Here is a 55,645-nt window from a genome sequence, read left to right as displayed (position 1 = left end):
CTGCCCCGACTGGGCAACGGCGCCTCTTATTTAAGGACGGGGTGTGAGTACACGCATGCAAGGTTCATTGATGCTGGATATCGCCGGCACCTGGCTGACCGCTGAGGATCGCCAGATCCTGCGTCAGCCGCAGGTTGCCGGGTTGATTCTGTTTGCCCGCAATATTGAAGACCCGCGCCAAGTGCGTGAGCTGTCCGCTGCGATTCGCGCGGTGCGTCCGGACCTGCTGCTGGCGGTGGATCAGGAGGGCGGGCGCGTACAGCGTCTGCGTCAGGGCTTTGTGCGCTTGCCGGCGATGCGTGCGTTGGCCGATAACGCCAATGCCGAGTATCTGGCTGAGCAGTGCGGCTGGGTCATGGCGACCGAAGTGCTGGCGGCAGGCTTGGACCTGAGTTTCGCCCCGGTGCTGGATCTCGATCATCAGCGCAGCGCCGTGGTCGGCAGCCGTTCCTTTGAGGGCGATGTGCGGCGCGCGACTTTGCTGGCCGGCGCTTTTATCCGTGGGATGAATGCCGCTGGCATGGCCGCTACCGGCAAGCATTTCCCCGGGCATGGCTGGGCGGAAGCGGATTCCCATGTGGCCATCCCAGTGGATGAGCGCAGTCTGGAGCAGATTCGTGCAGTCGATTTGCAGCCCTTTGCACAGTTGAGCCGGCAGTTGGCTGCGGTGATGCCCGCCCATGTGATCTACCCTCAGGTGGACAGTCAGCCGGCGGGTTTCTCCGGGCGCTGGCTGCAAGATATTCTGCGTGGCGAGCTGGCCTTTGATGGGGTGATCTTCAGCGATGATTTGTCCATGGCCGGCGCTCATGTGGTCGGCGATGCGGCCTGCCGTATTGAGGCAGCGCTGACAGCAGGTTGTGATATGGGCCTGGTGTGCAATGACCGGGCAGCGGCGGAGCAGGCCCTGAGCGCCTTGCAACGACTCAAGGTAGAACCACCGCAAGGCCTGGCACGGATGCGCCGACAGGCCTTCCCGGGTATCGAGTATCGGCAGAGCCCGCGTTGGCAGGCAGCACTTGGCAGCCTGCGTGATGCGCAATTAATCGACTAGGGGTAAGGGATGACGGTTTACGCGATTATCGGCGGTACGGGGCTGACCAAGTTGGACGGCCTGACCATCAAGGCCGCGCTGCATATCGATACGCCCTATGGCGCGCCCTCTGCGGCGGTGCTCAAAGGCGACTATGCCGGCCGCGAGGTGCTGTTTCTCGCGCGTCACGGCCATCCGCACCGTATTCCGCCGCATCAGGTCAACTACCGCGCCAACCTCTGGGCGCTGCGTGAGGCGGGGGCCAAGGCTATCATCGCCGTGAACGCCGTAGGCGGTATTCACTCGGCCATGGGCACCGGGCACTTCTGCCTGCCGCATCAGATCATCGATTACACCTACGGGCGTGAGCACACCTTTTTTGAGGGTGAGCTGGAACATGTCACCCATGTCGATTTCAGCCATCCCTATGACGCTGGGCTGCGCACCAAGCTGGCCAATGCACTGGCTGCCGAACACTGTGCGTTCAGCAGTCATGGGCTGTACGGCTGTACCCAGGGCCCGCGCCTGGAAACCGCTGCGGAAATCGCACGAATGGAGCGTGACGGCTGTGACATCGTCGGTATGACCGGTATGCCGGAAGCTGTGCTGGCCCGTGAGCTGGCTTTACCCTATGCCTGCTTGGCGCTGGTGGTAAACCCTGCTGCCGGAAAGTCCCGTGCGCTGATCACCATGGCGGAAATCGAGCGCGCTCTGGACGAAGGGATGGGTACGGTCAAGGCCGTATTGGCGCGGGTGCTGGCCAGCTGACTGGGCATGCTGCAATAAAAAAGGGCCGCGCAATGCGGCCTTTTTTGAGTTCTCAGAAGCTAGTTACGCTCTTGCGAGCTAGAGCCATGCAAGGCAAGAACAGGCGAGGAAGCGGAGTCTACTGATGTAAATAAGCATTCCGAGCCTGTTTTTAACGCAGTAGAGCCGACGCGCAGCTGATCGTAAGAAGGTTCTACAGTGGACTGACGCGAATCAGCATGCCAAGGCTGCCATTATCGACAAAGGTCAGCTCGCCGCTTTTCAGACGGCTGCTCTGCTTGATGCGCTCGCTGTCGTTGAGGATGCCGCTTGCGTCGAGCTGGTTGACCCAGATATCACTGTCCAGCTCGATCACGCGGCTGGCTTTAAGGCTGATGGTGCCTTCGACGGGGTAGTGGCCGAACTGCTCAGTGCCGGTGCTGATGGCGACGCGACTGCTCGACTCGCCCAGGCTTTGTGACCAGGCTTTGTGCAGCAAGACCTGATAACCGCTGGCAGGGCTGAGTTTGCCGGCTTCGGCATTCAGGGCGGTGCTGCGGCTGTTGCTGCCGTCCACCGGCAGTGCGTTCTGCGCCCAACTGTCCGGCGGTAGCTGGCCGGCGGAAATCGGTGTGGCGGCCTGGCGGAATACGATGACTTCAACCTGGTACAGGCTTTCAGCCAGGGCAGCAGTGCTGCTGAGCAGTCCCAGCAGAATAAGCGGCAGCAAGGCCAGGGTGCGGAGTGCGCGCATGGGTCAGTCCTTTACAGAGTGCGAAAGTAAACGCTCGAGCAGGGCTTCGAGGGTGTTGAATCGTTCTTCCGGGCGCTCCATCGGCACCGAGAAGCGGAACAGCGTGGCGCCTTCAAACTTATAGCGCGTGGGCTGGCTCTGGATCAGTTTGATCAGGGTCAGCGGGTCAACACAGGTGTCGGCGGCAAATTCGATACGCCCGCCTTGTGGGCCAGCGTCGATTTTTTTGATGCCGAGCTTTTCGGCCTGCAGTTTAAGCAGGGTGATACGCACCAGATTCTTGGTCGGCTCGGGCAGCAAGCCGAAGCGGTCGATCATCTCCACCTGCAACTCTTTGAGCCCGTCCTCGTCGACGGCGTTGGCGATGCGCTTGTACAGGATCAGCCGTGCATGCACATCCGGCAGGTAGTCTTCAGGAATCAAGGCCGGCACGCGCAGGTTGATTTCCGGGCCGCCACCCAGTGGCTGATCCAGGTTGGGCTGCTCGCCTTTGCGGATTGATTTCACCGCGCGTTCAAGCATTTCCATGTAGAGGGTGAAGCCGACGGCCTGGATCTGGCCGCTTTGACCGTCGCCGAGCAATTCACCGGCTCCGCGAATTTCCAAGTCATGGGTGGCCAACACAAAGCCTGCACCGAGGTCTTGTGCATTGCTGATGGCCTCGAGGCGTTTTTGTGCGTCTTCGGTCATCTGCTTGCGCGGTGGTGTCAGCAGGTAGGCATAGGCCTGGTGGTGACTGCGGCCAACACGGCCACGCAGTTGGTGCAGTTGGGCCAGGCCGAATTTGTCGGCACGCTCGATGATGATGGTGTTGGCGCTCGGCACGTCGATACCGGTTTCGATGATGGTCGAGGCGATCAGCACATTGAAGCGCTTGTGGTAGAAGTCGCTCATCACCTGTTCCAGCTCGCGCTCGCGCATCTGCCCATGGCCGATGCCGATGCGCGCTTCGGGCACCAATTCGGCGAGGTCGGCGGCACACTTCTCGATGGTCTTCACATCGTTGTGCAGGTAGTACACCTGCCCACCGCGCAGTAACTCGCGCAGCAGGGCTTCCTTGATCGTCGGGTTGTTCTGTTCCATGACGAAGGTGCGCACCGACAGCCGGCGTGCTGGCGGGGTGGCAATAATCGACAGGTCACGCATGCCGGCCACGGCCATGTTCAGGGTGCGCGGAATCGGCGTGGCGGTCAGGGTGAGGATGTCCACTTCGCTACGCAGGGCCTTGAGCTGCTCCTTCTGGCGCACGCCAAAGCGGTGTTCCTCGTCGATGATGCACAGGCCCAAGTCCTTGAAGCGCACATCGTCCTGCAAGAGTTTGTGGGTGCCGATGACAATATCGATCTTGCCTTCAGCCAGTTTGACCACGGCTTCGTTCACTTCCCTGGCGGACTTGAAACGGCTCATGACCTCAACCGTGACGGGCCAATCGGCAAAGCGGTCGCGGAAACTGTTGTAGTGCTGTTGGGCCAGCAAGGTTGTGGGCACCAAGACCGCCACCTGACGGCCGCTGTGCACGGCTATAAAGGCTGCACGCATGGCCACTTCGGTTTTGCCGAAGCCGACATCGCCGCAGACCAGGCGATCCATGGGTTTGGGCGCGAGCATGTCGGCCAGCACCGCTTCGATGGCGGTCTGTTGGTCCGGGGTTTCCTCGAAGGGGAAGCCGGCGCTGAAGGTGGCGTAGTCGGCCATGGGGTCTTTGAAGGCATAGCCTTCGCGGGCGGCTCGGCGGGCGTAGATGTCGAGCAGCTCGGCCGCCACATCGCGTACCTGCTCGGCCGCTTTGCGCTTGGCCTTCTGCCAGGTTTCCGAGCCCAGGCGGTGCAGCGGTGCCAAGGCATCATCACTGCCGGTGTAGCGGGCGATCAGGTGCAGGCTGGCCACCGGCACGTAGAGCTTGGCTTCTTCGGCGTACATCAGGGCGAGAAATTCGGCGGCCTGGCCGTCGATTTCCAGGGTGACCAGGCCCAGGTAACGGCCGACGCCGTGATCAATGTGCACCACCGGTGAGCCTTCGCGCAGTTCGGTGAGGTTCTTGATCACGTTGTCGCCGCCGTCGCGCGACTTCTCGCGGCGACGGCGTTGCATGACGCGCTGGCCGAACAGCGGGCTTTCTGCGATCAGCGCCAGCTCATCGAGCAGCAAACCTTCATCCAGCGGCGCGATGCAGATGCCTAAGCGCTCTTTACTGGCGGCAAACGTTGGCCAGCCGTCGACTTCCTTCGGCTTGAGCTTGAGGCGTGCGAGCAGTTCCAGCAGCACTTCACGGCGGCCGGCCGATTCGGCGCAAAACAGCACGCGGCCCGGGTACTCCTCGATAAAGCGGCGCAGGGCGGCCAGCGGTTCACCGGCCTTGGCCTGAATGGCCAGATCGGGCAGGGCGCGGGCATTGAAGCGGGTGCGGCCGACGCCTTCTTCGATGTCATCCTGGCTGACCACCACGCGCGGCCAGTTTTTCAGGCGGGCAAAGCAGTCTTCTACCGGCAGGAAAATATCACCCGGCGGCAGCAGTGGGCGCTCCGGGTCAACGCGGCGGTCTTCATAGCGGCTGCGTGCGTCTACCCAGAACTGCTCGGCGGCTTTCTCGATGCCCGGCAGGGAAAACACCTGAGTGTCTGCAGGCAGGTAGTCAAAGAGCGTGGCGGTTTCTTCAAAAAACAGCGGCAGGTAGTACTCGATACCGGCCGGGGTGATGCCGGTGCTCAGGTCCTGATAGATCGGGCAGCGGCGAAAGTCCACATCAAAGCGCTCACGAAAGCGTCCGCGAAAATCGGTAACGGCTTTCTTTTCCAGCGGAAACTCGCGCGCCGGCAGCAGCTTGACCGAGTCAACTTTATCGATGGAGCGCTGACTTTCCGGATCAAAGGTGCGCAGCGTTTCGATTTCATCATCGAACAGGTCGATGCGGTAGGGCTGACCGCTGCCCATCGGGAACAGGTCGATCAGTGCGCCGCGCACGGCAAACTCGCCATGTTCATAGACCGTATCGACGCAGCGGTAACCGGCGGCTTCGAGGTTGCCGCGCATCTGATTGACGTCCACCTGCTGGCCTACCTGCAGCACCAGACTGCTGCCCAGCAGAAAGCGCTTGGGCGCCAGACGATGTAGGGCTGTAGTGATCGGGACTACCAGGACGCCGTGTTTCAGCTCAGGCAGGCGATAGAGTGCCGCGATACGCTGGGAAATGATGTCCTGATGCGGTGAAAACAGGTCGTAGGGCAGGGTTTCCCAGTCGGGGAAATGCAGCACGGGCAAATCCGGAGCGAAAAAGCTCAGCTCTTCTTGCAGGCGCTCGGCACTCTGGCTGTCGGCGGTCAGCAGCAGGGTAAAACGCTTGGCATGGCTGGCGGCTTCGGCAATGGCCAGGCTCAGCGCAGCTCCGGGGAGGTTGCCCCAGTGTTGTTTCCCGGCAGTCGCGGGCAGGGACGGTAGGCGCAGTACGGACGCGGTCGGCACAGACACAGGCGGCTCACGGTCAAGACACAAGGTCGGCGATTGTAGCGGGCGTTGATGCTCGGTGTCAGTTACGACAGTCGTGCATTGCTCATGCTTGCGCTCGCCGTCATAATGTAGCCCCTTTTTTCAGCCCCTACATGTGGAAGGTACTGCCCGTGACTCAGAAGCCCGACCAGTGTCTCGGTGAGTGGATCGATCGAGAAGCCCTTGCGGAAGCCATGATTCCGATGATTGGCCAGCTCTACCGTAACAACAACGTGGTCACCTCGATCTACGGCCGCGGTCTGATCAACCGCTCGGTGATCGATATTCTCAAGGCCCACCGCTTCGCGCGCCACCGTCTGGTGGGTGACAGCGAATTGTCGGTGCACGATACCTTCCCGGTCCTCAAAGCCATGACCGAGCTCAAGCTGGGCGCCGCATCCGTGGACCTCGGCAAGATGGTCAGCAAGTTCAAGACCGATGGCCAGAACCGCAGCATCGAACAGTTCGTCAAGGATGAACTGGTTGAAGTGGTGGGCAAGCAGAACGGTGAAGCCCGCGAAGGCACTGACGTGGTGCTGTATGGCTTCGGTCGTATCGGCCGCCTGCTGGCACGCATCCTGATCGAGAAAACCGGTGGCGGCGACGGCCTGCGTCTGCGTGCCATCGTTGTGCGCAAAGGTGCCAGCAATGACCTGGTCAAGCGCGCCAGTCTGCTGCGTCGTGATTCGGTACATGGCAAGTTCGACGGCACCATCACTATCGACGAAGAGAACAACACCCTGACGGCCAATGGCAATCTGATCCAGGTGATCTACGCCAAGGACCCGAAAGAAGTCGACTACACCCAGTACGGCATCAAGAACGCCCTGCTGGTCGACAACACCGGTGTGTGGCGTGATGCAGACGGCCTGGGCCAGCACCTGGCTTGCCCGGGTGTTGACCGCGTAGTGCTGACTGCGCCTGGCAAGGGCGCGCTGAAAAACATCGTGCACGGCATCAACCACGGCGAAATCACCGCAGATGACAAAATCATCTCGGCGGCTTCCTGCACCACCAACGCCATCGTGCCGGTGCTGAAAGCGGTGAATGATCAGTACGGCATCGTTAACGGTCACGTTGAAACCGTGCACTCGTACACCAACGACCAGAACCTGATCGACAACTTCCACAAGGGCGATCGCCGTGGTCGTAGCGCGCCGCTGAACATGGTAATCACCGAGACCGGTGCCGCCACTGCAGCTGCCAAGGCGCTGCCTGTGTTGAAGGGTAAACTGACCGGCAACGCTATTCGTGTGCCGACGCCGAACGTGTCGATGGCCATTCTCAACCTGAACCTTGAGAAAGCCACCACCCGCGAAGAGATCAATGAGTACCTGCGCCAGATGGCCATGCACTCGGATCTGCAGAAGCAGATCGACTTCGTGCAGTCGCAGGAAGTGGTGTCCACCGACTTCGTCGGTTCGCGCCACGCCGGTGTGGTCGATGCTGAAGCCACCATCTGCAATGACAACCGCGTTGTGCTGTACGTGTGGTACGACAATGAATTCGGTTACAGCTGCCAGGTGGTGCGTGTGATGGAAGATATGGCTGGGGTCAACCCGCCAGCTTTCCCGCGCTAAGCGCAGGTCGCATAAAAAACGGGAGCCTCGGCTCCCGTTTTTTATTCGCGAGATTTACCGGGCTCGTCAGCCAGCAGGCTGGTGCGCAGACTGTCGGACAGGCCGTTAGGCGACAGCCAGATGCCCAGGTAGGCCTTGGCCAGCTCCTTGTCCTGGCTAGCGAAGGCGGTCTTACCGTTCACTTCCAGGGTGAGGCCGCTTTCGATGTTGAAGTTCAGGGCGTAACGGTCACCCGGGCGAATGTCGCGGAAGGTGGCGTGCAGGGCATCGAGGCCTGGGCGCAGGCGGTCGAGTGTCTTGGCGTTATGTTGGCGCTCAAGCGTGACCCAGGCAGCTTTGATCACGTCTTGGCTGTCTATATTGCGGAAATAGTACAGCTCCAGACGCTGGTTAAGAGGTTGGGTGAATGCCTGGCTGGCGCTGGCTTGGGCCGGTGCGTAGAAGGCTGCCGCGTAAACATCGGCCCACAGGTAGGTGAGCACGCTCTGGTTCTTGCGTTCCAGGCTGTTTTGCGCGAGTTCGCGGGTGGTGGCGAAGTTGGCCTCCTGCAGGCGTTCGCGGGTATTGGCGAACAGGTCGCCGCTGAGTAGCAGTAGGGTGGTGAGCACCAGTAAAAGGCGCATGGCAGAACTCCAGTGGGGGATGGGTGTTATTTCACCTGTTGATCAGCTTCAGTCAATCTGCGATCTGTTGCCTCCTGTTACGTAAAAAGGTCAAAAGCCGGCGCTCGGGTGGCCAGTGGCGGAGGGTGGGCTCTATAATCGGGCAGATTTTCCCCGCGACTGACATCTTGCCCAGCACCTGATCATGCATCGGTGTTGCGTTGCAGTTTTTGCTGTACTGATGTCTTCCGTATTCTAAAAAGCTTATAAATCAGTGGTTAGGCAAACCTATGATCAAGATAAAACATGGGCTTGACTTGCCCATAACCGGCGCGCCGGTGCAGCGTATAGAAGCCGCAAGGCCCGTGCGCAGCGTCGCCGTCATAGGCTTCGATTATCACGGCATGAAGCCGACCATGGAGGTCCAGGTCGGTGATCGCGTCAAACTTGGGCAAGTATTGTTCTCCGACAAGAAGTCGCCAGGTGTGCAGTTCACTGCGCCTGCTGCCGGCGTAATCAGCGCCATTCATCGCGGTGAAAAGCGCGTCCTGCAATCGGTGGTAATCGATGTTGAAGGTGATGAGCAAATCACCTTTGAATCCTTTGCTGCCTCTCAGCTGGCAAGTGTTGGTGCGGCAAAAGTGCGCGAAGTTCTGCAGCAGTCCGGTCTATGGACCGCATTGCGCGCGCGCCCTTTCAGCAAAGTACCTGCGGCTGATGCTCAGCCCCGCTCGATTTTTGTTACCGCCATGGATACTCATCCGCTGGCCGCTGATCCGGCGGTGGTGATTGCCGAGTACGCCGCTGATTTTGAACATGGCCTGCAGGTACTGGGCAATTTGGCCAAGGTTTTTCTGTGCAAGGCTGCTGGCAGCAACCTGCCAGGCGAGCAACTGAGCCAGGTGCAGACGCACGCCTTTGCCGGTCCACACCCAGCCGGTCTAGCCGGTACGCACATCCACTTCCTGGACCCAGTGAGTGCCAACAAGAGCGTGTGGTCACTGAATTATCAGGACGTGATCGCCATCGGCAAAGTCTTCACCACCGGGCAGTTGTGGACCGAGCGTGTCGTTGCACTGGCAGGTCCCGTGGTGGAGCAGCCGCGTTTGCTGCGTACCCGCCTGGGTGCGAACCTGAGTGAGCTGACGGCCGGTGAGCTGCAATCTGGGGTCAATCGGGTCATTTCCGGCTCGGTGTTGGGTGGTCGTACGGCCAAGGGCGCATTTGCCTTTCTCGGTCGCTATCACCTGCAGGTCTCCTGCCTGGCCGAAGGCAATGACCGCGAGATGCTGCATTACCTGCGTGCTGGGGTGAACAAGCATTCGGTGATGAACATCTTTGTCTCCAAATTGCTGGCGGCGAAGAAGTTTGCTTTCTCCACCACCACCAACGGCAGTCCACGTGCCATGGTTCCGGTGGGTAACTATGAAGCGGTGATGCCGCTGGACATCCTGCCGACGCAATTGCTGCGCTATTTGATTGTCGGCGACACCGAGATGGCCCAGAAACTCGGCTGCCTGGAACTCGACGAAGAAGATCTGGCGCTGTGCACCTATGTGTGTGCCGGCAAGTATGAATACGGCCCGATTCTGCGCGACAACCTCGCCCGTATCGAGAAGGAAGGTTAAGTCATGGGTATCCGTGCATTTCTCGACAAGATCGAGCACAACTTTGAAAAAGGCGGTAAATACGAGAAGTGGTATGCCCTGTATGAGGCGGTCGACACCTTCTTCTATCGGCCCGGCAGTGTGACCAAGACCACGGCACATGTGCGCGACGGCATCGACCTCAAGCGCATGATGATCACCGTGTGGCTATGCACCTTTCCGGCCATGTTCTTTGGCATGTGGAACACCGGTTACCAGGCCAACCTGATTTTCGCCAACAGCCCTGAGCTGCTGGCCGCCCAGGAAGGCTGGCGCTTTGCGCTGATCGGCTCACTGGCCGGTTTTGATCCCAGCAGCCTGTGGGACAACTTTATCCAGGGCGCGGCTTACTTCCTGCCGGTCTACGCGGTGACCTTCATCGTCGGCGGTTTCTGGGAAGTGCTGTTTGCTTCGATCCGCAAGCATGAAGTCAACGAAGGTTTCTTCGTCACCTCCGTGCTGTTTGCCTTGATCCTGCCGCCGAGTATTCCGCTGTGGCAGGTGGCCCTGGGGATCAGCTTCGGCGTGGTGATCGGTAAGGAAGTGTTCGGCGGTACCGGTAAGAACTTCCTCAACCCAGCCCTGACAGGGCGTGCCTTTCTGTTCTTCGCCTACCCCGCGCAGATGTCCGGTGATGCTGTGTGGACCGCGGTTGACGGCTTTGCCGGCGCCACCTCGTTGAGCCTGGCTGCAGCTGGCGGCATCGAGAACGTGGTGAACAATGGCATCACGTGGGTGGATGCCTTTGTCGGCACCATTCACGGCTCCATGGGCGAAACCAGCACCCTGGCGATCCTCATTGGCGGTGGTGTGTTGCTGATCACCAAGATTGCCTCTTGGCGCATTGTGACGGGTGTGATGCTGGGCATGATTGGCTTCAGCCTGCTGCTCAATGTCTTGGGCTCCAATACCAACCCGATGTTTGCCATGCCTTGGTATTGGCACTTGGTCGTGGGCGGTTTCGCCTTCGGTATGTTGTTCATGGCAACCGACCCGGTGTCGTCGTCCATGACCAACACCGGCAAATGGATCTTTGGTGCCTTGATCGGTGTGATGGTGGTGATGATCCGCGTGATCAACCCGGCCTTCCCGGAGGGTATGATGCTGGCGATCCTGTTCGCCAACCTGTTTGCACCGCTGATCGACCACTTCGTCGTTCAAGCCAATATCAAGCGGAGGCTGGCACGCAATGTCTAGTCAAAAAGAATCCACCGTCCGTACCTTGGTGGTGGCCCTGTTGGTCTGCCTGGTGTGTTCGATTTTCGTCGCCGGCGCCGCCGTGGCGCTGAAGCCGACCCAGGTGGAAAACCGTCAGCTGGACAAGCAGCGCAGCATTCTGGCCATTGCCGGGCTGGGCGAGTCAGGCATGAGCGCTGCGCAGGTCAAGGCATTGTTTGCTGAGCGGATCAGCGCCCGCGTGGTCGATCTGGACAGCGGTACTTTTAGCGACGCTCAGGACCCGCTGACCTTCGACCCGTTGAAAGCCTCCAAAGACCCGAAACTGTCTGAAGCCCTCAGCAGCGCCGAGGATATTGCCTCGATCAAGCGGCGTGAGCGTTTCACCACCGTCTATCTGGTTGAGCAGGACGGCAAATTGCAGACCGTGATTCTGCCCGTGCGTGGTTACGGCCTGTGGTCGACTCTGCATGGCTTTATGGCGCTGCAGGGCGACCTGAACACCGTGGCAGGCTTCGGCTTCTACCAGCACGCGGAAACACCGGGTCTGGGCGGGGAAGTGGACAACCCGAAGTGGAAGAGCCTGTGGCTGGGCAAGACCCTGTTTGACGACAAGGGCGAGCTGGCCATCCAGATCATCAAAGGTAACGTCGATGCGCAGAGCGCACAGGCGACCCATCAGATCGATGGTCTGGCGGGTGCAACCCTCACCAGCAATGGTGTGAATAACCTGCTGCACTTCTGGCTCGGGGAGAACGGTTTTGCCCAGTTCCTCGCCAATCTGCAAAAAGGGGAGGCTTGATCATGTCGCAGCCGACTATTAAAGAAGTTCTGCTTAACCCGATTTTCAACAACAACCCCATCGGTTTACAGATTCTCGGTATCTGTTCTGCACTGGCAGTCACTTCGAACCTGAAAACCGCGTTGGTGATGTCGATTGCCCTGACCCTGGTAACCGGCTTTTCCAACCTATTCATTTCGATGATTCGCAGCCAGATTCCCAGCTCGATTCGCATGATCGTGCAGATGGTGATCATCGCGTCACTGGTGATCGTGGTCGATCAGGTGCTCAAGGCCTTTGCTTTCAGCCTGTCCAAACAGCTCTCGGTGTTTGTCGGCCTGATTATCACCAACTGCATCGTGATGGGCCGTGCCGAGGCCTTTGCCATGCAGAACCCGCCCGTGCTGTCGTTCTTCGACGGTATTGGTAACGGTCTGGGCTACAGCGCCATGCTGATCGTGTTGGGTATCGTGCGCGAGCTGTTCGGTGCGGGCAAATTGATGGGCTACGAGATCATTCCGGTGATCAACGACGGTGGCTGGTATCAGCCCAACGGCTTGCTGCTGCTGCCGCCTTCGGCATTCTTCCTGATCGGGCTGTTCATCTGGGCCTTGCGTGCCTGGAAGAAAGACCAAGTCGAGAAACCGAGCTTCAAAATGGCGCCTCAGGTATCTAATAAGGAGGCCTACTGATGGAGCATTACCTCAGCTTGCTGGCCAAGGCGGTGTTCGTTGAGAACATGGCCCTGGCATTCTTCCTCGGCATGTGCACCTTCATCGCCATCTCCAAGAAGGTTGAAACGGCGATTGGCCTGGGTATCGCTGTCGTTGTGGTGCAAGTCATCACCGTGCCGGCGAATAACCTGATTTACACCTACCTGCTGAAAGACGGTGCGCTGGCCTGGGCGGGTTTGCCGGAAGTGGACCTGAGCTTCCTTGGGCTGCTCAGCTACATCGGGGTGATCGCGGCGATTGTGCAGATCCTTGAGATGCTCTTGGATAAGTACGTCCCGAGTCTGTACAACGCCCTGGGCGTGTTCCTGCCGCTGATCACTGTGAACTGCGCCATCATGGGCGGTACCCTGTTCATGGTCGAGCGTGACTACAACCTGGCGGAAAGTACCGTGTACGGCTTCGGCTCCGGTCTGTCCTGGGCGCTGGCGATTGCTGCTCTGGCGGGGATTCGTGAGAAGCTCAAGTACAGCGATGTGCCGGAAGGCCTGCAGGGGCTGGGCATCACCTTTATCACCATCGGTCTGATGTCTCTGGGCTTTATGTCCTTCTCTGGTGTGCAGTTGTAAGGACGGATGCCTAGATGATTACTAACGAGATTTTTATCGCAATCGGCATGTTCACCGGCATTGTGCTGGCGTTGGTGCTGGTCATTCTTGCTGCGCGCGCCAAGCTGGTTTCCAGCGGTGACGTGAGCATCGAGATCAATGGCGAGAAGACCATTGTCGTGCCGGCTGGCGGCAAGTTGCTGCAGACCCTGGCGGCCAACAACATCTTCCTGTCGTCGGCCTGTGGTGGTGGCGGTACCTGCGCACAGTGCCGGTGTGTGGTGGAAAGCGGCGGTGGCGAAATGCTGCCGACCGAAGAAGCCGCATTCACCCGTCGTGAAGCCAAGGCTGGCTGGCGCCTGTCCTGCCAGACCCCGGTCAAGCAGGACATGAAGATCGACGTGCCGGAAGAAGTGTTCGGCGTGAAGAAGTGGGAATGCACGGTTGAGTCCAACCCCAACGTGGCCACCTTCATCAAGGAATTGACCCTGAAACTGCCGCCAGGCGAGAACGTTGACTTCCGCGCCGGTGGCTATGTGCAGCTGGAATGCCCACCGCACGAGGTGCATTACAAGGATTTCGACATTCAGCCGGAATATCGTGGCGACTGGGACAAGTTCAACCAGTGGAAGTACGTATCCAAGGTCGAGGAGACCGTGATCCGTGCCTACTCCATGGCCAACTACCCCGAAGAAGTCGGTCTGGTGAAGTTCAATATCCGTATCGCTTCGCCACCTCCGGGCAAGGACGACTTGCCGCCAGGCAAGATGTCTTCCTGGGTGTTCAGTCTCAAACCGGGTGACAAGGTCACCGTGTACGGGCCGTTTGGTGAGTTCTTCGCCAAGGACACCGATGCCGAGATGATCTTTATCGGCGGTGGTGCGGGTATGGCGCCAATGCGTTCGCACATCTTCGACCAGCTCAAACGCCTCAAGTCCAAGCGTAAGATCAGCTTCTGGTACGGTGCACGCTCCATGCGCGAGGCGTTCTACGCTGAAGAGTACGATCAGCTGCAAGCGGAAAACCCGAACTTCCAATGGCATCTGGCACTGTCCGATCCGCAGCCGGAAGATAACTGGAGCGGCCTCAAGGGCTTCATCCACAACGTGCTGTACGAGAACTACCTGAAGGACCACCCGGCTCCGGAAGAGTGTGAGTTCTACATGTGTGGCCCGCCCATGATGAACGCCGCTGTGATCAAGATGTTGGTCGAGCTGGGTGTGGAGGAGGAGAACATCCTGCTCGACGACTTCGGAGGCTGATCATGAACAATGCGGTACTACGGCCCGTTATCGCTGTCAGCCTGCTGGCAGCCCTAACGGGCTGCTGGTTTTCAGAGCGAATAGAAGAGTTCGGTGGCCCGACCATGGGGAGCACCTACTCGATCAAGTACGTGCGCAGTGACGGCGCTCCAAGCCTTGACCAGCTCAAACATGAAACCGATGCGATCCTCAGCGAAGTCGATCAGCAGATGTCGACCTACCGTGATGACTCGCTGATCGAACAGTTCAACCAGGCACCTGCAGGCACCTGCCAGACCATGCCAGCACCGGTGCTGGAGTTGGTCGAGGCCGGACGCATCCTCAATGAGCAGAGTCAGGGCGCGTTCGACCTGACCTTGGAGCCCTTGCTCAACCTCTGGGGGTTCGGTCCTCAAGGCCGCGCAGAGCAGGTGCCGACTGCCGAGCAGCTGGCCGCAGCGCGTGCCCGCACGGGGATGCAGTACCTGCGGCGTGACGGGCAGCAACTGTGCAAGGAAATCAACCTGCAGGTCGATTTCAATAGCATCGCTGCCGGCTATACCGTGGACCGGATCGCGCAGCGTCTGACTGAGCTGGGAGTCAAAAGTTACTTGGTTGAAGTCACGGGTGAACTCAAGGCCGCTGGTATCAAGCCGGATGGGCAGCCCTGGCGCATCGGCCTGGAAGCTCCGCAGGAAGGTGAGCGGGTGGCTCAGCGGATTCTGGCACTGGATGGCTACGGCATTTCCACTTCAGGTGATTACCGCAATTACTTCGAGGAGAATGGCCGGCGCTATTCGCACACCCTTGATCCGTTGACGGCCGCGCCGATCACCCACACCCTGGCAGCCGTCACGGTGGCCGATAAATCGACCCTGCGCGCTGATGGCTTGTCTACATTACTTATGGTGATGGGCACCGAGCGTGGCCTGGTATTTGCTGAACGTATGGGTATCGCCGCGTTTTTCGTGACCCGCGAAGGCGACGCCTTCGTCACACAGGGCACTCAGGCTTTCGAGCAGCTGTTTGCCGCAGGAGAAGAGCAATGACATTCGTGGTGGTTTTTCTGGTCATGGTGCTGGTCGTCGGCATGATGGCGGTGGGTGTGATCATGGGGCGCAAGCCGATTGCCGGTTCCTGCGGCGGCATCGCCAACCTGGGTATCGAGAAAGAATGCTCAATCTGTGGCGGTAGCCGCGAGAAATGCGAAGAAATCAACAGCGATCCGCAGGCCAAGGCAGAGTCCCTGGCGTACGACGCGACCAAACGCTAATCGCCCTGCGGCCGCCGAAGGGCTAGGCTTGCAGCTAAGAACCTGTTCACGATCTGCTGCGCGTCGGCGCTACTGCGTTAAAAACAAGCTCGGAATGCTCATTTACAGCTCGTAAACTCTGCTTCCTTGCTTGTTTTTGCCTTGTAACGCTCTAGCTCGCAAGATCGTGAGTGGCCTCTAACGCATTGATTGTCAGGCTGCGTGCGCAGCACTGGCCCTGCCGAGAGTACGGAACAAGTGCTCCGGTGTGATCTGAAGGAGTAAACATGGCGGTCTACAACTACGACGTGGTGGTGCTGGGTTCCGGCCCCGCGGGTGAAGGCGCGGCGATGAACGCAGCCAAGGCCGGGCGCAAGGTGGCCGTGGTCGACAGCCGCCGCGAAGTCGGCGGCAACTGCACCCACCTGGGCACCATTCCGTCCAAGGCGCTGCGCCACTCGGTGCGGCAGATCATGCAGTTCAACACCAACCCGATGTTCCGCCAGATCGGCGAGCCGCGCTGGTTTTCATTTCCCGATGTGCTGAAAAGCGCCGAGCGGGTGATTGCCAAGCAGGTGAGTTCGCGCACCGGCTACTACGCGCGTAACCGAATAGATGTGTTTTTCGGTACCGGCAGTTTCGCCGACGAGCGTACTGTTGAAGTGGTGTGCGCCAATGGTGTGGTGGAAAAGCTGGTGGCCAAGCAGATCGTTATCGCCACCGGTTCGCGCCCGTATCGCCCGGCTGATGTGGATTTTCGCCATCCGCGGATCTATGACAGTGACACCATCCTCAGCCTGACCCACACGCCGCGCCGCATCATCATTTATGGTGCCGGGGTTATCGGCTCCGAGTACGCCTCGATCTTCAGCGGTCTGGGGGTACTGGTCGACTTGATCGACAACCGTGATCAGCTGCTGAGCTTCCTTGATGCGGAAATCTCCGATGCGTTGAGTTACCACCTGCGCAACAACAACGTGCTGATTCGTCACAACGAAGAATACGAAAGCGTTGAAGGACTGGAGAACGGGGTGATCCTGCACCTCAAGTCCGGCAAGAAGATCAAGGCCGATGCCTTTCTCTGGTGCAACGGCCGTACCGGCAATACCGATCAGCTGGGGTTGGAGAATATCGGCATCAAGGTCAACAGTCGCGGCCAGATTGATGTCGACCAGAACTACCGCACCCCGGTGTCGAATATCTATGCCGCTGGTGATGTGATCGGCTGGCCGAGTTTGGCCAGTGCGGCTGCTGATCAGGGCCGTTCGGCGGCGGGCAGCATTGTCGACAATGGCAGCTGGCGTTTTGTTGATGATGTGCCGACCGGCATTTACACCATTCCGGAGATCAGCTCGATCGGCAAAACCGAGCGCGAGCTGACCCAGGCCAAGATCCCCTATGAAGTAGGCAAGGCGTTCTTCAAGGGCATGGCCCGTGCGCAGATTTCCCATGAGCCGGTGGGCATGCTGAAGCTTCTCTTCCATCGGGAAACCCTGGAAGTACTCGGCGTGCACTGCTTCGGTTACCAGGCCTCGGAGATTGTACATATCGGCCAGGCGATCATGAACCAGAAGGGGGAGGCCAATACCATCAAGTATTTCGTCAACACCACCTTCAACTACCCAACCATGGCGGAGGCCTATCGGGTGGCGGCGTTCGACGGCCTCAACCGGCTTTTTTGAGCGGCACCGGCCGGCAGCCTGAGCCGGTCGGGGAGGCAGGCTGGGTAGTGGCTTCCGAGTGGCACTGGCCGAATCGGGAGAGCTTCTAGCCTCTCAGGCGGCAGCAACGAAAAACCGGCCCATGGGCCGGTTTTTTCATGCGTGTGGGTGACACGGGGCTACCCGCTTAGCGTGGCCACTGCCAGGCCGGGGAAGTCAGTGATGATGCTGTCCACGCCGAAGTCCGCCAGGCGGCGCATCAATGCCGGTTCATTGACCGTCCATACCGAGACATGCAAGCCCGCTTTCTGGGCTTTGAGCAGGCGCTCCGGGGTGCATAGCGTCCAGTTCAGCGCGAGCAAATGGCAGCCGTAGTGCTTGGCCACCTTGAGCGGGTCGAGCCAGGCGTATTCGGCCACCAGCCCGCGCTGCAGGTGCGGCGTCAGGCGTTGCAGGGCGCTGAGGACTTCACGCGAGCTGGAGGTGACGGTGACCTTGTCGGTCAGGTTGTAGCGCTCAGCCAGCTCGGCAATAGCCTTAACCATGCGCGCCGAACGAACCTTTGAGGCGCTTTTGACTTCCAGCTGCCAGTGCTCGAAATCGCAGTGCTGGAACAGCTCCTCCAGACGCGGGATCGGGCAAGGCGTGACGGCACCGGGGCCACCTCTACGTGCGTCATAGGTCACCAGCTCGGCGGCGTCGTGCTCGACCACCTTGCCGCGGTGGCCGGTGGTGCGTTTGAGCGTTGGGTCGTGAATCACCATCAGCTCGCCATCGCGCGACAGGTGAAGATCCAGCTCGCAGCGGCGCACGCCATGCTGTAGGCACTGCTGGAAACTGGCCAGGGTGTTTTCCGGTGCTTCGCCTTTGGCACCGCGGTGTCCATAAATAACTGTCACTGTTGCTCCTTGTCTGGCAGGGCGGCGCCGGGCTGATGGTGGCGCACGCTGTTGATCACGTGTTTATGCTCGAAGTAGACGCTGAATTCGCGATAGTCCCAGCGGGTGATCGGTGGGTTGCCGACGCTGGGGTGCTCTTCGTCGGCGAGGCCGAATCGCTCCAACACGGCACGCTGTGATTCGCCAAGCTGCGGTACTTGCAGGTTGCTGGTCCCCTGCTGGCCGATGGGTATTTGCAGGCTATCGGCGTGGACGCTGACGGGCATGAGTACGGCGAGAAGCAAAAGCAGGCGGGGCATGATGGCTCGCTATCAGGATTGCAGAGGTTGCTCGCGTGCTTGGCGACGCTCCAGGGCCTGGCGCTGCAGGATATGTCGAGCAAGCAGCTGACGTTGGGCATCGGTCAAGGCTTCGAATTCCGCACCAATTTCAAATTGCTGCGAAGGGAGGCTGCTGCAGTGTACGACCTTGGCGCGCAGCAACAAGCCGAGGGCTTGCGGCATGAGCACCATCTTTACCGCCAAATGCGCGCCAATGACAACCGGCTGGGCATTGTTGAAGCTGACGCCGCCCTCGGACAGGCTGACCTTGCGTGGAGCACCGATGTCGCGCAGCAAGCTCTGCGCCACGGCCTGGCCGAGCAGGTCGATGCGTTTGTTCATGACCTTGAGGTAGCTGGCCAGGGTGCGGTCACGTTCGGTGATGTGTCGCAGCAGGTGCTGCGACTCGAAGTCCATCAAGTGCAGATCGCTGAGCAGGTTGAACAGCGGCGAGCTGTCGTGAAGCTCGTCACTGGCCAGGGCTTCAGCCCCGGAAAGCTGGGTGAATTCCAGTGCGATCGTATCGTCGATACGATAGTATTCGCGGCGATCATCTTCATCTTGAGTCGGCATGGCGAACCCATGGCAGCAGTAGTGGTCGAAGGACCTGTTCAAAGTCTTGCGAGCTAGCGGCATGCAAGGCGAAAAGTGGTTAGGAAGCGCTGTTTACGAATGTAAATGAGCATTCCGAGACAGTTTTCAACGTAGCAGGTCCGACGCGCAGCAGACTTTACCCTGGTTCAGAGTGTAAGGCTGCTCGCCAAGCCCCCACAAGGACGTTTCTTTTTCCCTCGAATCAGCCCCGACATGTTCAGACCTCTGTTCGTTTTTATCGGCACGCGCTACACGCGGGCCAAGCGTCGCAACCACTTCGTGTCCTTTATTTCCCTGACCTCGATGATCGGGCTGGCACTTGGCGTGCTGGTGATGATTCTGGTGCTGTCGGTGATGAACGGCTTCGACCATGAAATGCGTACCCGCGTGCTCGGTATGGTGCCGCACGCCACGGTCGAGAGCGCCACGCCGATCAAGGACTGGCGCAGCCTGGCCAACAAGGCGCAGCGCAATCCGCAGGTGTTGGCGGTTGCGCCCTTTAGCCAGATGCAGGGCCTGCTGACCAACGACGGCAAGGTGCAGAAAGTGCTGATCAATGCGGTCGATCCGCTTGAAGAAGCCAAGGTCTCGATCATCGGCAACTTCTTCAAGCTTGAAGACGGTGGCAAGGGTTCGCTGGATGCCCTTAAGCCCGGCGAGTTCGGCATGGTGCTGGGCGACAAGGCCGCCACTAAGCTCGGTGTTGGCTTGGGTGACAAGGTCACCTTTGTTGCCCCGGAAGTCACGGTGACGCCGGCCGGCATGTTTCCGCGCCTCAAGCGTTTTACTGTGGTTGGCATCTTCCATGTTGGCGCCGGCGAGATCGACGGCCACCTGGCCCTGACCCATGTTCAGGATCTGGCGCGTTTGCAGCGCTGGCAGGCCGATCAGGTGCAGGGTATTCGCCTGAAATTCGCTGACCTGTTCGAGGCTCCGCGCACTGCCTGGGCGCTGGCGCAAACTCTCGGCGAAGGTGATTACTATGCCCGCGATTGGACCCGTACCCACGGCAACCTGTACCAGGCGATCCGCATGGAGAAAGCGATGATTGGCCTGCTGCTGCTGCTGATCGTTGCGGTGGCCGCCTTCAACATCATCTCCACCCTGGTCATGGTGGTCACCGACAAGAAGGGCGATATCGCTATCCTGCGCACCCTGGGCGCGACGCCAAGGCAGATCATGGCGATCTTTATGGTTCAGGGCACGGTGATCGGCGTGTTCGGCACGGCGATTGGCGCGGTACTGGGCTGCCTTGCCGCCTTGAACATCAGCAGTGCGATTGCCGCTCTGGAAGGGCTGTTGGGGATCAAATTCCTCAATGCCGATGTGTATTTCATCGACTACCTGCCCTCGCAGCTGATGCTGGCGGACGTGCTGCTGGTCTGCGGTGCGGCATTGATTCTCAGTTTCTTCGCCACCCTGTATCCGGCCTGGCGTGCAGCGCGCACCCAGCCTGCGGAGGCTCTGCGTTATGAATGATCAGGTTATGAGTGATTCGGTTATGCAAGATCGTGCAGTGTTGAGTTGTCGCAACCTCGGTAAAAGCTATGACGAAGGTCCGCAATCGGTTGTAGTGCTGCAGGACCTGCAGCTGGAACTGCACCCTGGCGAGCGTGTGGCGATTGTCGGCAGTTCCGGGTCGGGCAAGAGTACCTTGCTCAATATGCTTGGTGGCCTGGATACGCCGAGCAGCGGCAGCGTCTGGCTGGCGGGCGAGGAATTGTCGGCGCTGAATGAAAAACAGCGCGGCCTGCTGCGTAACCGCGCGCTGGGTTTCGTTTACCAGTTCCACCACCTGCTGCCGGAATTCACCGCGCTGGAAAACGTGTGTATGCCATTGCTGATTGGCCGTACGCCGATCAGTGAGGCGCGTCAGCGTGCCACTGCGCTGCTGGAGCGTGTTGGCCTGGGCCATCGCCTGGCGCACAAGCCGTCTGAGCTGTCCGGTGGTGAGCGTCAGCGTGTGGCAATTGCCCGCGCTTTGGTCAATCAGCCGGGCCTGGTGCTGCTTGATGAGCCCACCGGCAACCTCGATCATCATACCGCGCAAGGCATTCAGGACCTGATGAAGGAGTTGAGCCGCTCCTCGCAGACCGCCTTTCTGGTGGTGACCCACGACATGGCGCTGGCCCAGCAGATGGACCGCATCCTGCGTCTGGAAGACGGCAAGCTGGTGGCCGCCTGATGTTTCGTCCGCTGAGTATCTTTATCGGTATCCGCTATACCGGGGCCAAGCGGCGCAACCACTTTATTTCCTTTATCTCGATGACTTCGATGATCGGCCTAGCCTTGGGTGTGTTGGCCATGATCGTGGTGTTGTCGGTGATGAACGGTTTCCAGAAGGAAATGAGCACGCGCATCCTCGGTATGGTGCCGCATGCCAGCATCGCCGGGGCGCAACCGCTGGATGATTGGCAGCAGGTTGCCGCCGCTGCGAAGAGCAACCCTCAGGTGGTCGCCGCTGTGCCGTTTGCCGAGCTGGAAGGCATGCTTTCGGTGCGTGGCGCGATGCAGCCGGTGCAGCTTCACGGTATCGATCCGGCGCTGGAGCCGCAGGTGTCGATTATCGACAAGCATATGCAGCAAGGCCGCCTGAGCGATTTGCGCGAAGGCGAGTTCGGTGTGGTGCTCGGTGAGATCACCGCGCGACGCTTCCAACTGCGGGTGGGCGATAAGCTGGCGTTGATTGTGCCGGAACTGAGCAGCGTACCGGGCGGCATCAGCCCACGCATGCAACGCCTCAACGTGGTCGGCATCTTCAAGGTCGGCGCCGAACTGGACAGCTCGTTAGCGTTAATCCACGTCGCCGATGCGGCACATATCCAGCGTATGCAGCCGGGCCAGGTGCAGAGCGTGCGCCTGAAGTTGAAAGACCTCTACCAGGCGCCGCAAGTGGCCGCGCAGATTGTCGGTGAGTTGGGCGCAGGTTACAGCTCTGCTGACTGGACCCTGACCCAGGGCAGCCTGTTCAGTGCGATGAAAATGGAAAAGACCATGATCGGGCTGTTGCTGCTGCTGATCGTCGCCGTGGCGGCGTTCAACATCATCGCCACCTTGATCATGGTGGTGGCGGACAAGGGCGCGGATATCGCCATCTTGCGTACCCTGGGTGCGACGCCGGGGCAGATCATGGGCATCTTTATGGTGCAAGGTACGGTGATCGGCGTGATCGGTACGCTGATTGGCGCGGTGCTGGGTATTTTTGCTGCGTTGAATGTCAGTCAACTTGTGGGCTGGATCGAGCGCCTGAGCGGTCAGCAGGTAATGAGCGCGGATGTGTATTTCATCAGTAACCTGCCGTCTGAGTTACTGCTGTCTGATGTTCTGCTGATCTGCGGCGCGGCCTTCAGCCTGAGCTTTCTGGCCACCGTCTACCCGTCCTGGCGAGCCGCGCAGATTCAGCCGGCCGATGCGCTGCGTTACGAATAAGCTACGCTGGCAGAAACCCCAAAGCCGTTACTGAGTAACGGCTTTTTTATGTCAGTGCTGAACGTCTTAGTGAGATTGGCGACGATTTTCCTGACGTTTGCGCCAACTGCGACGCACCCACCAGCGCCAGTAGGCCTGGGTGCCGAAATAGCCCATCAGGGCGAATAGCAAGCCCAGCGCAAGGGCACCGAGATAGAGCGGTTGCCAGTGGGTTTGCAGGACCTGGCCAATCCAGCTGAGGGTGATTTCATCGGGCATTTGCAGGGTTGGGGTGTTGATTAGCCAGGCGCCGAACTTGTAGCTGCAATAAAACACTGGCGGCATGGTAATCGGATTGGTCAGCCAGACCAGCCCGATGGATATTGGCAGGTTACCTCGGGCCGGAATGGCTACGGCTGCGGCCGCGATCATTTGCATCGGCATCGGAATCATTGCCCAGAACAGGCCGATGGCCATGGCGCGTGATACGGAATGGCGGTTGAGGTGCCAGAGATTGGGGTCGTGGATCAGATTACCAAGAAAGCGCAGTGATTTATTGGCCTTGATACTGTCCGGGTGGGGCATGTAGCGCTTGAATAGACGACGCGGCATGAAGGCTCTCTGGCGGGTAAACGCGCGAACATTATGCCCCCGTTGATGGCAGCCTGCTTTCACACTTTGTGACAGCAAATAAGCAAAGGCTGATCGATAGGTGAAACGCGGTATTCGACTCATGGAGCGAGTCTATGCGCACAGGAATTTTCGCGCTGGTAGCCGGGCTACTGGTGCTGCGCTTCCTTCCGGCTTTGCCACCCTTGTGGCTGCTGGCTGTTCTGCCGGTCGCCGGCTTGATGTTATTGCCATTTCGCAGTTATCCCGTTGCGTTGTTTCTATTTGCCTTCACTTGGGCATGTGTATCGGCGCAATGGGCGCTGGATGATCGTCTCGTGCAGCAAATGGATGCACGAACCCTATGGTTGCAGGGGCGGGTAGTTGGTCTGCCTCAATTAGGCGAGGGGGTGGTGCGCTTTGAATTGGAACAGGTGGTTTCCCGTCGTGACAAATTGCCCGCACGTTTGCGCCTGGCTTGGTATGACGGACCGGCTGTGCGTGCGGGTCAAACCTGGCGTCTGGCGGTACGGCTAAAGCGCCCCCATGGTTTGGTCAATCCTCAGTCGTTCGATTACGAGGCCTGGCTGCTGGCGCAGCGTATTGGTGGCACGGGTACCGTAAAAAGCGGCGAGTTGATCGCGCCAGCGAGTGGAACAGGGGCCTGGCGTGACCGTTTGCGTCAGCAGCTTTTAGCAACGCCTGCACATGGCCGCGAAGGCGCGTTGGCAGCGCTGGTGTTGGGTGACGATTCGGGGCTTTCGACAGCAGATTGGCAGGTGCTGCAGAACACCGGCACTGTGCACTTGATGGTGATCTCTGGCCAGCATATCGGTCTTTTGGCGGCGCTGTTATATGGCCTGGTTGCCGGCATGGCGCGTCTGGGATTCTGGCCGCGCAGCTGGCCCTGGCTGCCCTGTGCTTGTGCAGTGGCCTTGGCCGGCGCTTTGGCTTATGGGGGGTTGGCAGGTTTTGAGGTGCCGGTACAGCGTGCCTGCGTGATGATCGGTTTGGTGCTGCTCTGGCGCTGGCGTTTCCGCCATCTGGGCGTATGGTTGCCTGTATTACTGGCATTGCTTGCGGTGTTGCTGGGTGAGCCGTTGGCCAGTTTGCAGCCGGGTTTCTGGTTGTCTTTTGGCGCGGTGATGCTGCTGATCCTGACCTTCAGTGGTCGGCTGGGTGCCTGGCCCTGGTGGAACACCTTACTGCGTGCGCAGTGGGCCATGGCCATCGGCTTGTTGCCACTGCTGTTGGCCCTCGGTTTGCCTGTGAGTGCCAGTGCTCCTTTGGCCAACCTGGTAGCGGTTCCCGTGGTCGGATTACTGGTAGTGCCGCTGGCATTAATCGGCACGCTATTGCTGCCCTTGCCTGTGGTCGGTGCTGCACTGCTCTGGGTAGCAGGCTGGGTGCTCGATCTGCTGTTTGAGTTACTCACGCAGTTGGCCCTGTGGCTGCCGGCCTGGTTGCCGAGCGCCTTGCCATTCTGGGCCTGGCTGCTGGTGGTGCTGGGCGCGCTGGTGTTGCTATTGCCGGCCGCCTTGCCGATGCGCAGCCTGGGCGCATTACTGCTGCTGCCCTTGTTGTTCAGCCCGCAGCAGCGTCCTGAATACGGGCGGGCGGAGGTGTGGATGCTGGATGTCGGCCAGGGGCTGGCGGTGTTAGTGCGCACCCAGAAGCATGATTTGCTGTATGACGCTGGACCGCGATTTGGTGAGTTCGATACCGGTGAGCGGGTGGTGCTGCCTTCTCTACGGGCACTGGATGTGCGTGCTCTCGATGTGCTGCTGATCAGTCATGCCGATAACGATCACTCCGGTGGCGCTGCTGCAATCCGGCGCGGTTTACCCGTCAGGCAGGTACTTAGTGGTGAGCCGGATAAGCTGGAACCTGCGTGGCAGGCTGCAGCTTGTGTCAGTGGGCGGCAGTGGCAATGGGACGGGGTGCAACTCAGTACCTGGCGCTGGGAGAGTGCCAGCGATGGCAATCAGTCTTCCTGCGTGTTGCATATTGAAGCCAATGGCGAGCGTCTGTGGTTGGCCGGCGATATTGACGCTAACGCCGAACAGGCACTGCTCAGTAGTGGCCTGGAAATGCCGGCGCAGTGGCTGCTGGCGCCGCACCATGGCAGCCGCAGTTCATCCTCGGCGTCTTTCCTGGCAAAGGTCAGGCCTACAGCTGCGCTGATTTCCCGTGGTGCGCACAATGCTTTTGGCCATCCGCATGCTGAGGTTGTCGAGCGCTACCGGGCGCTGGATGCACAGCTGTATGACACCGCTGTGCACGGTGCGGTGCGGATTCGCCTGGGGGCGTTTGAGCCGGCGCAGGGTTTGCGTAACCATGCACGCTTTTGGCGGGAAAAATGAGAACGGCGGCGGTCGGCGAGGCCGCAGCCCTATGCTAGAGTGGCGCCACTTTTGTGAAGGGGATCTGCCACCGTGTGGGAACTGGTCAAAGCTGGCGGCTGGATGATGCTGCCAATCATTCTGTGTTCTATCGCTGCGGCCGGCATCATTGCCGAGCGCCTGTGGACGTTGCGGCCGAGCCGCATTACCCCACCCAACCTGCTGGGGCAGGTGTGGAAGTGGATCAAAGAGAAAAAACTCAATAATCAGAAGCTCAAGGAACTGCGCGCCAACTCGCCGTTGGGGCAAATCCTTGCGGCTGGCCTGGCCAACTCCAAGCATGGTCGCGAGATCATGAAAGAGTGCATTCAGGAAGCCGCCGCGCGGGTCATCCATGACCTGGAACGTTACCTCAATGCCCTGGGCACCATTGCCGGTATCGCGCCACTGCTGGGGCTGCTTGGTACGGTGCTGGGCATGATCGAAATTTTCAGTTCGTTCATGGGCACCGGTATGGCCAATGCATCCTCGCTGGCCGGCGGTATTTCCAAGGCGCTGATCACCACTGCGGCCGGCTTGATCGTGGCCATTCCTGCGTTGTTCTTCCACCGCTACTTGCAGCGCCGTGTCGATGAACTGGTGGTCGGCATGGAGCAGGAAGCCATCCGCTTGGTGGAAGTGGTGCAGGGTGACCGTGACGTCGATCTGGGCGAGGACAAGGCGTGAAATTCCGGCGTAAACCGCGGGAAAACGTCGAGATCAACCTGGCCTCGCTGATCGACGTGGTGTTTATCCTGCTGCTGTTCTTCGTGGTCACCACCACTTTTACCCGTGAGACCCAGCTCAAGGTTGATCTACCGGAGGCCGCCACTGGCACGCCACCTGAGCAGACTGAACTCAAGCAGCTGGAAATCCTGATTGCCGCTGACGGTAGCTACTCGCTGAATGCCAAGCAGTTGCTGAAAAGTGATCTGGAAAGCCTGATGGCTGCGCTGCAGAAGGAGTCGGAAGGCGATAACAGCCTTCCGCTGATCATCAGCGCCGATGCCAAGGCGCAGCATCAGGCGGTGATCACTGCCATGGATGCGGCCGGCAAGTTGGGTTTTGCCCATCTGCGTATGACCACTATCGAGGCGCAAGCTGCGCCTTGAGGGTTGCCCACTGATGAGCCTGTCCGCACGCCTTACTGCTGCCTGGTACGCCGGTCATCCGGCGCTGGGCCTGCTGCGTCCGCTGGAGTGGTTGTATCGCGCGGTGGTGCTGCGCAAGCGCGCACGTTTTCTGGCGGGTGAGGGTGAGATCTACCGTGCTCCCGTGCCGGTGGTGGTGGTCGGCAATATCACTGTCGGCGGCACCGGCAAGACCCCGATGATTCTCTGGCTGATCGAGCATTGCCGCCGTCAGGGGCTGCGCGTCGGCGTGGTCAGTCGCGGTTATGGCGCTCAGCCGCCGCAGCTGCCCTGGCGCGTGCAGGCTGATCAGGCTGCCAGCGTGGCCGGTGATGAGCCGCTGCTGATCGTGCAGCGTAGCGGCGTGCCGCTGATGATTGATCCTGATCGCAGTCGCGCGGTGGCTGCCTTGCTGGCGGCCGAGCCGCTGGACCTGATCCTCAGTGATGACGGCTTGCAGCACTACCGCCTGGCCCGAGATCTCGAACTGGTGCTGATCGATGCCGTGCGCGGCCTGGGCAATCGCCGTTGTCTGCCCGCAGGTCCGTTGCGTGAGCCGGTCGAGCGTCTCTTAAGCGTGGATGCACGGCTTTATAACGGCGCGAATGCGGACTCGTCGGATGGCTACGCCTTTACCTTGCAGCCACGCAATCTGATCAACCTGCGCAGTGGCGAAGTGCGTCCCTTGACGCATTTTCCTGCGGGTCAGGCGCTGCATGCCGTGGCCGGTATTGGCAATCCGCAGCGTTTCTTCAACACCCTCGAAGGGCTACACTGGCGGCCTGTCGCGCATGCCTTTGCCGACCACGCGCCGTACAGTGCCGAGTTGCTGAACTTCAGCCCGGCGCTACCGGTGCTGATGACGGAAAAGGATGCGGTCAAGTGCCGTGCCTTTGCGGCTGACGATTGGTGGTACCTGGCGGTGGATGCCGAGCCTTCGGCCGCGTTTGTCGCCTGGTTTGATCAGCAATTGCAGCGTCTTGTGCCGCGCGCCTGACTGTTCTGATCATTCGGCGGCCTCGTCCGCCTCAGCAGTTGCTTCCTATCAAGGATCTCCCATGGACCCGAAACTACTCGACATTCTCGCCTGCCCACTGTGCAAGGGCCCGCTGAAGCTTGCTGCTGACAAGAGTGAGCTGATCTGCAAGGCCGACGCACTGGCATTCCCGGTTCGCGATGGCATCCCCGTGATGCTGGAAACCGAAGCCCGCACCCTCAACGTCGACGAGCGTCTGGATAAGTAAATGAGCACTGCCTTTACCGTTGTGATTCCGGCACGCTTCGCTTCCAGCCGCCTGCCGGGCAAGCCGCTGCAGGATATTGCCGGCAAACCGATGATTCAGCATGTCTGGGAGCAGGCGTGCAAAAGCAGCGCCCAGCAGGTGGTAGTTGCCACCGACGATGCGCGTATTGTGGAGGCCTGTCAGGGCTTTGGTGCGCAGGTGGTGTTGACCCGTGTCGATCACAACTCAGGCACCGACCGCTTGGCTGAAGTGGCTACGGCTTTGGGCCTGGCGGCTGACGCCATCGTGGTCAACGTGCAGGGCGATGAGCCGCTGATTCCGCCGGCGATCATCGATCAGGTGGCCGCCAATCTGGCCGCCAATCCACAGGCCGCCATCGCCACCCTGGCCGAGCCGATTGAAGAGGTTCAGGCGCTGTTCAACCCCAATGTGGTCAAGGTGGTCAGCGACAAGACCGGCCTGGCTCTGACCTTCAGCCGCGCGCCGCTGGCCTGGGCGCGGGATGCCTTTGCCAAAAGCCGTGACGAGTTGCCGGCCGGCGTGCCGTACCGTCGTCACATCGGCATCTACGCCTACCGTGCGCAGTTTCTGCATGACTTCGTCGCCTGGGGCCCGTGCTGGCTGGAAGACACCGAGTGCCTGGAGCAGCTGCGCGCGCTCTGGCATGGCGTGCGTATCCATGTCGCCGATGCTCTGCAAGCGCCGCCTGCGGGTGTCGACACACCGGAAGACCTGGAGCGGGTTCGTCGCCTGCTGGGGGGCCTGATGCGCGTTCTGTTTGTCTGTTTGGGCAATATCTGCCGCTCGCCCACGGCCGAAGGTGTGTTGCGCCACAAGCTGCGTGAGGCTGGCTTAGCTGAGCATATTGAGGTTGATTCGGCCGGCACGGGTGACTGGCATGTAGGCAAAGCGGCGGATTTGCGCACGCGTCAGGCGGCGCAGCAGCGCGGCTATGACCTGTCTGCGTTGCGCGGCCGGCAGGTCAAGGCGGCGGATTTTCATGCTTTCGACCTGATTCTGGCGATGGATAACAGCAATCTGCGCGACCTGCAGCAGCTGCGTTCGGGCAATGATGCGGCCGAGCTGGATCTGTTTTTACGCCGTTATCAGCTGGGACTGGATGAAGTGCCGGATCCTTATTACGGCGGCGCAGCCGGTTTCGAGCAGGTGCTGGACCTGATCGAGCAGGCCTGTGATGCCTTGGTGCTCGAACTCAAGGGGCGCTTATGAGCGTGCAGGTGCGCACTCAGGTATCGCTGAAACCCTATAACAGCTTTGCCGTCGAGGCTCAGGCCAGGCATTTTGCCGAAGCCGAGAACGATCAGCAGGTGCGCGAAGCGCTGAGCTATGCGCAAGCGCGGCAGTTGCCGCTGTTATTGCTCGGGGGTGGCAGCAATCTGCTGCTCACCACTGACGTTGAGGCGCTGGTGCTGCGCATGGCCAGTCGTGGCATTCGCGTACTCAGCGATAACGGCGAGCGTGTGGTGATTGAGGCGGAGGCGGGGGAGCCCTGGCATCCATTTGTGCAGTGGACGCTGGCGCAAGGTTTTGCCGGTTTGGAAAACCTCAGCCTGATTCCTGGCACAGTGGGTGCGGCACCGGTACAAAATATTGGTGCCTACGGTGTTGAGCTAAAGGATCTGTTTGCCGGGTTGACTGCCCTGGATCGTTATAGCGGCGAGTTGTGTGAGTTTTCTCTGCAGGATTGCGCCTTTGCCTACCGCGATAGCCTTTTCAAACGAGAAAGCGGGCGCTGGGTCATCCTGCGGGTGCGCTTTGCCTTGAGTCGCACGGCAGCGTTGCATCTGGATTATGGTCCGGTGCGTCAGCGTCTGGCAGAGCAGGGGATCGGTGCTCCGACGGCGCTGGATGTCAGTCAGGCCATCTGTGCCATTCGCAGTGAAAAGCTGCCTGATCCTGCTGTGCTGGGCAATGCCGGAAGCTTCTTCAAGAACCCGTTGGTATCGAGTGAGCTGGCGCAACGCTTGCGTGCTGAGCATGCCGATCTGGTGGCGTATGCTCAGGCAGATGGACAGGCCAAGCTGGCCGCCGGCTGGTTGATCGAACGGGCGGGCTGGAAGGGCTTTCGTGAGGGTGATGCGGGCGTGCATCGTTTGCAGGCGCTGGTACTGGTGAATTACGGCGCAGCCACCGGGGCGCAACTGTTGGCACTGGCGCAGCGTATCCAGGCGGATATTGCCCAGCGTTTTGCGGTGGAGTTGGAGATTGAGCCAAACGTGCTGTAAGGCGTTTGGCGGCAGGCTGCGACCAGCGTATTGATCGCGCTGTAATAAAAGCCAGAACGCAAAAGGGGATGCCTAAGCATCCCCTTTTTATTGCCTGGCGGATCAGACCTGTGGTTTGACCGCTTCTTTATCCTGCTCGTCAGCTTCTACTTCAGTAAACAGTGAGCTTTGCGGCTCCTGGCTTACTTCTGCTTCTACGTGCGCGGCGGTTTCGGCCTTGGGCTCGACGGCTTCGATGCTCGCAGGTGCTTCGGCTGCAGTTTCAACGACGGCTTCTGCAGTCACTTCTACTACTGGTGCAGCCGCTTCAACCTGAACGGCGGCAGCTGGCGTTTCAGCTGCTTCGCGAGCCAGGCGCTCGGCTTCACGCTGACGGCGACGCACTTCGCGCGGATCGTTAGGCGCACGACCGTTGCTGGTCAGCGCGACGGCGGGCGCGGCTTCAGCGGCTACCACCTCAGCCACTGCAACTTCGGCAACCGGCTCTGGCGTTGCAACCACAGTTGGTGTTTCCAGCGCTTCTGGAGCTGGAGCAGGTGCTGATGCGCTTTCGCTGACTTCGGCGGCCTGTGCAGGTGTTTCGCTGGCCTCGAAAGTGGGGCTGGCTACTGCTTCTGCTGCTGTGGTTTCAACAACGGCCTGTGCTACTTCAACGGCAGTGGCTTCACGTGGCTGCTCTTGCTCGACAACCACCGGTGCGATTGCTGTGGTTGCTGGGGCGGCTTCGTCTGCGCCAGTCATAACCGCGGCGGTTACCGCTGCGGCGATGACTGCATTGTCGGCATCGGCCGAAGCCTCTGCGGTTTCTTCGTTGCCTTCGATTGGGTTGCCGTTGGCATCGTTCTGGCGTTCGCGACGATTGCTGCGACGACGCTGGCCACGCGAGCGACGGCGTGGGCGATCGCCACCTTCACTGTTGTCTTGGCCATCATCCAGTTGAGCGTCATCGGCGTTCAGCGCCTCTTCGTCAGTGGCGGCTGCAGCGTGTTCGGCACGCGGCTGACGCTCTTCACGCGGTGGGCGTGGCTGGCGCGGTTCACGTTGCGGGCGTTCGCTACGGGCTTCGTCGCTGGCGGTGGCGCTGTCGCCCTGAGCCGCATCAAGCGGCTCGCGCAGTTCGCGAGGTTGGCGCTCTTCACGCGGCTTGCGGTCGCGTGGCTGACGCTCTTCGCGCGGTGGGCGCGATTGGCGCACTTCCTGCGGTTCGCGAACTTCAACCAGCTCACGCGGGCTACGTTCTTCACGCGGTGCGCGCTCTTCACGGCCAGCACGCGGTGCACGCTCCTCACGAGGTGCGCGTTCTTCCCGCGGGCCACGGTCTTCACGCGGTGCGCGGTCTTCGCGTGGTTTGCGTTCGTCACTGCGGCCACCGCGGTTGCGATTCTGCTGACGGCCGTTGCGGCGCTCATCGCCACGCTGCGGACGCTCGTTGGTTTTCTTCTCGATGACGACAGGTTTTTCTTCTTCTTTGCTCGCGAACAAGCTGACCAGCGATTTAACCAAGCCTTTGAACAGGCTTGGTTCGGCCGCCGCGACCGGTTGTGCCGCAACGGCTTCAACCGGGGTCGGTGCGGTGCGCTGTGGTGCGGTCTTGATGGCTGCTTCCTGGCGAACCAGGGTGCGGGTAGCGGACGCTTGCTTCTCTTCTTCAGCTTCTGTCACGGCCATTTCATAGCTGGACTGGCCGGATTGAGCCTCCGGGCTGTCGTCGCGGATGCGCTGCACTTCAAAGTGCGGCGTTTCCAAGTGGTCGTTCGGGATGATGACGATGCGTGCGCGGGTGCGCAGTTCGGTCTTGGTGATCGAATTGCGTTTTTCGTTGAGCAGGAACGCAGCAACCGGAATTGGCACTTGCGCACGGACTTCGGCGGTGCGGTCTTTCAGCGCTTCTTCTTCGATCAGGCGCAGGATGGCCAGCGACAGTGATTCAACGTCACGGATGATGCCCTGACCGTTGCAGCGTGGGCAGACGATGCCGCTGGTTTCACCCAGGGACGGGCGCAGGCGTTGACGCGACATTTCCAGCAGCCCGAAGCGTGAAATGCGGCCCACTTGCACGCGGGCGCGATCAGCTTCCAGGCTTTCGCGGACTTTTTCTTCCACGGCGCGTTGGTTCTTCGCCGGGGTCATGTCGATAAAGTCGATGACGATCAGGCCGCCGATGTCGCGCAGGCGCAGTTGACGAGCGATTTCTTCAGCCGCTTCCAGGTTGGTCTGCAGGGCCGTTTCTTCAATGTCGCTGCCTTTGGTGGCGCGCGCCGAGTTGATGTCGATGGACACCAGGGCTTCGGTCGGGTCGATGACAATGGAACCGCCGGATGGCAGTTTCACTTCGCGCTGGAAAGCGGTTTCGATCTGGCTTTCGATCTGGAAACGGTTGAACAGCGGCACGCTGTCTTCGTACAGCTTGATCTTGCTGGCGTACTGCGGCATCACCTGGTTGATGAAACTCAGGGCTTCTTGCTGCGCTTCAATGCTGTCGACCAGCACTTCGCCGATGTCTTGGCGCAGGTAGTCGCGGATGGCGCGGATGATGACGTTGCTTTCCTGATAGATCAGGAAGGGTGCGGCGCGGTCTTGCGAGGCTTCTTTGATGGCGGTCCAGAGTTGCAGCAGGTAATCCAGGTCCCACTGCATTTCTTCGCTAGAGCGGCCAAGGCCTGCGGTGCGTACGATCAAGCCCATGTCGCTTGGCGCAACCAGGCCGTTCAGCGCTTCACGCAGTTCATTACGCTCTTCGCCTTCGATGCGGCGCGAGATGCCACCGGCACGCGGGTTGTTCGGCATCAGCACCAGGTAGCGGCCGGCGAGGCTGATAAAGGTGGTCAGGGCTGCGCCCTTGTTGCCACGCTCTTCTTTCTCGACCTGAACGATAACTTCCTGGCCTTCCTTGAGCACGTCTTTGATATTGACGCGGCCTTCTGGCGCCTTGCTGAAGTATTCGCGGGAGATTTCTTTGAGCGGGAGGAAACCGTGACGCTCAGAACCGAAATCGACGAAAGCGGCTTCGAGACTCGGCTCTACGCGGGTGATTTTACCCTTGTAGATGTTGGATTTTTTTTGCTCGCGCGCACCGGACTCAATGTCCAGGTCGTAGAGTTTTTGCCCATCTACGAGGGCAACACGCAACTCTTCGGGCTGAGTGGCGTTAATCAGCATTCTTTTCATGTAGTACCGTCGGTTTCCGGTGCTGGCGGAAGCGGCGTTCGGCACACACGACTTCAGGGGTCGGTGTCAGGTGCGTCAGGAACGGTCGTAAAGCGTTCCAGTGTCTAGCGGCGATCAGCCAATTGTGCTGGGCCGCGACGGACGTCTCCTGCTCGCTGTGATAACAGAAAGCACTAAGTTCAGGAGGAGGAATCAGCTGTTGGTAGCGGACGAGATAAGGCGTCTTGGTAAAGCGAGCAGCTACGCGGACCAACAGTTGTACATCTCCACCCTACACGTATCGCTGAAACTCGGGTGCCGCTCGCGAAAATCCGCAGCGGGTTAACTATTACCGCAACCGTCCAAAGGGGCTGGTTGCGCATCATGGCTTAAAGGCTTTATTTCCGAGTTATTCACAGCCTTGCAGGCTTTTCATTCGCTGAATAACCCGTCGGACGGCCTCACGTCCCGAATGGATTGCGTTGGTTGGGGATGGCAGTTTTGGCGATCATCCGCTAACCAGGCCGCTTTTGGCGGCTCTGCGACTATAGCAGCAATGATTAAGTGCTTCAATTCCATAAAAATTGTTATGATTGCGCGATGACTAATCCTTCCCCTCCAACCTCCGGCGTTCAGCTGCTCGAGGTTGCGCCGGAACTTGCCGGCCAACGCATTGATAATTTTCTCCGCACGCAGCTCAAGGGTGTGCCGAAAACGCTTATTTACCGGATCTTGCGCAAAGGCGAGGTGCGGGTAAACAAGGGGCGCATCAAGCCTGAGTACAAGTTGCAAGCCGGTGACATTGTGCGTGTGCCGCCGTTGCGGCTCGCTGAGCGCGATGAGCCTGAGCCCTTGGCGCAAGGGCTGTTGCAGCGCCTTGAGGCGGCGATAGTCTACGAAGACAAGGCGCTGATTGTGCTGAATAAGCCGGCCGGCATTGCCGTGCATGGTGGCAGTGGTCTGAATTACGGTGTCATTGAGGCCTTTCGTCAATTGCGTCCCGATGCCAAGGATCTGGAGTTGGTGCATCGTCTGGACCGTGATACGTCGGGTCTTCTGATGATTGCCAAAAAGCGCAGCATGCTGCGTCACCTGCACGAAGCCTTGCGTGGCGATGGCGTGGATAAGCGCTATATGGCGCTGGTTCGCGGTCATTGGGCGACGGCGAAAAAGCAGGTTAATGCGCCGCTGCTTAAGAGCAATCTGCGTTCCGGTGAGCGGATGGTTGAGGTCAATCCTGAAGGCAAGGAGGCTTTAACCGTATTCCGAGTGCTTCGGCGTTTTGGTGAGTTTGCCACGTTGATTGAAGCCAAACCGGTGACTGGGCGTACTCACCAGATCCGTGTGCATGCTCAGTACGCGGGGCACTCGATTGCCGGTGACAGCAAATACGGCGACGATGACTTCACCAAAGAGATTCGTGAGCTGGGCGGTAAGCGCCTGTTCCTGCACGCCTATGAATTGGTTGTGCCGCTGCCTGAAGGTGGCACGATCAAACTCGAAGCCCCTGTGGATGAGGTGTGGGCGAAGACCCTGGAGCGTCTGGGTGCGTGATTACCAGCTGCTGATTTTCGACTGGGATGGCACGCTGGTCGATTCGATTGGTCGGATTGTCACGGCCATGCACTTGGCTGCAGATGTATGCGGTCTTGCGCGCTGCACCGATGATCAGGTGCGCGGGATTATCGGTCTGGGTTTGCCGGAGGCGATTCGCAGCTTGTATCCGTTGCTGGATGATGTGGGTCTTGTTCAGCGTATGCGGCAAAGTTACAGCGAAAATTATCTGGCGCTCGAGTCCGAACCTTCGGCCTTGTTTCATGGTGTGGCGGAGGGGTTGCAGGCTTTTCGTGCTGAGGGTTATCGCTTGGCGGTGGCGACCGGTAAGGGGCGTCATGGTTTACAGCGTGTGTTGGCTGATCGTGGTTGGCTGGATTTTTTCGATTACAGTCGCTGTGCCGATGAAACAGCAAGTAAGCCTGATCCGTTGATGTTGCATGAGATTCTTGAGCAAAGCGGTGTGTCAGCGCATCAGGCGTTGATGGTGGGGGATTCGTCCTTTGATCTGTTGATGGCGCAGCGTGCGGGCATGGATTGTGTGGCCGTGGGTTATGGTGCGCAGTCGTTGCAGGCGTTGCGCGAGTGTCAGCCAACGTTGGCAATAGAATGTTTTACCGAATTGCGCGCCTGGCTGGGTCGGCGTGCGTCTAATTCAGTCAGTTGAGGTGGTTTTGCATGGCAGATGAATGGAAGGCGTCGGCAGCAGCGGCTGATGGCGACGGTAAAAGCTGGCAGTTGCTTGAAAAAACCCTGTTGGCTGGCGTGCAGGAACAGCGTCGTGCGCGGCGCTGGGGGATTTTCTTCAAGTTGTTGACCTTTATTTATATCTTCGGTGCGCTGGCGTTGTTCTCGCCCATGCTGGCGATGAAGAAGGGTGCGACCACTGGCAGCCATACTGCGGTGATTGAGGTGCGTGGCATGATTGCAGATCAAGAGTCTGCCAGTGCTGACAATATTGTCAGCAGTCTGCGCGCAGCCTTTGAGGACGCCAGCACCAAGGGTGTAATCCTGCGGATCAATAGCCCGGGTGGTAGTCCGGTGCAGTCGGGCTATATCTATGACGAGATTCGCCGCCTGCGCGCCGAATACCCGGCGATCAAGCTATATGCGGTGATTACCGACCTGGGTGCGTCGGGTGCCTATTACATCGCCAGTGCGGCGGATGAGATCTATGCCGACAAGGCCAGTCTGGTTGGCTCTATTGGTGTGACGGCGGCTACCTTCGGTTTTGTAGGCGTGATGGAGAAGTTGGGTGTCGATCGTCGCGTGTATACCTCCGGCGAGCACAAGGCGTTTCTCGATCCGTTTCAGCCGCAAAAGGCCGAAGAGACCAAATTCTGGCAGGGTGTGCTGGAAACCACCCATCGTCAGTTTATTGCCAGTGTTAAACAGGGGCGTGGTGAGCGCTTGAAGGATGCTGAGCATCCCGAGTTGTTCTCGGGCTTGGTCTGGTCGGGTGAGCAGGCTTTAAAGCTGGGGTTGGTCGATGCGTTGGGCAATACCAGCTATGTGGCGCGGGAAGTGATTGGCGAGAAGGAAGTCGTCGACTTCACGGTGCAGGAATCGCCTTTCGATCGTTTCGCGAAAACCCTGGGTGCCAGTATGGCTGAGCGCATTGCCTTGTGGATGGGGTTCCAGGGCCCGGCCTTGCGCTAGGGTTTAGGTCTGTTGCAAGCGGGCCCGGTCATTGATCGGGCTTGTTGCTTTAGGGGATATCGATACCGTTGGCTTGCAGCATGTCAACCAGGCGAATCAGTGGTAGGCCGATCAGGCTGTTGCTGTCGCTGCCTTCGGTGCTGCTGAATAGACTGATGCCCAGGCCTTCGGCTTTGAAGCTGCCGGCACAGTCGAAGGGTTGCTCGGTGCTCAGGTAGCGCACGATTTGCGCTTCGCTGAGTGGGCGGAAATGCACAGTGAATGGCACGCAGTCGGTTTGTTGTTGGCCGGTTGCGCTGTTGAGCAGGGAGAGCCCGGTCAAAAAGGTGACGCTATTGCCGCTGGCGGCCAGCAACTGCTCGCAAGCGCGTTCCAGGGTATGCGGCTTGCCGAGTATTTGTGAGCCGAGTACCGCCACCTGATCTGAACCGATGATCAGGTGTTGCGGATGTGTGCCGCTCAGGGCTTGGGCTTTTTCCTGTGACAGGCGGCGTACCAGGGCTTCGGCGCCTTCATTCGCGTGCTGTGTTTCGTTGATTTGCGGAGCGCTCCAAGTAAACGGTAGGCGCAGGCGGTTAAGCAGTTCGCGGCGATAGGGGGAGCTGGACGCTAGCACCAGAGGCAGCACGGCGTTTTCCTTCTTCTATATAGGTTTGCGGGCAGTGAGTGATTCTAGCCGTCGCTCCAGATGCTGGACAGGCCGAATTTCCTTTGACAGCGGCGGGTTGCATCCCTAAAATGCGCCGCCTATGTCAAATGGCCCGATTCCACCTCACGTTGATCCGCGCAAATTAGCCGATCGCAGCGCCACCCTTGAGGGTGACCTGCAGCTTGCAGATTTGCAGCGTCTCTGCGGCCCGCTTGCCGATAACCAAGGCATGGTGCGTACGAAGTTTTCTTTCGAGCGCGACGAGCGTAACGCTGTGGTTTTTCACAGTGAGCTTGAGGTTGAAGTCAAGATGGTTTGCCAGCGTTGTCTGGAGCTGGTCACTTTGCCGATCTATAGCGCGTGTGATTACGCTGTGGTGAAAGAGGGTGCGAATACCCAGTCCGTGCCGCAAGGCTATGACGTGATTGAGTTGGGTGAAGACCCATTGGATCTGCTGGCGCTGGTTGAGGAGGAGCTTCTGCTCGCCTTGCCCATTGTCCCGGCTCATGACCCTAAAGATTGCCAGCAGCCGGCCGGCCTCGAAGAGCCCGAGTCGAGCGAGGACGAGGTAACGCGGTCCAACCCGTTCAGTGTATTGGCGCAGTTAAAGCGTGACCCAAACGTTTAGGAGTTAATTAGTTATGGCTGTTCAGCAGAACAAAAAATCCCGTTCCGCCCGTGACATGCGCCGTTCGCACGACGCTCTCGAGGCCAGCACTCTGTCGGTCGAGAAAAGCACCGGTGAAGTTCACCTGCGTCACCACGTATCGCCAGAAGGCGTTTACCGTGGTCGTAAAGTGATCGACAAGGGCGCTGACGAGTAATCCTTGTCCGCTCCGGTTATAGCGATTGATGCAATGGGTGGGGACTTCGGTCCCCACTGCATTGTTCCGGCCAGCATTGCCTGTTTGGCTGAATCCCCTTCGTTGCACCTGGTCCTCGTTGGCCAATCTTCTCTTCTTGAATCCTTGATTGCTCGCCACCCCGGTGTCGATCGTGCTCGCCTGCGTGTTGCCCATGCCGGTGAAGTCGTGGGTATGGGCGAGCGCCCGGCCCAGGCTTTGCGTAGCAAGCCGGATTCCTCGATGCGTGTCAGCCTTGAATTGCTGCGCAGTGGTGCGGCGCAGGCCTGTGTCAGCGCCGGGAATACCGGGGCGCTGATGGCGTTGTCACGCTATGTGCTGAAAACCCTGCCGGGAATTGACCGTCCGGCCATGGTCACGGCTATTCCGACACAGACGGGTTTCTGCCATCTGCTGGATCTAGGCGCGAATGTTGATTGCAGTGCCGAGCATCTGCACCAGTTCGCCGTGATGGGTTCAGTGGCAGCCGAGGTTCTGGGTATGCAGCGTCCGCGTGTGGCGCTGTTGAATGTCGGTACTGAGGACATCAAGGGCAACCAGCAGGTCAAACTGGCAGCCAGTCTGCTGCAGCAGGCCGAGGGGTTGAACTACATCGGTTTTATCGAGGGCGATGGGCTCTACCGCGGCGAGGCTGACGTGGTGGTGTGTGATGGTTTTGTCGGCAACATCCTGCTCAAATCCAGTGAAGGTCTGGCGGCGATGATTGCCGGGCGTATCGATGCCCTGTTCAAGTCAAGCCTTGCAGCGCGCGCGGTTGGTGCGCTGGCATTGCCGCTGCTGCGGCGCTTGCAGGGTGAACTGGCGCCAGCCCAGCACAACGGCGCCAGTTTCGTGGGGCTGCAGGGGATTGTGGTGAAAAGCCATGGTGCGGCCGGGCCTGAGGGCTTCAAGAGTGCGATTCGCCGAGCTTTGCGGGAGATTGAAGAAAATCTGCCACAACGTTTGCATGGTCGTCTCGGCGAACACCTGCTTTAGAATGTGACTGCGGCGGGGAGCCCGTCATCCAACTGTCAGTTTGTTGCGCCTGGCTGAGCTTGGCGCGTATTACCGACGATCCCGATCATTAGGAACAGGTTTCCATGTCTGCATCTCTCGCATTCGTCTTTCCGGGCCAGGGTTCCCAGTCTCTGGCGATGCTCGCCGAGCACGGTGCACAACGGCCGCTGATTATTGACACCTTCGCCGAAGCTTCCGAAGCGCTCGGTTATGACCTATGGGCGCTGACCCAGCAGGGCCCTGAAGAACAACTGAACCAGACTGACAGGACGCAGCCAGCGATTCTGACTGCTTCGGTTGCTCTGTGGCGTGCCTGGTTGGCCGAAAGCGCTGCACGTCCTGCATTTGTTGCCGGGCACAGCCTGGGTGAGTACTCGGCGCTGGTTGCTGCTGGCAGTCTTTCGCTGTCTGCAGCGGTCAAGCTGGTCGAGCACCGCGGTCAGCTGATGCAGCAGGCAGTGCCGGCCGGGCAGGGCGGCATGGCGGCGATTCTGGGGCTGGAAGATGCCGATGTGCTGACGGCTTGCGCCGAAGCTGCACAGGGTGAAGTGGTCAGTGCGGTGAATTTCAATGCGCCGGGCCAGGTGGTGATTGCTGGGGGCGCCGCTGCTGTCGAGCGCGCCATTGAGGCCTGCAAGGCACGTGGCGCCAAGCGCGCGATGCCGTTGCCGGTTAGCGTGCCGTCGCACTGCGCGTTGATGCGGCCTGCGGCCGAGCGTTTTGCTGAAGCGGTAGCGGCAATTGACTGGCAGGCTCCGCAGATTGCTCTGGTGCAGAACGTCAGCGCTGCGGTGGTGACGGATCTGGAAGGGCTCAAACGCGACCTGTTGGCTCAGTTGTACAGCCCGGTGCGTTGGGTGGAGTCGATCGTCTGCCTGTCTGCACAGGGTGTGACGGATCTGGTTGAGTGTGGTCCTGGCAGGGTGTTGTCGGGTCTGAACAAGCGCTGCGTCAAAGGTATCAACACCCATAACCTGGACACCCCGGACGCCTTCGCTGCTACGAACGCGGCCTTGGTCTGATTTAAGGAGAAACGATATGAGCCTGCAAGGTAAGGTTGCATTGGTTACTGGCGCGAGCCGCGGCATTGGCCAGGCGATTGCCCTGGAGTTGGGGCGTCAGGGGGCTGTGGTCATCGGTACGGCCACTTCGGCCTCGGGTGCCGAGCGTATTGCGGAAACCCTGAAGGCCAATGGCATCGAAGGTGCTGGTCTGGTGCTGGATGTCAGCAATGACGAGTCGGTTGCTAGCACCCTTGAACATATCCAGCAACACCTTGGCCAGCCGTTGATCTTGGTCAATAACGCCGGTATCACCCGCGATAACCTGATGCTGCGCATGAAAGATGATGAGTGGTTCGATGTCATCAATACCAACCTGAGCAGTCTGTATCGCCTGACCAAGGCGGTGCTGCGTGGTATGACCAAGGCGCGTTACGGGCGCATCATCAATATTGGTTCGGTGGTGGGTGCCATGGGTAACGCCGGGCAGGTCAACTATGCCGCTGCCAAGGCTGGGCTTGAAGGTTTTGGCCGTGCATTGGCGCGTGAAGTGGGTTCGCGGGCGATTACCGTAAACGCAGTAGCGCCGGGTTTTATTGACACCGATATGACCCGTGAACTGCCAGATGCGCAGCGTGATGCGCTGCTGACACAGATTCCGTTGGGCCGTCTGGGGCAGGCCGAAGAGATCGCGAAAGTGGTCGCTTTCCTCGCTTCTGATGGCGCAGCTTACGTCACAGGCGCTACTATCCCTGTGAACGGCGGGATGTACATGAGCTGAATGTGACGGATGGCTTCAGAAAACTGTCATAGATGCTGTCTAAAATCCGTTATAAAGCTGCAACAGGTTTATAGACAGATCGTTGAAGTGTTCCTGGGGCACCCCGGCATTCAGCTTGAAATGCTAAAAACCCTTTCTATACACTTGGCCGCAGACCAGCTGCCTGGATTTGTCCAATAGGAGTGAAAACAAGGTATGAGCACCATCGAAGAACGCGTCAAGAAAATCGTTGCTGAGCAACTTGGCGTCAAAGAAGAGGAAGTAACCAACAGCGCTTCCTTCGTCGAAGACCTGGGTGCCGACTCTCTTGACACCGTTGAGCTGGTGATGGCTCTCGAGGAAGAATTCGAGACCGAAATCCCGGACGAACAAGCTGAGAAGATCACCACCGTTCAGGAAGCTATCGACTACGTTACCGCTCACGCGTAAGACGTATTTGTCGGTTCCCGACTCGGAAAAGCCGCACTCCCTAATCAGGCGTGCGGCTTTTCTTTAAGCGCATTCCAAGCGTTGAAAACTAGAAAAGGAGATTGCTGTGTCGCGTAGACGCGTCGTGGTTACCGGTATGGGTATGCTGTCACCATTGGGTAACGATGTGCCGAGTAGCTGGCAGGGCATTTTGGCTGGTCGTAGTGGCATCGGCCTGCTTGAGCATGTAGACCTTTCCGCTTTTTCCACGCGCTTTGGTGGTGCGGTCAAAGGTTTCAATGTTGAGGAATACTTGTCGGCCAAAGAAGCCCGCAAGCTCGACTTGTTTATTCAGTACGGCCTGGCTGCAAGTTTTCAGGCCATGCGCAGCTCCGGTCTGGAAGTCACTGATGCCAACCGCGAGCGTATTGGCGTGGCCATGGGCTCCGGTATCGGTGGCCTGACCAATATCGAAAACAACTGCAAGTCGCTGCATGAGCAGGGGCCGCGGCGGATTTCGCCGTTCTTCGTGCCTGGTTCGATTATCAACATGATTTCCGGTTTCCTGTCGATCCACCTCGGTCTACAGGGCCCCAACTACGCCATCGCCACGGCCTGTACCACGGGTACTCATTGCATTGGCATGGCGGCGCGCAACATCGCTTACGGCGAAGCCGATGTAATGGTTGCCGGTGGCGCCGAAATGGCCGCCTGCGGCCTGGGAATGGGCGGCTTCGGCGCTGCGCGGGCGCTGTCGACGCGAAACGATGAACCGACCAAGGCCAGCCGGCCTTGGGACAAGGATCGTGACGGCTTCGTGCTGTCCGATGGCGCGGGGGCTTTGGTGCTGGAAGAGCTGGAGCATGCCAAGGCTCGTGGCGCGACTATCCATGCCGAGCTGATCGGCTTTGGCATGAGCGGCGATGCCTATCACATGACTTCGCCACCTGAAGACGGCGCCGGTGCAGCGCGCTGCATGGCCAACGCGCTGCGTGATGCCGGCCTGAATGCCGATCAGGTGCAGTACATCAACGCCCATGGCACTTCGACTTCGGCGGGTGACAAGGCTGAAGTGGCGGCAGTGAAATCGGTGTTTGGTGAGCATGCCTACAAATTGGCAGTGAGCTCGACCAAGTCCATGACCGGTCACCTGCTGGGTGCAGCCGGTGCGGTGGAGGCGATCTTCAGCATCCTCGCGCTGCGTGATCAGGTGGCGCCGCCGACCATCAACCTGGATAGCCCGGACGAAGGCTGCGATCTCGACTTCGTTGCGCATCAGGCCAAGGCCATGGCATTGGATGTGGTGCTGTCCAACTCCTTTGGCTTTGGCGGCACCAACGGCTCGCTGGTGTTCCGCCGGTTTGCCGGTTGATGCTGAGCTGGGTTGATGGCCAGCCGGCTGAGCTGCTGTCCATAACGGATCGCGGCCTGGCCTACGGCGACGGGCTCTTCGAGACCATCGCCGTGAGTGCTGGACAACCCTCGCTGCTGGAGCGCCACCTGGCGCGACTGGCTGAAGGCTGTACCCGGCTGTACATTCCAGTCGATCTGCCATTGGTGCGCGCTCAGCTGCTGGCATTCAGCCAGCAGGTGGGTGAGGGTGTGGTCAAGCTTATGCTCACGCGTGGTGATGGGCAGCGTGGTTATGCGCTGCCACAGCCGGTGCGGCCGCGCCTGATTCTGCAGGCTGCGGCCAAACCGGTTTATCCCTCCGCTCATGCCGAGCAGGGTGTACGCCTTTTCCCCTGCGCCACACGTTTGGCGGAGCAGCCTTTGCTTGCCGGTCTGAAGCACCTCAATCGTCTTGAGCAGGTGCTGGCTCGCAGCGAGTGGCAGGACACCGAGCATGCCGAAGGGCTTATGCAGGATGGCAGCGGGCGGGTGATCGAGGGGGTTTACAGCAACCTGATGTTGGTCAGTGCAGGTGTGCTGATGACGGCCGATCTGTCGCGCTGTGGCGTAGCCGGCGTAATGCGCGCGGAGTTGCTGGCGCAGGCGGCTGCGCTGGGTGTTGAGTGTCAGGTACGCGATATCAGCTACGCCGAGTTACTGGCGGCTGATGAGGTCATGCTGTGTAACAGCCTCTATGGCGTGTGGCCAGTTCGCGCTTTGCTTGTTCACGACTGGCCGGTCGGCCCGCTCACCCGTAAACTGCAGGCCATTGCCCGCGATCTACTGGACTGCTGATTCGTGATACGGAAAATCTTGCTGCTGCTGGAAGGTGGCGTGGTGCTGGCTACTTTGCTGGTTGCCTTTGCTGCCTGGCAGCAGCATTCGGCGCTGCATCAGCCCCTGAAGCTGACTGAAGCGTACCTGGTGGATGTGCCGGCAGGTGCTACGCCGGGCGGTGTGCTCAATCGTCTGGAAACCGACGGCATTCTCGAGCAAGCGTTCTGGTTACGCCTGTACTGGCGCTTCAATTTGCGCAATCAACCGCTGCACAGTGGCGAGTATCGCCTGGTTCCCGGCGCTACGGCGCTGGACATGCTCGGTCAGTGGCGGCGTGGTGACGTCTTGCAATACAGCCTGACCCTGGTTGAAGGCTGGAACTTCCGGCAGGTGCGTGCGGCCCTGGCGCGTGAAACGCGTCTTGAATTGACCTTGGGCGAGCTGAGCGATGCTGAGCTGATGAAACAGCTTGGCCTGTCTGGGTTAAACCCGGAAGGGCGTTTCTTCCCTGATACCTACAGCTTTGTGCGTGGCATGAGTGACCTTGAACTGCTCAAACAGGCGCATGCACGGCTGGAACAGGTGCTGGCCGAGGAGTGGGCGCAGCGAGCCAAGGACCTGCCGTACAAAGAACCTTATGACGCGCTGATCATGGCTTCGATGATCGAAAAGGAAACCGGTGTGCCCGAAGAGCGCGGTGAGATTGCCGGGGTGTTCGTACGGCGCCTGCGCATCGGCATGCGTCTGCAGACCGATCCGACGGTGATCTATGGCATGGGTGAGCGCTATAACGGGCGTATTACCCGCAATGACCTGCGTGAGCCAACGCCTTATAACACCTACACCATCGATGGAATGCCGCCGACGCCCATCGCATTGGTCGGTCGCGAGGCGATTCATGCCGCGCTGAACCCGGTGGCGGGAAGCAGTCTGTATTTCGTTGCCCGTGGCGATGGCAGCCATGTATTTTCCAATACCCTTGAGCAGCACAACCGAGCTGTACGTGAGTATCAGCTCAAGCGCCGCGCAGATTATCGTTCGAGCCCGGCCCCTGTAGCGCCCATTAATCAGTAAGGACAGTCTGTGAGCGGTTTGTTTATCACCCTGGAAGGCCCAGAGGGTGCTGGTAAAAGCACCAATCGCGACTACCTGGCCGAGCGTCTGCGTGAGCAGGGTATTGATGTGCTGCTGACCCGTGAGCCGGGGGGGACGCCACTGGCTGAGCGGGTGCGCGAGCTGCTACTGGCACCCAGCGATGAGCCAATGGCTGCTGACACCGAACTGTTGCTGGTATTCGCGGCCCGCGCTCAGCACCTTGCACAGGTCGTCCGTCCGGCGCTGGCCCGCGGCAGCGTGGTGCTATGCGACCGTTTCACTGATGCCACCTACGCTTATCAGGGCGGTGGTCGTGGTCTCTCCGAAGCGCGTATTGCGCAGCTTGAAGCCTTCGTTCAAGGCGCTTTACGGCCTGATCTGACGTTGGTCTTTGATCTGCCGGTGGAAGTCGGTCTGGCCCGTGCGGCGGCGCGCGGTCGCCTGGATCGTTTCGAGCAGGAAGGGCGGCAGTTCTTTGAAGCAGTGCGTCAGACCTACCTACGTCGCGCGGCTGAACAACCGCAGCGCTATCACATTCTTGATGCCGCTCAATCGTTGAGCCAGGTGCAGCAGGCGTTGGATGCACTGCTGCCACAGTTGCTGGAGCTGCAACGTGGCTGAAGCCTACCCCTGGCAGGATGCACTCTGGCAGCAATTGGCGGGTCGTACGCAGCATGCCCATGCCTATCTGCTGCACGGCCCGGCGGGGATCGGCAAGCGCGCGCTGGCCGAGCGCCTGATGGCGCGTCTGCTCTGCCAGAAACCCGATGGCCTGGACGCCTGCGGCCAATGCAAGTCCTGTCACCTGCTGGCAGCCGGCACCCACCCGGATAACTACATCCTGGAGCCGGAAGAGGCTGATAAGGCGATCAAGGTTGATCAGGTGCGCGATCTGGTCAGTTTCGTGGTGCAGACCGCACAACTGGCCGGACGCAAGGTGGTGCTGGTCGAGCCGACCGAATCGATGAACATTAATGCGGCCAACGCGCTGTTGAAAAGCCTCGAGGAACCCTCTGGCAATACCGTGTTGTTGCTGATCAGCCATCAGCCCAGTCGCCTGTTGCCTACGGTGAAGAGCCGCTGCGTACAGCAGGCCTGCCCGTTGCCGAGTGAGGCCATGAGCCTGGCCTGGTTAGCCCAGGCGTTACCGGCGTGCAGCGCTGAGGAACACCGCGAGCTGCTGTTCCTGGCCGCCGGCTCGCCCCTGTTGGCGGTGCAGATGCACGAGCAAGGTGTCAGCGCTCAGCGCGCACAGGTGGTTGAGGGCGTGAAGAAGCTGCTCAAACAGCAGATCGCCCCCAGCCAGTTGGCCGAAAGTTGGAATGCGGTGTCCCTGCAGTTGCTGTTCGACTGGTTCTGCCAGTGGTCGCAGCTGATGCTGCGCTATCAGTTGACCCACGATGAAGAGGGGTTGGGACATGCCGACATGCGTAAGGTGGTGCAGTATCTGGCGCAGAAAACTGCGCAACCGAAAGTGCTGAATATGCAGGATTGGTTACTGGCGCAGCGTCAGAAAGTCATTGGTAAGGCGAACCTCAACCGTGTCTTGCTTCTCGAAGCCTTGCTGGTGCAGTGGGCAAGCTTGCCCGGGCCGGGCTAGAATCGGCCATTAAGTGAATAAAATCAGGAATGCCGCATGAGTCTGCCTCCTAACTTGGGCCCGCGTAACGGAATTTTGTCGCTGACAATCAAGGACAAATCCGTGCTCTATGCCGCTTACATGCCCTTTATCAAGAATGGCGGCCTGTTTATTCCAACCAACAAGAGCTACAAACTCGGCGATGAAGTGTTCATGCTGCTCAACCTGATGGATGAGCCGGAAAAGATCCCGGTTGCCGGCAAGGTGGTCTGGATCACGCCGAAGGGCGCGCAAGGCAACCGCGCCGCAGGTGTGGGCGTGCAGTTCAATGATGGTGACAACACCGCGCGCAACAAGATCGAAACCTACTTGGCCGGTGCGCTGACTTCGGATCGTCCGACGCACACCATGTAACCGGTTTTCCTCCGTATCACGGTGCCCGCTTTGTGGCACCGCTTCTCAAGTGATTGTTACCCATGCTGGTTGATTCCCACTGTCACCTTGACCGCCTCGATCTGGCTGCCCACGGCGGTTCGCTCGATGCGGCGCTGGATGCTGCGCGGGCGCGCGGTGTTGGTCATTTTCTGTGCATCGGCGTCAGTGCCGATAATGCTGCGGCCGTCAAAGGCCTGGCTGAGCGTTATACCGATGTCGATTGCTCGGTCGGTGTGCACCCGCTGGATCTTGAACCCGGTGCAGCGCCAGCGCTGGACTGGCTGCTCGGTGAGTTGAATCACCCGCAGGTGGTGGCCATCGGCGAAACCGGTCTGGATTATTACTACGAGCCGGAGTCTGCGGCGCTGCAGCAGGCATCCTTCCGCTTGCACCTGGATGCCGCGCGGATTACCGGCAAGCCGGTGATCGTGCACACCCGCGCGGCGCGGGCCGACACCCTGGCGCTGCTGCGTGAGGCGGCGCTGCCGCAGGCCGGCGTGCTGCACTGTTTTACCGAAGATTGGGACATGGCCAGGGCCGCGTTGGATGTCGGCTTCTACATCTCGCTGTCCGGTATCGTCACCTTCCGCAATGCCGAAGCGCTGCGTGAAGTGGCGCGCCAGGTGCCAGCTGATCGCTTGCTGGTGGAAACCGACTCACCTTATCTGGCGCCCATCCCGCATCGCGGCAAGCCGAACCTGCCGGAATATGTGCGTGATGTGGCCGAGTACCTGGCGGTGTTGCGCGGTGTCAGCTACGAGCAATTAGCTGAGCAGACCACGGCCAACTTCAAGCGTCTATTCCCTTTGGCTCGTGTTGTTTAATCACAATGGCTTGATAGAACTGGGCACAAAAAAAACCCGGCCTCTGGGGGATGAGACCGGGTTAAGACCATTAGGAGTAAATCAAGGTACGCGGTCCACGGTACCTTGCCTGGCGGGGCGCTTGGGGGATACGCCGCACACCAGTACTCATCAGTATTGGTGAAGATTGCTGATCGTCCAGGCCGTTTCCCGGCATTCTTAAACGGATTTGGAATACAGGGCGCGCTGCTGAGTCCTCAAGCAGCCGCCAGCTGTTGCAACAGCGCCAGCGTCTCTTCAATAACCCGGGGTTCTGTGTAGAAGTGTGGCGACAGGCGAATGCCCGCACCGCGTTGTACGCAGATCACCTGCTGCTCCTTCAGGTGTTCAAACAAGGCTTGGTGTTGCCAGCCATCCAGGCTGAAAGTCAGAATTCCCGCACGTTGCTGACGTTCAACCGTGCTGTGCAGGCGTGCACCGGGCACCTTGTGCAGCCCATCAATCAACCATTGCATACGTTCCTGCAGAGCCTTCTCGACCTGCGCCATGCCAACCTCTTCCAGCAGTGACAGGCTGGCCTCAAGGGCCATGGCGCCGAGCATGTTCGGGCTGCCGCACTCAAAGCGCCGGGCACTGCGTGCGGGCTCCCAGGTGCTGCGCTGGTAATCGCCGGCATGTTCGAGCATGTGCCAGCCGTATTCATGCAGTTTGAGCTGCGCGCGCAGGTCGCTGCGGCAATAGAACACCCCGAGGCCTTCCGGACCGAGCAACCATTTATGGCCGTCGGCCATGGCAAAGGCGCACTGGCTGGCCTGCACGTCGAAGGGCAGGGCACCGAGCTGTTGGATCGCATCGATGCACAGCAACACGCCGCGCGCCTCGCAGCCCAGACCTAAACGCGGCAGATCCAAACGCAGACCGCTGGCGTACTGCACGGCGCTGATCGCCATCAGTCGGGTGCGCGGGCCACAGGCGGCGAGCAGGGCTGCCTCGGCATCACCCTGATGCAGATTGACCTGTACGACCTCGACGCCCTGCGGGGCGAGTGCCTCCCAGACAATTCGGTTGGAGGGGAATTCTTCATCGCTGATCACCACCTGATCACCGGCCCGCCAGTCCAGGCCAAAGGCAACGAAAGACAGGGCCTCGGAGGTGTTTTTCACCAGCGCGATATCCGCGCGCGACGGCGCATTGAGCAGGCGCTGCAGGCGCTCACGCAGGCGGCGCTCGACCTGCAGCCAGTTTGCATAGTCGCGCGCGCCAGTTTGCGCGTTCTCGATGGCAAAGCGGCTGACTGCATCGACTGCCCGTCGCGGCCAGGGTGAAACGGCCGCGTGGTTGAGATAACGCAGGCCGGGAAGTTGTGGAAACTCGTCATGAACGGCGTACATGGTCGGATGATCCGTGCAATTTGTTGGTAGTTAGGCATAATACGCGCCTTCGATTTTTTGACCCCGTAGTCCTTTTATGCATAAAGAACCCCGCAAGGTCCGTGAGTTTCGCCGCCGCGAACAGGAAATTCTCGACACAGCACTGAAACTCTTCCTCGACCAGGGTGAAGACAGCGTGACTGTGGAAATGATTGCCGACACGGTTGGTATCGGTAAAGGCACCATCTACAAACACTTCAAATCCAAGGCGGAGATTTATCTGCGTCTGATGCTCGACTACGAGCGTGACCTCAATGAGTTGTTGCACTCGGCCGATGTCGATCGTGACAAGGAAGCGCTGTCGCGTGCTTATTTTGAATTCCGCATGCGTGATCCGCAGCGTTATCGCCTGTTTGACCGCCTGGAAGAAAAAGTGGTCAAGGGTAATCAAGTGCCGGAGATGGTCGAGCAACTGCACAAGATCCGCGCCTCCAACTTCGAGCGCCTGACTCAGCTGATCAAGGGCCGCATCGCTGAAGGCAAGCTGGAAGATGTGCCGCCGTACTTCCACTACTGCGCGGCCTGGGCGCTGGTGCATGGCGCGGTGGCGCTGTACCACTCGCCATTCTGGAGCAACGTGCTGGAGGATCAGGAAGGCTTCTTCCAGTTCCTTATGGACATCGGCGTGCGCATGGGCAACAAGCGCAAGCGTGAGGGCGATACTCCGGCTAGCTGAGGTATTCAGCGCGTGGATATGCAATCTGCTGCGCTGGCGGCGCCCGTATACTCGGCGCCTACCTTTGCTGGAGACGCGCATGATCGTTGACCATCAGGGCCGGCGCTTTCGCAATCTGCGCGTCAGCCTGACCGCCGCCTGCAACTATGCCTGCACCTACTGCGTGCCCGATGGCAAGCGCCTGGTGGCCGCTCAGGACGAACTCTCGGCCGAGGCCATGCTGCGTGGCGTGGCCTACCTGATTGAAGCCGCCGGTATTGAGCGCTTGCGCATAACTGGTGGCGAACCGCTGGTCAGCCCCAAGCTCGAGGCTTTTTTGCGCGGCGTCAGCCAGCTCGGTTTGGCCGATATCAGCCTGACCAGCAACGGCCAGTTGCTGGCGCGCAAACTGCCGCTGCTACTGGAGTGTGGCATCCGCCGCTTGAATATTTCCCTGGACACCCTCGATGGTGCGGCGTTTCGCACCATTGCCCGTGGCGGCGATCTGGCGACAGTGCTCGATGGCCTGCAGCAGGCGCGGGCGGCGGGGATGCAGATCAAGGTCAATATGGTGCCGTTGCGCGGGCAGAATCTCGATCAGGTGTTGCCGCTGCTCGACTACTGCCTGGCCAATGGCTTCGAGCTGCGCTTTATCGAGCTGATGCGCATGGGCCATCTGGCCCGTGACGGCAATGGTTTTCAGCGCCAGTTTGTCGGCATGCCCGAACTGCTGGCGCTGATCGGCGGTCGCTACGACTATGTCCAGGCCCACGCTGCGCTGGATGCCACCGCGCTGCGTTACGCCATCCCCGGCGTCGGCCACTTCGGCGTAATCGCCAATGAAAGCGTGCCGTTCTGCCGCACCTGCTCGCGGCTGCGCCTGTCCTCGACCGGATGGCTGCATGGTTGCCTGTCATCGAGTAATCGCCACTATGTGGGCGATTTGCTCGAAAAACCGCGCCACCAGGCGTTGCCTGCGTTGCAAGGCCTGTTAGTCAAGGCGCTGGGCGACAAACAGGACCTGGCATTCTCTGGCGGCGCGACTGTGATGAAGATTATTGGCGGCTAAGACCGCCACCTGCCTTGAGTGAAGACCATGCAAGATTTCCCCATCAGCTATATCGAACCGGTGTTCCGCCCGCCCAGCGAAGCCCATTCGCTGATCCTGCCGGTGACCAATGGTTGCTCTTGGAATAAGTGCACGTTCTGTGAAATGTACACTCAGGAACAGAAGAAATTCCGCGCCCGCGATGAGGCGCAGGTGCTCGACGAGATTCGCCTGACCGGCGAGCGGATGATCGTACAGCGGGTGTTTCTCGCCGATGGTGATGCTCTGGTGATGCCGACGCGGCGTCTTCTGACCATTCTGCAGGCGATTCGCGAGCACATGCCGGAGGTCGAGCGGGTGTCGAGTTATTGTCTGCCGCGCAATCTGCGCAAGAAATCTGTAGAAGAACTCAAGGAGCTGGCCGATGCCGGCCTGCGCATGGCGTATGTCGGTTGCGAATCCGGTGATGATGAGGTGCTGGCGCGGGTTAATAAAGGCGAAACTTATGAGTCCAGCCTGAGTGCGCTGGACAAGCTCGGCCAGGCGGGTATCACTCGCTCGGTGATGATCCTCAATGGTCTGGGCGGTACGACTTTGAGTGAGCAGCATGCGGATAACTCGGCGCGTCTGATGAATGAATCGCAGCCGGAGTTTCTCTCGACTCTGGTGGTGAGTTTTCCTATGGGTGAGGCGCGGTTTCGTGAGGGTTTTGCTGATTTTCAGGCGCTCAATCAGCAGCAGTTGTTTGTCGAGGTGGAGCGCTTGCTAAGCGGTCTTGAACTGCGCGACACGGTATTCCGCAGTGATCATGCCTCCAATTACCTGGTGCTCAAGGGGACTCTGGGGGGCGACAAGCAGCGCCTGCTGGCTCAGGTGCGACAGGCTATCGAGCAGCCACAGCAGGCACGGCTGCGCCAGGAGTGGCAGCGCGGCCTTTGAGAACCTGCTTATGATCTGCTGAGCGTCGCCCCTACTGCGTTAAAAAAGGCTAGGCAAGCCACTTGTGGCGAAGAACGCGCTTCAGCGCGACCCGAAGGACGAGTGAAACGAGTAATGCTCATGTACAGCTCGTACGCTCCGCTTCCTCGCCTATTTTGTCCAGCCGGAGGCTGTTACCAACGTAGCGCCTTGCATGGCTCTAGCATGCAAGATCCTATGCGGGCTCTGAAACGTGCAGGTGGCGTGAAATCTGCATCTAGGCGCTATCCGCCGGTTTTTTGTCACCGGCAGCGAGGGGGCATGATGCGTAGTCTGTTGTTGATAATGAGCGTGTTGCTGCTGAGCGGCTGCATGAAGGCCAGTGATCTGGCGGATGAGGCGATCTATCAATTGCGCGATGTGGGTGTGCTCGACCACAGCCAGACGCGCCGCGCCAGCCCTTGGCGTTTGCAGGCCGATTCGTTCATTTATATCGCTCAAGGCCACTTCGTGCCGCCGGGTGATGCCTATCCGCGGCCCAATGTGGTGGCTGAGGAAGCCTACAAGGGCTTTATCGAATATTTCCCCATGGTGCGTCGCGCTAAGGCGCCGTTGGGTCTGGAAGAGGCGCTGGCCGAGGCGCGCGAGGCGGGTGCGCATTACCTGTTGTACAGCCGCTTCGCCTATGCCGATGACCGTATTGGCACGGTGGAGGAGTGGGAAGATCAGGAGGCACTGGACCGTCTGGGCACTGATCGCGGGGTTATTCAGTTGATGCTGATCGAGACCAATACCCGCTATTTTATTGATAACACACGTATTCGTAGCCGCGGAGGCTTTCTGACGTTTTATGATGCTAAGCCTGAGGACCTGATCGGTCCGGCGCTGCAGGATTATGCGCGGCGTTTGTTGGGATTGGGGCATTGATTGATGACTGATTCAGGCAAGGCCGGCGACCTGCTGGCGCAAATACCCAAAGGCGAAGGCAAGGGGTTGCCACCGGTGCACCTGTGGAACCCAGCGTTCTGTGGCGATATCGACATGCGCATCGCCCGCGACGGCACTTGGTACTACATGGGCACGCCAATTGGCCGCAAACCGATGGTCAAGCTGTTTTCCACCATTATTCGCCGAGATGGTGATAAATACGTGCTGGTGACACCGGTGGAGATGGTCGGGATTCAGGTGGATGACGCACCCTTTGTTGCGGTCAGCCTGCAGGTGGGGGGTGAAGGTGAAGCGCAGGTGCTGCGTTTTGTCACCAATGTCGAGGATGAAGTGGTCGCCGGCAGCGAGCATCCGCTTCGGGTCGAGCTGGATGCTCTGACCGGAGAGCCCGCGCCCTATGTGCATGTGCGCAGCAATCTTGAGGCGTTGATCCATCGCAATGTGTTTTATCAGCTGGTCGAGCTGGCGGTGCCGCGCGAAATTGATGGCAAGACCTGGCTGGGTGTGTGGAGCAGTGGGGCGTTTTTTCCCATCGGTCCTCAGCCGGATTGACCTGCTTTCTCGGTAGGAGTTGTAATCAACACAATAAAAAAGGCTCCCGAGGGAGCCTTTTTTGCGTCTTACATATTGGGGTAGTTAGGCCCGCCTGTGCCTTCAGGGGCCACCCAGGTGATGTTCTGGGCGGGATCCTTGATGTCACAGGTTTTGCAGTGCACGCAGTTCTGCGCGTTGATCTGGAACTTCTGCTCGCCGTCTTCCTTGGTCACAACCTCGTACACGCCGGCCGGGCAGTAACGCTGCGCGGGCTCGTCGTATAGCGGCAGGTTCTTGCTCAGCGGAATGCTCGGGTCAGTGAGCTTCAGGTGGCAAGGTTGTTCCTCTTCATGGTTGGTGTTGGAGAGGAATACCGAGCTGAGCTTGTCGAAGCTGAGCTTGCCATCGGGTTTCGGGTAGCTGATCTTCTGAGCGTCTGCTGCCGGCTTCAGGCAGGCGTAATCCGGCTTGGTGTCGTGCAGGGTGAACGGAATCTTGCCGCCGAAGATGTTCTGGTCGAGCCAGTTGAAGCCGCCGCCAACCAGCGGGCCAAACTTGTGCAGCGCTGGGCCGAAGTTACGGCTGCGGAACAGCTCGTCGTACAGCCAGCTGGCTTTGAATGCGTCGACATAGCCGGTCAGCTGGTCGCCGCCTTCCTTGCCTGCAAACAGCGCGTCAGCTACAGCGTCAGCAGCGAGCATGCCGGATTTCATGGCAGTGTGGCTGCCCTTGATCTTGGCGAAGTTCAGGGTGCCGAGGTCGCAACCGATCAGGGCGCCGCCGTTGAAGACCATCTTCGGCAGCGAGTTGAGGCCGCCTTTGCAGATGGCGCGAGCACCGTAAGCGACGCGCTTGCCGCCTTCCAGGTACTGGGCGATCACCGGGTGATGCTTGTAGCGCTGGAACTCATCGAACGGCGACAGGTGTGGGTTGCTGTACGACAGGTCGACGATCAGGCCGACTACCACTTGGTTGTTTTCCAGGTGATAGAGGAAGGAGCCGCCAGTGTTTTCGCTGGCAACGATATCCAGCGGCCAGCCGGCGGTATGAACTACCAGGCCTTGTTCGTGCTTGGCTGGGTCGATGTCCCAGATTTCCTTGATGCCGATGCCGTAGTGCTGAGCATCGGCTTCGGAGTCGAGGTTGAATTTCTTGATCAGTTGTTTGCCGATATGGCCGCGGCAACCTTCGGCGAACAGGGTGTACTTGGCGCGCAGTTCCATGCCTGGGGTGTAGTAACCCTCTTTCGGGTGACCTTCGCGGTCCACACCCAGATCGCCAGTGAGAATGCCGTAGACCGCGCCTTCTTCGTTGATCAGTGCTTCCTGAGCGGCGAAGCCTGGGTAGATTTCTACGCCGAGATTCTCGGCCTGTTGCGCCAGCCAGCGGCACAGATTACCCAGGGAAATGATGTAGTTGCCATGGTTGTGCATGGTCTTGGGCACGAAGAAGTCCGGAACCTTGGTGGCTTTCTCGGCATTCTTGAGAACGTAAATATCGTCGCGCTTGACTGGAGTGTTCAGCGGGGCGCCGAGCTCTTTCCAGTCTGGGAACAGTTCATTCAATGCGCGTGGTTCAAACACTGCGCCGGACAGAATGTGCGCGCCGACTTCGGAGCCTTTTTCGACCACGCAGACGCTGATTTCTTTGCCGGCCTCGGCGGCTTTCTGCTTCAGTCGGCAGGCGGCGGACAAACCAGCTGGGCCGGCGCCGACGATGACGACGTCGAATTCCATAAATTCGCGTTCCACAGGCTATCTCCTACTCAGGGCTCTCTAATTTTATTTGGCGATCGAGCTCGTTCCGTGAGCGATGCTGGCGCATTATATCCAGACCCTTCGGATGGGCCAATACAAACGTTTGTTTGAATTTTCTGTAGGGCTGTTAGAATCTTACTACATCGCTGACGATTGGCCGCTTCGTTGTATTGACCAGTCTAGGTCGTGCGGTCAAGATACGGGCGGTTTTGTGTCTGCCGTTATTGGTCGACTCCCGGTTCCGGCCGGTCTGCAGTTCCCGCCATGTTCGCTTCTGGCGACATTCTTATTCACCGGAGAGTAACGAGGAATCCATGAAGGTTCTTGTAGCTGTCAAACGAGTGGTCGACTACAACGTCAAAGTTCGCGTCAAAGCGGACAACAGCGGCGTTGATCTTGCCAACGTCAAGATGTCGATGAACCCTTTCTGCGAAATCGCCGTGGAAGAAGCTGTACGCCTGAAAGAGAAAGGCGTGGCGAGCGAGATCGTTGTCGTCACCATCGGCCCGGCCACTGCTCAAGAGCAGCTGCGTACCGCGCTGGCGCTGGGTGCTGACCGTGCCATCCTGGTTGAGTCGGCCGACGAGCTGAACTCGCTGGCTGTGGCCAAACTGCTCAAGGCTGTTGTTGATAAAGAGCAGCCTCAATTGGTGATCATGGGCAAACAAGCAATCGACAGCGACAACAACCAGACCGGCCAGATGCTGGGCGCGCTGACTGGCTTCGGCCAGGGTACCTTCGCTTCCAAGGTTGAAGTGGCGGGCGACAAGGTCAACGTAACCCGTGAAATCGACGGCGGCCTGCAAACTGTTGCACTGAGCCTGCCAGCTATCGTGACCACCGACCTGCGTCTGAACGAGCCGCGTTATGCGTCGCTGCCGAACATCATGAAAGCCAAGAAGAAGCCGCTGGAAACCGTTACTCCGGCTGATCTGGGCGTTTCTACCGCTTCCACCGTCAAGACTCTGAAAGTCGAAGCGCCTGCTACCCGCAGCGCTGGTATCAAGGTCAAGTCTGTGGCTGAACTGGTCGAGAAACTGAAGAACGAGGCGAAGGTAATCTAAATGACTATCCTGGTTATCGCTGAACACACCAATGCCGCCCTGGCTCCTGCCACGCTGAACACTGTTGCCGCTGCTGCGAAGATCGG

General features: G+C 59.5%; 57 protein-coding genes and 1 pseudogene (2 of these 58 cut by a window edge). 47 read left to right on the top strand and 11 right to left on the bottom strand.

Annotation, left to right across the window (positions count from 1 at the left end):
* The 3 genes in view from OU997_RS00580 to OU997_RS00570 are tightly spaced (at most 21 nt apart) and all read left to right on the top strand, a layout consistent with a single transcriptional unit that may run on beyond the window.
* On the top strand, positions 1-34 hold the 3' portion of the coding sequence (locus OU997_RS00580; RefSeq protein ID WP_108487859.1) for a L,D-transpeptidase. It extends 491 nt beyond the left edge of the window; 34 of the gene's 525 nt are visible here — the last part of the coding sequence; the start codon falls outside the window, past its left edge; its stop codon occupies positions 32-34.
* Between the two features lie 21 nt (positions 35-55).
* A complete protein-coding gene (nagZ, locus tag OU997_RS00575; protein ID WP_177480000.1) occupies positions 56-1,054 on the top strand; it encodes a beta-N-acetylhexosaminidase in 999 nt (332 codons plus the stop codon).
* A gap of 9 nt (positions 1,055-1,063) precedes the next feature.
* Positions 1,064-1,801, top strand: a complete 738-nt coding sequence (locus OU997_RS00570; protein ID WP_108487861.1) for an S-methyl-5'-thioinosine phosphorylase — start codon at positions 1,064-1,066, stop codon at positions 1,799-1,801.
* A gap of 193 nt (positions 1,802-1,994) precedes the next feature.
* On the opposite strand, the gene OU997_RS00565 is transcribed toward OU997_RS00570, so the two are convergent.
* Complete coding sequence (locus OU997_RS00565; RefSeq protein WP_108487862.1) at positions 1,995-2,534, bottom strand: CsiV family protein; 540 nt, start codon at positions 2,532-2,534, stop codon at positions 1,995-1,997.
* A 3-nt stretch (positions 2,535-2,537) separates the two neighbouring features.
* A complete protein-coding gene (mfd, locus tag OU997_RS00560) occupies positions 2,538-5,993 on the bottom strand; it encodes a transcription-repair coupling factor (protein ID WP_267809843.1) in 3,456 nt (1,151 codons plus the stop codon).
* 137 nt (positions 5,994-6,130) lie between these two features.
* On the opposite strand from mfd, the gene OU997_RS00555 reads away from it, so the two are divergent.
* Positions 6,131-7,597, top strand: a complete 1,467-nt coding sequence (locus OU997_RS00555; protein WP_108487863.1) for a glyceraldehyde-3-phosphate dehydrogenase — start codon at positions 6,131-6,133, stop codon at positions 7,595-7,597.
* 41 nt (positions 7,598-7,638) lie between these two features.
* Here OU997_RS00555 and OU997_RS00550 read toward each other — a convergent pair whose 3' ends face one another.
* Positions 7,639-8,220 (bottom strand): chalcone isomerase family protein, encoded by a 582-nt coding sequence (locus OU997_RS00550; protein ID WP_108487864.1) that lies wholly within the window; start codon positions 8,218-8,220, stop codon positions 7,639-7,641.
* Between the two features lie 269 nt (positions 8,221-8,489).
* Here OU997_RS00550 and OU997_RS00545 point away from each other — a divergent pair, with 269 nt between their 5' ends.
* From OU997_RS00545 to sthA, 9 genes are all read left to right on the top strand, one after another.
* Entirely contained in the window at positions 8,490-9,827 is a 1,338-nt protein-coding gene (locus OU997_RS00545; RefSeq protein ID WP_267808534.1) for a Na(+)-translocating NADH-quinone reductase subunit A, read from the top strand.
* Between the two features lie 3 nt (positions 9,828-9,830).
* Positions 9,831-11,042, top strand: coding sequence for an NADH:ubiquinone reductase (Na(+)-transporting) subunit B (locus OU997_RS00540; RefSeq protein ID WP_108487866.1), 1,212 nt, complete (start codon positions 9,831-9,833; stop codon positions 11,040-11,042).
* Positions 11,035-11,823, top strand: a complete 789-nt coding sequence (locus OU997_RS00535; RefSeq protein WP_267808533.1) for a Na(+)-translocating NADH-quinone reductase subunit C — start codon at positions 11,035-11,037, stop codon at positions 11,821-11,823. Before OU997_RS00540 ends, OU997_RS00535 begins: the two co-directional genes overlap by 8 nt.
* Complete coding sequence (locus tag OU997_RS00530; RefSeq protein ID WP_177479990.1) at positions 11,820-12,494, top strand: NADH:ubiquinone reductase (Na(+)-transporting) subunit D; 675 nt, start codon at positions 11,820-11,822, stop codon at positions 12,492-12,494. Before OU997_RS00535 ends, OU997_RS00530 begins: the two co-directional genes overlap by 4 nt.
* On the top strand, positions 12,494-13,102 hold the full coding sequence (nqrE, locus tag OU997_RS00525) for an NADH:ubiquinone reductase (Na(+)-transporting) subunit E (protein WP_108487869.1): 609 nt from the start codon (positions 12,494-12,496) through the stop codon (positions 13,100-13,102). Before OU997_RS00530 ends, nqrE begins: the two co-directional genes overlap by 1 nt.
* A 14-nt stretch (positions 13,103-13,116) precedes the next feature.
* Positions 13,117-14,343 (top strand): NADH:ubiquinone reductase (Na(+)-transporting) subunit F, encoded by a 1,227-nt coding sequence (nqrF, locus tag OU997_RS00520; protein WP_267808532.1) that lies wholly within the window; start codon positions 13,117-13,119, stop codon positions 14,341-14,343.
* Between the two features lie 2 nt (positions 14,344-14,345).
* Complete coding sequence (locus OU997_RS00515) at positions 14,346-15,371, top strand: FAD:protein FMN transferase (protein ID WP_108487871.1); 1,026 nt, start codon at positions 14,346-14,348, stop codon at positions 15,369-15,371.
* Complete coding sequence (gene nqrM, locus OU997_RS00510) at positions 15,368-15,595, top strand: (Na+)-NQR maturation NqrM (RefSeq protein WP_108487872.1); 228 nt, start codon at positions 15,368-15,370, stop codon at positions 15,593-15,595. Before OU997_RS00515 ends, nqrM begins: the two co-directional genes overlap by 4 nt.
* Before the next feature lie 266 nt (positions 15,596-15,861).
* Positions 15,862-17,256: a Si-specific NAD(P)(+) transhydrogenase gene (gene sthA / locus OU997_RS00505; RefSeq protein ID WP_108487873.1), complete on the top strand. Its 1,395-nt coding sequence runs from the start codon at positions 15,862-15,864 to the stop codon at positions 17,254-17,256.
* A gap of 158 nt (positions 17,257-17,414) precedes the next feature.
* Here sthA and OU997_RS00500 read toward each other — a convergent pair whose 3' ends face one another.
* From OU997_RS00500 to OU997_RS00490, 3 genes are read right to left on the bottom strand one after another with little or no spacing between them, the layout of a single operon-like run.
* A complete protein-coding gene (locus OU997_RS00500) occupies positions 17,415-18,134 on the bottom strand; it encodes a glycerophosphodiester phosphodiesterase (protein WP_108487874.1) in 720 nt (239 codons plus the stop codon).
* On the bottom strand, positions 18,131-18,433 hold the full coding sequence (locus tag OU997_RS00495) for a phosphodiesterase (protein ID WP_108487875.1): 303 nt from the start codon (positions 18,431-18,433) through the stop codon (positions 18,131-18,133). Before OU997_RS00495 ends, OU997_RS00500 begins: the two co-directional genes overlap by 4 nt.
* A gap of 12 nt (positions 18,434-18,445) precedes the next feature.
* Positions 18,446-19,027: a PilZ domain-containing protein gene (locus OU997_RS00490; protein ID WP_108487876.1), complete on the bottom strand. Its 582-nt coding sequence runs from the start codon at positions 19,025-19,027 to the stop codon at positions 18,446-18,448.
* Between the two features lie 234 nt (positions 19,028-19,261).
* On the opposite strand from OU997_RS00490, the gene OU997_RS00485 reads away from it, so the two are divergent.
* Genes OU997_RS00485 through OU997_RS00475 form a run of 3 tightly spaced genes read left to right on the top strand, consistent with a single transcriptional unit; the run spans position 19,262 to position 22,477 of the window.
* Positions 19,262-20,527 carry a lipoprotein-releasing ABC transporter permease subunit gene (locus OU997_RS00485; RefSeq protein WP_108487877.1) on the top strand — a complete coding sequence of 422 codons (1,266 nt, stop codon included), beginning with the start codon at positions 19,262-19,264 and terminating at the stop codon, positions 20,525-20,527.
* A gap of 22 nt (positions 20,528-20,549) precedes the next feature.
* Entirely contained in the window at positions 20,550-21,233 is a 684-nt protein-coding gene (lolD, locus tag OU997_RS00480; RefSeq protein ID WP_267809842.1) for a lipoprotein-releasing ABC transporter ATP-binding protein LolD, read from the top strand.
* A complete protein-coding gene (locus tag OU997_RS00475) occupies positions 21,233-22,477 on the top strand; it encodes a lipoprotein-releasing ABC transporter permease subunit (protein WP_267808531.1) in 1,245 nt (414 codons plus the stop codon). The genes lolD and OU997_RS00475 overlap by 1 nt, the downstream gene beginning before the upstream one ends.
* 66 nt (positions 22,478-22,543) lie before the next feature.
* Here the strand turns inward: OU997_RS00475 and OU997_RS00470 are convergent, their stop codons facing one another.
* Complete coding sequence (locus OU997_RS00470; protein ID WP_108487880.1) at positions 22,544-23,068, bottom strand: DUF2062 domain-containing protein; 525 nt, start codon at positions 23,066-23,068, stop codon at positions 22,544-22,546.
* Positions 23,069-23,202: 134 nt separating this feature from the next.
* Here OU997_RS00470 and OU997_RS00465 point away from each other — a divergent pair, with 134 nt between their 5' ends.
* From OU997_RS00465 to murB, 8 genes and pseudogenes are all read left to right on the top strand, one after another.
* A complete protein-coding gene (locus OU997_RS00465) occupies positions 23,203-25,428 on the top strand; it encodes a DNA internalization-related competence protein ComEC/Rec2 (RefSeq protein ID WP_267808530.1) in 2,226 nt (741 codons plus the stop codon).
* Between the two features lie 72 nt (positions 25,429-25,500).
* Positions 25,501-26,133: a MotA/TolQ/ExbB proton channel family protein gene (locus tag OU997_RS00460; protein WP_108487881.1), complete on the top strand. Its 633-nt coding sequence runs from the start codon at positions 25,501-25,503 to the stop codon at positions 26,131-26,133.
* The gene (locus OU997_RS00455) at positions 26,130-26,558 is read left to right on the top strand and encodes an ExbD/TolR family protein (protein ID WP_090248015.1); all 429 of its coding nucleotides are present in this window, start codon (positions 26,130-26,132) and stop codon (positions 26,556-26,558) included. The genes OU997_RS00460 and OU997_RS00455 overlap by 4 nt, the downstream gene beginning before the upstream one ends.
* A gap of 13 nt (positions 26,559-26,571) precedes the next feature.
* Positions 26,572-27,573, top strand: a complete 1,002-nt coding sequence (lpxK, locus tag OU997_RS00450; RefSeq protein ID WP_267808527.1) for a tetraacyldisaccharide 4'-kinase — start codon at positions 26,572-26,574, stop codon at positions 27,571-27,573.
* A 61-nt stretch (positions 27,574-27,634) separates the two neighbouring features.
* Positions 27,635-27,820, top strand: a complete 186-nt coding sequence (locus tag OU997_RS00445; protein WP_090387286.1) for a Trm112 family protein — start codon at positions 27,635-27,637, stop codon at positions 27,818-27,820.
* Positions 27,821-28,582, top strand: a pseudogene (gene kdsB, locus OU997_RS00440) (3-deoxy-manno-octulosonate cytidylyltransferase); the annotation flags it as partial. It abuts the gene before it with no gap.
* 3 nt (positions 28,583-28,585) lie between these two features.
* On the top strand, positions 28,586-29,050 hold the full coding sequence (locus tag OU997_RS00435) for a low molecular weight protein-tyrosine-phosphatase (protein WP_267809841.1): 465 nt from the start codon (positions 28,586-28,588) through the stop codon (positions 29,048-29,050).
* Positions 29,047-30,066: a UDP-N-acetylmuramate dehydrogenase gene (gene murB, locus OU997_RS00430; RefSeq protein WP_267808523.1), complete on the top strand. Its 1,020-nt coding sequence runs from the start codon at positions 29,047-29,049 to the stop codon at positions 30,064-30,066. Before OU997_RS00435 ends, murB begins: the two co-directional genes overlap by 4 nt.
* A 102-nt stretch (positions 30,067-30,168) precedes the next feature.
* Here murB and rne read toward each other — a convergent pair whose 3' ends face one another.
* Positions 30,169-33,234: a ribonuclease E gene (gene rne, locus OU997_RS00425; RefSeq protein WP_267808521.1), complete on the bottom strand. Its 3,066-nt coding sequence runs from the start codon at positions 33,232-33,234 to the stop codon at positions 30,169-30,171.
* Positions 33,235-33,813: 579 nt separating this feature from the next.
* Between rne and rluC the strand changes: the two genes are divergently transcribed.
* Genes rluC through sppA form a run of 3 tightly spaced genes read left to right on the top strand, consistent with a single transcriptional unit; the run spans position 33,814 to position 36,426 of the window.
* Positions 33,814-34,767, top strand: a complete 954-nt coding sequence (rluC, locus tag OU997_RS00420; protein ID WP_108486334.1) for a 23S rRNA pseudouridine(955/2504/2580) synthase RluC — start codon at positions 33,814-33,816, stop codon at positions 34,765-34,767.
* The gene (locus OU997_RS00415; RefSeq protein ID WP_267808519.1) at positions 34,760-35,434 is read left to right on the top strand and encodes an HAD-IA family hydrolase; all 675 of its coding nucleotides are present in this window, start codon (positions 34,760-34,762) and stop codon (positions 35,432-35,434) included. The genes rluC and OU997_RS00415 overlap by 8 nt, the downstream gene beginning before the upstream one ends.
* Before the next feature lie 11 nt (positions 35,435-35,445).
* Positions 35,446-36,426, top strand: coding sequence for a signal peptide peptidase SppA (sppA, locus tag OU997_RS00410; RefSeq protein ID WP_108486332.1), 981 nt, complete (start codon positions 35,446-35,448; stop codon positions 36,424-36,426).
* Positions 36,427-36,475: 49 nt separating this feature from the next.
* On the opposite strand, the gene OU997_RS00405 is transcribed toward sppA, so the two are convergent.
* Positions 36,476-37,054 (bottom strand): Maf family protein, encoded by a 579-nt coding sequence (locus OU997_RS00405; protein ID WP_108486331.1) that lies wholly within the window; start codon positions 37,052-37,054, stop codon positions 36,476-36,478.
* A 121-nt stretch (positions 37,055-37,175) separates the two neighbouring features.
* On the opposite strand from OU997_RS00405, the gene OU997_RS00400 reads away from it, so the two are divergent.
* From OU997_RS00400 to OU997_RS00340, 13 genes are all read left to right on the top strand, one after another.
* On the top strand, positions 37,176-37,703 hold the full coding sequence (locus tag OU997_RS00400) for a YceD family protein (RefSeq protein WP_108486330.1): 528 nt from the start codon (positions 37,176-37,178) through the stop codon (positions 37,701-37,703).
* Positions 37,704-37,716: 13 nt separating this feature from the next.
* On the top strand, positions 37,717-37,899 hold the full coding sequence (gene rpmF / locus OU997_RS00395) for a 50S ribosomal protein L32 (protein ID WP_003245185.1): 183 nt from the start codon (positions 37,717-37,719) through the stop codon (positions 37,897-37,899).
* 3 nt (positions 37,900-37,902) lie between these two features.
* Complete coding sequence (gene plsX, locus OU997_RS00390; protein WP_108486329.1) at positions 37,903-38,913, top strand: phosphate acyltransferase PlsX; 1,011 nt, start codon at positions 37,903-37,905, stop codon at positions 38,911-38,913.
* Between the two features lie 104 nt (positions 38,914-39,017).
* The gene (gene fabD, locus OU997_RS00385; RefSeq protein ID WP_267808503.1) at positions 39,018-39,956 is read left to right on the top strand and encodes an ACP S-malonyltransferase; all 939 of its coding nucleotides are present in this window, start codon (positions 39,018-39,020) and stop codon (positions 39,954-39,956) included.
* Between the two features lie 16 nt (positions 39,957-39,972).
* Complete coding sequence (fabG, locus tag OU997_RS00380; RefSeq protein ID WP_108486327.1) at positions 39,973-40,716, top strand: 3-oxoacyl-ACP reductase FabG; 744 nt, start codon at positions 39,973-39,975, stop codon at positions 40,714-40,716.
* Positions 40,717-40,911: 195 nt separating this feature from the next.
* Positions 40,912-41,145, top strand: coding sequence for an acyl carrier protein (gene acpP, locus OU997_RS00375; protein WP_058066290.1), 234 nt, complete (start codon positions 40,912-40,914; stop codon positions 41,143-41,145).
* Positions 41,146-41,251: 106 nt separating this feature from the next.
* Positions 41,252-42,496 (top strand): beta-ketoacyl-ACP synthase II, encoded by a 1,245-nt coding sequence (fabF, locus tag OU997_RS00370; RefSeq protein ID WP_108486326.1) that lies wholly within the window; start codon positions 41,252-41,254, stop codon positions 42,494-42,496.
* Positions 42,496-43,311, top strand: a complete 816-nt coding sequence (gene pabC, locus OU997_RS00365) for an aminodeoxychorismate lyase (protein WP_267808497.1) — start codon at positions 42,496-42,498, stop codon at positions 43,309-43,311. Before fabF ends, pabC begins: the two co-directional genes overlap by 1 nt.
* 3 nt (positions 43,312-43,314) lie before the next feature.
* Positions 43,315-44,367 carry an endolytic transglycosylase MltG gene (gene mltG, locus OU997_RS00360; protein WP_108486324.1) on the top strand — a complete coding sequence of 351 codons (1,053 nt, stop codon included), beginning with the start codon at positions 43,315-43,317 and terminating at the stop codon, positions 44,365-44,367.
* 9 nt (positions 44,368-44,376) lie between these two features.
* Complete coding sequence (tmk, locus tag OU997_RS00355) at positions 44,377-45,009, top strand: dTMP kinase (RefSeq protein WP_108486323.1); 633 nt, start codon at positions 44,377-44,379, stop codon at positions 45,007-45,009.
* Positions 45,002-45,988, top strand: a complete 987-nt coding sequence (locus tag OU997_RS00350) for a DNA polymerase III subunit delta' (RefSeq protein ID WP_108486322.1) — start codon at positions 45,002-45,004, stop codon at positions 45,986-45,988. Before tmk ends, OU997_RS00350 begins: the two co-directional genes overlap by 8 nt.
* Before the next feature lie 36 nt (positions 45,989-46,024).
* On the top strand, positions 46,025-46,381 hold the full coding sequence (locus tag OU997_RS00345; RefSeq protein WP_090238100.1) for a PilZ domain-containing protein: 357 nt from the start codon (positions 46,025-46,027) through the stop codon (positions 46,379-46,381).
* A 62-nt stretch (positions 46,382-46,443) separates the two neighbouring features.
* Positions 46,444-47,226, top strand: a complete 783-nt coding sequence (locus OU997_RS00340; protein WP_267808492.1) for a TatD family hydrolase — start codon at positions 46,444-46,446, stop codon at positions 47,224-47,226.
* A 236-nt stretch (positions 47,227-47,462) separates the two neighbouring features.
* Here OU997_RS00340 and OU997_RS00335 read toward each other — a convergent pair whose 3' ends face one another.
* The gene (locus tag OU997_RS00335) at positions 47,463-48,596 is read right to left on the bottom strand and encodes an aminotransferase class V-fold PLP-dependent enzyme (protein ID WP_267808490.1); all 1,134 of its coding nucleotides are present in this window, start codon (positions 48,594-48,596) and stop codon (positions 47,463-47,465) included.
* A gap of 76 nt (positions 48,597-48,672) precedes the next feature.
* Here OU997_RS00335 and OU997_RS00330 point away from each other — a divergent pair, with 76 nt between their 5' ends.
* The 5 genes from OU997_RS00330 (at position 48,673) to OU997_RS00310 (ending at position 52,756) form a co-directional block, all read left to right on the top strand.
* The gene (locus OU997_RS00330) at positions 48,673-49,311 is read left to right on the top strand and encodes a TetR/AcrR family transcriptional regulator (protein ID WP_090247979.1); all 639 of its coding nucleotides are present in this window, start codon (positions 48,673-48,675) and stop codon (positions 49,309-49,311) included.
* 79 nt (positions 49,312-49,390) lie between these two features.
* Entirely contained in the window at positions 49,391-50,359 is a 969-nt protein-coding gene (locus OU997_RS00325) for a GTP 3',8-cyclase MoaA (protein WP_267808486.1), read from the top strand.
* Between the two features lie 27 nt (positions 50,360-50,386).
* Positions 50,387-51,277, top strand: a complete 891-nt coding sequence (locus OU997_RS00320; RefSeq protein WP_267808484.1) for a radical SAM protein — start codon at positions 50,387-50,389, stop codon at positions 51,275-51,277.
* Between the two features lie 303 nt (positions 51,278-51,580).
* Complete coding sequence (locus OU997_RS00315; protein WP_267809840.1) at positions 51,581-52,183, top strand: DUF4823 domain-containing protein; 603 nt, start codon at positions 51,581-51,583, stop codon at positions 52,181-52,183.
* A gap of 3 nt (positions 52,184-52,186) precedes the next feature.
* Complete coding sequence (locus OU997_RS00310; RefSeq protein ID WP_108486338.1) at positions 52,187-52,756, top strand: DUF1285 domain-containing protein; 570 nt, start codon at positions 52,187-52,189, stop codon at positions 52,754-52,756.
* A 68-nt stretch (positions 52,757-52,824) separates the two neighbouring features.
* Here the strand turns inward: OU997_RS00310 and OU997_RS00305 are convergent, their stop codons facing one another.
* The gene (locus OU997_RS00305) at positions 52,825-54,489 is read right to left on the bottom strand and encodes an electron transfer flavoprotein-ubiquinone oxidoreductase (protein WP_267808482.1); all 1,665 of its coding nucleotides are present in this window, start codon (positions 54,487-54,489) and stop codon (positions 52,825-52,827) included.
* A gap of 320 nt (positions 54,490-54,809) precedes the next feature.
* Here OU997_RS00305 and OU997_RS00300 point away from each other — a divergent pair, with 320 nt between their 5' ends.
* Positions 54,810-55,559 carry an electron transfer flavoprotein subunit beta/FixA family protein gene (locus tag OU997_RS00300; RefSeq protein ID WP_108486317.1) on the top strand — a complete coding sequence of 250 codons (750 nt, stop codon included), beginning with the start codon at positions 54,810-54,812 and terminating at the stop codon, positions 55,557-55,559.
* Positions 55,560-55,645, top strand: the start of a protein-coding gene (locus OU997_RS00295) for an electron transfer flavoprotein subunit alpha/FixB family protein (protein ID WP_267808481.1). The gene runs 844 nt beyond the window's last position; 86 of the gene's 930 nt are visible here — the first part of the coding sequence; its start codon is at positions 55,560-55,562; its stop codon lies beyond the right edge, outside the window.

Origin of the sequence: Pseudomonas sp. SL4(2022), from assembly GCF_026625725.1 — a bacterium.
In the GTDB taxonomy this organism is placed as follows: Bacteria; Pseudomonadota; Gammaproteobacteria; order Pseudomonadales; family Pseudomonadaceae; genus Aquipseudomonas.
The sequence above is the reverse complement of the archived record's forward strand: the minus strand, read 5'-3'. Positions and strand labels throughout refer to the sequence as shown.

Bases quoted from the DNA above. Each gene is read 5' to 3' on its own strand.
- nqrM (WP_108487872.1), top strand. From the start codon at position 15,368: ATGACATTCGTGGTGGTTTTTCTGGTCATGGTGCTGGTCGTCGGCATG.
- OU997_RS00570 (WP_108487861.1), top strand. From the start codon at position 1,064: ATGACGGTTTACGCGATTATCGGCGGTACGGGGCTGACCAAGTTGGAC.
- OU997_RS00340 (WP_267808492.1), top strand. From the start codon at position 46,444: ATGCTGGTTGATTCCCACTGTCACCTTGACCGCCTCGATCTGGCTGCC.
- OU997_RS00565 (WP_108487862.1), bottom strand. From the start codon at position 2,534: ATGCGCGCACTCCGCACCCTGGCCTTGCTGCCGCTTATTCTGCTGGGA.
- OU997_RS00495 (WP_108487875.1), bottom strand. From the start codon at position 18,433: ATGCCCCGCCTGCTTTTGCTTCTCGCCGTACTCATGCCCGTCAGCGTC.
- OU997_RS00555 (WP_108487863.1), top strand. From the start codon at position 6,131: ATGTGGAAGGTACTGCCCGTGACTCAGAAGCCCGACCAGTGTCTCGGT.
- fabD (WP_267808503.1), top strand. From the start codon at position 39,018: ATGTCTGCATCTCTCGCATTCGTCTTTCCGGGCCAGGGTTCCCAGTCT.
- OU997_RS00515 (WP_108487871.1), top strand. From the start codon at position 14,346: ATGAACAATGCGGTACTACGGCCCGTTATCGCTGTCAGCCTGCTGGCA.
- OU997_RS00435 (WP_267809841.1), top strand. From the start codon at position 28,586: ATGCGCGTTCTGTTTGTCTGTTTGGGCAATATCTGCCGCTCGCCCACG.
- lolD (WP_267809842.1), top strand. From the start codon at position 20,550: ATGCAAGATCGTGCAGTGTTGAGTTGTCGCAACCTCGGTAAAAGCTAT.
- nqrE (WP_108487869.1), top strand. From the start codon at position 12,494: ATGGAGCATTACCTCAGCTTGCTGGCCAAGGCGGTGTTCGTTGAGAAC.
- OU997_RS00475 (WP_267808531.1), top strand. From the start codon at position 21,233: ATGTTTCGTCCGCTGAGTATCTTTATCGGTATCCGCTATACCGGGGCC.
- OU997_RS00315 (WP_267809840.1), top strand. From the start codon at position 51,581: ATGCGTAGTCTGTTGTTGATAATGAGCGTGTTGCTGCTGAGCGGCTGC.
- sthA (WP_108487873.1), top strand. From the start codon at position 15,862: ATGGCGGTCTACAACTACGACGTGGTGGTGCTGGGTTCCGGCCCCGCG.
- OU997_RS00320 (WP_267808484.1), top strand. From the start codon at position 50,387: ATGCAAGATTTCCCCATCAGCTATATCGAACCGGTGTTCCGCCCGCCC.
- nqrF (WP_267808532.1), top strand. From the start codon at position 13,117: ATGATTACTAACGAGATTTTTATCGCAATCGGCATGTTCACCGGCATT.
- OU997_RS00485 (WP_108487877.1), top strand. From the start codon at position 19,262: ATGTTCAGACCTCTGTTCGTTTTTATCGGCACGCGCTACACGCGGGCC.
- acpP (WP_058066290.1), top strand. From the start codon at position 40,912: ATGAGCACCATCGAAGAACGCGTCAAGAAAATCGTTGCTGAGCAACTT.
- rne (WP_267808521.1), bottom strand. From the start codon at position 33,234: ATGAAAAGAATGCTGATTAACGCCACTCAGCCCGAAGAGTTGCGTGTT.
- nagZ (WP_177480000.1), top strand. From the start codon at position 56: ATGCAAGGTTCATTGATGCTGGATATCGCCGGCACCTGGCTGACCGCT.
- fabG (WP_108486327.1), top strand. From the start codon at position 39,973: ATGAGCCTGCAAGGTAAGGTTGCATTGGTTACTGGCGCGAGCCGCGGC.
- OU997_RS00300 (WP_108486317.1), top strand. From the start codon at position 54,810: ATGAAGGTTCTTGTAGCTGTCAAACGAGTGGTCGACTACAACGTCAAA.
- OU997_RS00540 (WP_108487866.1), top strand. From the start codon at position 9,831: ATGGGTATCCGTGCATTTCTCGACAAGATCGAGCACAACTTTGAAAAA.
- rluC (WP_108486334.1), top strand. From the start codon at position 33,814: ATGACTAATCCTTCCCCTCCAACCTCCGGCGTTCAGCTGCTCGAGGTT.
- OU997_RS00345 (WP_090238100.1), top strand. From the start codon at position 46,025: ATGAGTCTGCCTCCTAACTTGGGCCCGCGTAACGGAATTTTGTCGCTG.
- OU997_RS00465 (WP_267808530.1), top strand. From the start codon at position 23,203: ATGCGCACAGGAATTTTCGCGCTGGTAGCCGGGCTACTGGTGCTGCGC.
- OU997_RS00490 (WP_108487876.1), bottom strand. From the start codon at position 19,027: ATGCCGACTCAAGATGAAGATGATCGCCGCGAATACTATCGTATCGAC.
- sppA (WP_108486332.1), top strand. From the start codon at position 35,446: ATGGCAGATGAATGGAAGGCGTCGGCAGCAGCGGCTGATGGCGACGGT.
- OU997_RS00400 (WP_108486330.1), top strand. From the start codon at position 37,176: ATGTCAAATGGCCCGATTCCACCTCACGTTGATCCGCGCAAATTAGCC.
- OU997_RS00325 (WP_267808486.1), top strand. From the start codon at position 49,391: ATGATCGTTGACCATCAGGGCCGGCGCTTTCGCAATCTGCGCGTCAGC.
- OU997_RS00330 (WP_090247979.1), top strand. From the start codon at position 48,673: ATGCATAAAGAACCCCGCAAGGTCCGTGAGTTTCGCCGCCGCGAACAG.
- OU997_RS00550 (WP_108487864.1), bottom strand. From the start codon at position 8,220: ATGCGCCTTTTACTGGTGCTCACCACCCTACTGCTACTCAGCGGCGAC.
- pabC (WP_267808497.1), top strand. From the start codon at position 42,496: ATGCTGAGCTGGGTTGATGGCCAGCCGGCTGAGCTGCTGTCCATAACG.
- OU997_RS00470 (WP_108487880.1), bottom strand. From the start codon at position 23,068: ATGCCGCGTCGTCTATTCAAGCGCTACATGCCCCACCCGGACAGTATC.
- murB (WP_267808523.1), top strand. From the start codon at position 29,047: ATGAGCGTGCAGGTGCGCACTCAGGTATCGCTGAAACCCTATAACAGC.
- OU997_RS00310 (WP_108486338.1), top strand. From the start codon at position 52,187: ATGACTGATTCAGGCAAGGCCGGCGACCTGCTGGCGCAAATACCCAAA.
- OU997_RS00545 (WP_267808534.1), top strand. From the start codon at position 8,490: ATGATCAAGATAAAACATGGGCTTGACTTGCCCATAACCGGCGCGCCG.
- OU997_RS00335 (WP_267808490.1), bottom strand. From the start codon at position 48,596: ATGTACGCCGTTCATGACGAGTTTCCACAACTTCCCGGCCTGCGTTAT.
- OU997_RS00535 (WP_267808533.1), top strand. From the start codon at position 11,035: ATGTCTAGTCAAAAAGAATCCACCGTCCGTACCTTGGTGGTGGCCCTG.
- OU997_RS00445 (WP_090387286.1), top strand. From the start codon at position 27,635: ATGGACCCGAAACTACTCGACATTCTCGCCTGCCCACTGTGCAAGGGC.
- lpxK (WP_267808527.1), top strand. From the start codon at position 26,572: ATGAGCCTGTCCGCACGCCTTACTGCTGCCTGGTACGCCGGTCATCCG.
- rpmF (WP_003245185.1), top strand. From the start codon at position 37,717: ATGGCTGTTCAGCAGAACAAAAAATCCCGTTCCGCCCGTGACATGCGC.